This window comes from Desulfobotulus sapovorans DSM 2055, assembly GCF_059569355.1.
The window spans coordinates 1-57671 of the sequence record NZ_JCANVJ010000007.1 but is presented as its reverse complement, the minus strand read 5'-3'; the positions used below and the strand labels follow the sequence as shown (position 1 = coordinate 57671).

Annotated in this window: 47 protein-coding genes and 3 tRNA genes (1 of these 50 running past the window's edge); 35 read left to right on the top strand and 15 right to left on the bottom strand. The window is 52.9% G+C overall.

Annotated elements, in window-relative coordinates:
* The 10 genes from BR04_RS07370 to BR04_RS07325 all read left to right on the top strand — a co-directional run.
* On the top strand, window positions 1–941 hold the 3' portion of the coding sequence (locus BR04_RS07370) for a lytic transglycosylase domain-containing protein (protein WP_496355359.1). The gene continues 721 nt to the left of window position 1, outside the view; 941 of the gene's 1662 nt are visible here — the last part of the coding sequence; the start codon falls outside the window, past its left edge; its stop codon occupies window positions 939–941.
* Window positions 942–1092: 151 nt separating this feature from the next.
* Window positions 1093–1167, top strand: a tRNA-Arg gene (locus BR04_RS07365).
* 127 nt (window positions 1168–1294) lie between these two features.
* Window positions 1295–2569, top strand: a complete 1275-nt coding sequence (locus tag BR04_RS07360; protein ID WP_496355358.1) for a peptidase U32 family protein — start codon at window positions 1295–1297, stop codon at window positions 2567–2569.
* 227 nt (window positions 2570–2796) lie between these two features.
* Complete coding sequence (locus tag BR04_RS07355; protein ID WP_496355357.1) at window positions 2797–6072, top strand: hybrid sensor histidine kinase/response regulator; 3276 nt, start codon at window positions 2797–2799, stop codon at window positions 6070–6072.
* Window positions 6073–6146: 74 nt separating this feature from the next.
* A complete protein-coding gene (locus tag BR04_RS07350; RefSeq protein WP_496355356.1) occupies window positions 6147–6602 on the top strand; it encodes a chemotaxis protein CheW in 456 nt (151 codons plus the stop codon).
* An 82-nt stretch (window positions 6603–6684) separates the two neighbouring features.
* Window positions 6685–7815 carry a protein-glutamate methylesterase/protein-glutamine glutaminase gene (locus tag BR04_RS07345; RefSeq protein WP_496355355.1) on the top strand — a complete coding sequence of 377 codons (1131 nt, stop codon included), beginning with the start codon at window positions 6685–6687 and terminating at the stop codon, window positions 7813–7815.
* Window positions 7816–7828: 13 nt separating this feature from the next.
* The gene (locus BR04_RS07340) at window positions 7829–8680 is read left to right on the top strand and encodes a CheR family methyltransferase (RefSeq protein ID WP_496355354.1); all 852 of its coding nucleotides are present in this window, start codon (window positions 7829–7831) and stop codon (window positions 8678–8680) included.
* Between the two features lie 47 nt (window positions 8681–8727).
* Complete coding sequence (locus tag BR04_RS07335) at window positions 8728–10389, top strand: HEAT repeat domain-containing protein (protein ID WP_496355353.1); 1662 nt, start codon at window positions 8728–8730, stop codon at window positions 10387–10389.
* 84 nt (window positions 10390–10473) lie between these two features.
* Window positions 10474–12360: a penicillin-binding protein 1A gene (locus tag BR04_RS07330; RefSeq protein WP_496355352.1), complete on the top strand. Its 1887-nt coding sequence runs from the start codon at window positions 10474–10476 to the stop codon at window positions 12358–12360.
* A 118-nt stretch (window positions 12361–12478) separates the two neighbouring features.
* Complete coding sequence (locus tag BR04_RS07325) at window positions 12479–12943, top strand: N-acetyltransferase (RefSeq protein WP_496355351.1); 465 nt, start codon at window positions 12479–12481, stop codon at window positions 12941–12943.
* On the opposite strand, the gene BR04_RS07320 is transcribed toward BR04_RS07325, so the two are convergent.
* The 7 genes from BR04_RS07320 to BR04_RS07290 all read right to left on the bottom strand — a co-directional run bounded on the left by BR04_RS07320 (window position 12934) and on the right by BR04_RS07290 (window position 21655).
* Entirely contained in the window at window positions 12934–13995 is a 1062-nt protein-coding gene (locus BR04_RS07320; protein WP_496355350.1) for a hypothetical protein, read from the bottom strand. The genes BR04_RS07325 and BR04_RS07320 overlap by 10 nt on opposite strands.
* A gap of 45 nt (window positions 13996–14040) precedes the next feature.
* Window positions 14041–15234 (bottom strand): phosphoglycerate kinase, encoded by a 1194-nt coding sequence (locus BR04_RS07315; protein WP_496355349.1) that lies wholly within the window; start codon window positions 15232–15234, stop codon window positions 14041–14043.
* Between the two features lie 65 nt (window positions 15235–15299).
* Window positions 15300–15566: a hypothetical protein gene (locus BR04_RS07310; protein ID WP_496355348.1), complete on the bottom strand. Its 267-nt coding sequence runs from the start codon at window positions 15564–15566 to the stop codon at window positions 15300–15302.
* Complete coding sequence (radC, locus tag BR04_RS07305; protein WP_496355347.1) at window positions 15566–16306, bottom strand: RadC family protein; 741 nt, start codon at window positions 16304–16306, stop codon at window positions 15566–15568. The genes BR04_RS07310 and radC overlap by 1 nt, the downstream gene beginning before the upstream one ends.
* Window positions 16307–16332: 26 nt before the next feature.
* Window positions 16333–17367: an NAD(P)H-dependent glycerol-3-phosphate dehydrogenase gene (locus BR04_RS07300; RefSeq protein ID WP_496355346.1), complete on the bottom strand. Its 1035-nt coding sequence runs from the start codon at window positions 17365–17367 to the stop codon at window positions 16333–16335.
* Window positions 17368–17448: 81 nt separating this feature from the next.
* On the bottom strand, window positions 17449–19953 hold the full coding sequence (gene gyrA, locus BR04_RS07295; protein ID WP_496355345.1) for a DNA gyrase subunit A: 2505 nt from the start codon (window positions 19951–19953) through the stop codon (window positions 17449–17451).
* A gap of 409 nt (window positions 19954–20362) precedes the next feature.
* The gene (locus tag BR04_RS07290) at window positions 20363–21655 is read right to left on the bottom strand and encodes a thiolase family protein (RefSeq protein WP_496355344.1); all 1293 of its coding nucleotides are present in this window, start codon (window positions 21653–21655) and stop codon (window positions 20363–20365) included.
* A 201-nt stretch (window positions 21656–21856) separates the two neighbouring features.
* Here BR04_RS07290 and BR04_RS07285 point away from each other — a divergent pair, with 201 nt between their 5' ends.
* Window positions 21857–22624: an NRDE family protein gene (locus tag BR04_RS07285; RefSeq protein WP_496355343.1), complete on the top strand. Its 768-nt coding sequence runs from the start codon at window positions 21857–21859 to the stop codon at window positions 22622–22624.
* Here BR04_RS07285 and BR04_RS07280 read toward each other — a convergent pair.
* From BR04_RS07280 to trkA, 6 genes are all read right to left on the bottom strand, one after another.
* A complete protein-coding gene (locus BR04_RS07280) occupies window positions 22615–23961 on the bottom strand; it encodes a replication-associated recombination protein A (protein WP_496355342.1) in 1347 nt (448 codons plus the stop codon). The two genes, BR04_RS07285 and BR04_RS07280, sit on opposite strands and share 10 nt — an antisense overlap.
* Before the next feature lie 8 nt (window positions 23962–23969).
* Window positions 23970–25385, bottom strand: a complete 1416-nt coding sequence (gene der / locus BR04_RS07275; RefSeq protein ID WP_496355341.1) for a ribosome biogenesis GTPase Der — start codon at window positions 25383–25385, stop codon at window positions 23970–23972.
* A 104-nt stretch (window positions 25386–25489) separates the two neighbouring features.
* A tRNA-Glu gene (locus BR04_RS07270) sits at window positions 25490–25567 on the bottom strand.
* An 8-nt stretch (window positions 25568–25575) separates the two neighbouring features.
* Window positions 25576–25651, bottom strand: a tRNA-Lys gene (locus BR04_RS07265).
* 306 nt (window positions 25652–25957) lie between these two features.
* Window positions 25958–27406 carry a TrkH family potassium uptake protein gene (locus BR04_RS07260; RefSeq protein WP_496355340.1) on the bottom strand — a complete coding sequence of 483 codons (1449 nt, stop codon included), beginning with the start codon at window positions 27404–27406 and terminating at the stop codon, window positions 25958–25960.
* Window positions 27407–28819: a Trk system potassium transporter TrkA gene (trkA, locus tag BR04_RS07255; protein WP_496355339.1), complete on the bottom strand. Its 1413-nt coding sequence runs from the start codon at window positions 28817–28819 to the stop codon at window positions 27407–27409.
* 252 nt (window positions 28820–29071) lie between these two features.
* Here trkA and pseC point away from each other — a divergent pair, with 252 nt between their 5' ends.
* From pseC to BR04_RS07160, 19 genes are all read left to right on the top strand, one after another.
* Entirely contained in the window at window positions 29072–30250 is a 1179-nt protein-coding gene (pseC, locus tag BR04_RS07250) for a UDP-4-amino-4,6-dideoxy-N-acetyl-beta-L-altrosamine transaminase (RefSeq protein WP_496355338.1), read from the top strand.
* A 145-nt stretch (window positions 30251–30395) separates the two neighbouring features.
* Entirely contained in the window at window positions 30396–30713 is a 318-nt protein-coding gene (locus tag BR04_RS07245; RefSeq protein WP_496355337.1) for a PD-(D/E)XK nuclease domain-containing protein, read from the top strand.
* A complete protein-coding gene (locus BR04_RS07240) occupies window positions 30670–30972 on the top strand; it encodes a nucleotidyltransferase domain-containing protein (protein ID WP_496355336.1) in 303 nt (100 codons plus the stop codon). Before BR04_RS07245 ends, BR04_RS07240 begins: the two co-directional genes overlap by 44 nt.
* Entirely contained in the window at window positions 30936–31349 is a 414-nt protein-coding gene (locus tag BR04_RS07235) for an HI0074 family nucleotidyltransferase substrate-binding subunit (protein ID WP_496355335.1), read from the top strand. Before BR04_RS07240 ends, BR04_RS07235 begins: the two co-directional genes overlap by 37 nt.
* A 122-nt stretch (window positions 31350–31471) precedes the next feature.
* The gene (gene pseB / locus BR04_RS07230) at window positions 31472–32479 is read left to right on the top strand and encodes a UDP-N-acetylglucosamine 4,6-dehydratase (inverting) (protein WP_496355334.1); all 1008 of its coding nucleotides are present in this window, start codon (window positions 31472–31474) and stop codon (window positions 32477–32479) included.
* Window positions 32480–32502: 23 nt separating this feature from the next.
* Window positions 32503–33474, top strand: coding sequence for a Gfo/Idh/MocA family protein (locus BR04_RS07225; protein WP_496355333.1), 972 nt, complete (start codon window positions 32503–32505; stop codon window positions 33472–33474).
* Entirely contained in the window at window positions 33471–34553 is a 1083-nt protein-coding gene (locus tag BR04_RS07220; RefSeq protein WP_496355332.1) for a hypothetical protein, read from the top strand. Before BR04_RS07225 ends, BR04_RS07220 begins: the two co-directional genes overlap by 4 nt.
* A complete protein-coding gene (pseF, locus tag BR04_RS07215; protein WP_496355331.1) occupies window positions 34550–35263 on the top strand; it encodes a pseudaminic acid cytidylyltransferase in 714 nt (237 codons plus the stop codon). The genes BR04_RS07220 and pseF overlap by 4 nt, the downstream gene beginning before the upstream one ends.
* A complete protein-coding gene (locus tag BR04_RS07210) occupies window positions 35260–36573 on the top strand; it encodes a DegT/DnrJ/EryC1/StrS family aminotransferase (protein WP_496355330.1) in 1314 nt (437 codons plus the stop codon). The genes pseF and BR04_RS07210 overlap by 4 nt, the downstream gene beginning before the upstream one ends.
* Window positions 36570–37100, top strand: a complete 531-nt coding sequence (locus tag BR04_RS07205; protein ID WP_496355329.1) for a GNAT family N-acetyltransferase — start codon at window positions 36570–36572, stop codon at window positions 37098–37100. The genes BR04_RS07210 and BR04_RS07205 overlap by 4 nt, the downstream gene beginning before the upstream one ends.
* 36 nt (window positions 37101–37136) lie before the next feature.
* Window positions 37137–37766, top strand: coding sequence for a pseudaminic acid biosynthesis-associated methylase (locus BR04_RS07200; RefSeq protein ID WP_496355328.1), 630 nt, complete (start codon window positions 37137–37139; stop codon window positions 37764–37766).
* Window positions 37767–37793: 27 nt separating this feature from the next.
* Entirely contained in the window at window positions 37794–38789 is a 996-nt protein-coding gene (locus BR04_RS07195; protein ID WP_496355327.1) for an adenine nucleotide alpha hydrolase family protein, read from the top strand.
* A 59-nt stretch (window positions 38790–38848) separates the two neighbouring features.
* On the top strand, window positions 38849–39025 hold the full coding sequence (locus tag BR04_RS07190) for a hypothetical protein (protein WP_496355326.1): 177 nt from the start codon (window positions 38849–38851) through the stop codon (window positions 39023–39025).
* Complete coding sequence (pseG, locus tag BR04_RS07185; RefSeq protein WP_496355325.1) at window positions 39022–40146, top strand: UDP-2,4-diacetamido-2,4,6-trideoxy-beta-L-altropyranose hydrolase; 1125 nt, start codon at window positions 39022–39024, stop codon at window positions 40144–40146. Before BR04_RS07190 ends, pseG begins: the two co-directional genes overlap by 4 nt.
* Complete coding sequence (pseH, locus tag BR04_RS07180; protein ID WP_496355324.1) at window positions 40106–40678, top strand: UDP-4-amino-4,6-dideoxy-N-acetyl-beta-L-altrosamine N-acetyltransferase; 573 nt, start codon at window positions 40106–40108, stop codon at window positions 40676–40678. Before pseG ends, pseH begins: the two co-directional genes overlap by 41 nt.
* Window positions 40675–40842 (top strand): hypothetical protein, encoded by a 168-nt coding sequence (locus BR04_RS07175; protein ID WP_496355323.1) that lies wholly within the window; start codon window positions 40675–40677, stop codon window positions 40840–40842. The genes pseH and BR04_RS07175 overlap by 4 nt, the downstream gene beginning before the upstream one ends.
* Window positions 40843–41208: 366 nt before the next feature.
* On the top strand, window positions 41209–42132 hold the full coding sequence (locus tag BR04_RS07170; RefSeq protein ID WP_496355322.1) for an RpnC/YadD family protein: 924 nt from the start codon (window positions 41209–41211) through the stop codon (window positions 42130–42132).
* A gap of 114 nt (window positions 42133–42246) precedes the next feature.
* Window positions 42247–43302 (top strand): pseudaminic acid synthase, encoded by a 1056-nt coding sequence (gene pseI / locus BR04_RS07165; protein ID WP_496355321.1) that lies wholly within the window; start codon window positions 42247–42249, stop codon window positions 43300–43302.
* A 20-nt stretch (window positions 43303–43322) separates the two neighbouring features.
* Window positions 43323–46676, top strand: coding sequence for a 6-hydroxymethylpterin diphosphokinase MptE-like protein (locus tag BR04_RS07160; protein ID WP_496355320.1), 3354 nt, complete (start codon window positions 43323–43325; stop codon window positions 46674–46676).
* A gap of 64 nt (window positions 46677–46740) precedes the next feature.
* Here the strand turns inward: BR04_RS07160 and BR04_RS07155 are convergent, their stop codons facing one another.
* Window positions 46741–46977, bottom strand: a complete 237-nt coding sequence (locus BR04_RS07155) for a hypothetical protein (protein WP_496355319.1) — start codon at window positions 46975–46977, stop codon at window positions 46741–46743.
* Window positions 46978–47145: 168 nt separating this feature from the next.
* On the opposite strand from BR04_RS07155, the gene BR04_RS07150 reads away from it, so the two are divergent.
* Window positions 47146–50940, top strand: a complete 3795-nt coding sequence (locus tag BR04_RS07150; RefSeq protein WP_496355318.1) for a flagellin N-terminal helical domain-containing protein — start codon at window positions 47146–47148, stop codon at window positions 50938–50940.
* Window positions 50941–51061: 121 nt separating this feature from the next.
* Window positions 51062–51430 (top strand): HigA family addiction module antitoxin, encoded by a 369-nt coding sequence (locus tag BR04_RS07145; RefSeq protein WP_496355317.1) that lies wholly within the window; start codon window positions 51062–51064, stop codon window positions 51428–51430.
* A 249-nt stretch (window positions 51431–51679) separates the two neighbouring features.
* Here BR04_RS07145 and BR04_RS07140 read toward each other — a convergent pair whose 3' ends face one another.
* Window positions 51680–52021, bottom strand: a complete 342-nt coding sequence (locus BR04_RS07140) for a hypothetical protein (protein ID WP_496355316.1) — start codon at window positions 52019–52021, stop codon at window positions 51680–51682.
* 114 nt (window positions 52022–52135) lie between these two features.
* On the opposite strand from BR04_RS07140, the gene BR04_RS07135 reads away from it, so the two are divergent.
* The 3 genes from BR04_RS07135 to BR04_RS07125 all read left to right on the top strand — a co-directional run.
* Entirely contained in the window at window positions 52136–52438 is a 303-nt protein-coding gene (locus BR04_RS07135; RefSeq protein WP_496355315.1) for a hypothetical protein, read from the top strand.
* A gap of 356 nt (window positions 52439–52794) precedes the next feature.
* Window positions 52795–56550 carry a flagellin N-terminal helical domain-containing protein gene (locus tag BR04_RS07130; protein WP_496355314.1) on the top strand — a complete coding sequence of 1252 codons (3756 nt, stop codon included), beginning with the start codon at window positions 52795–52797 and terminating at the stop codon, window positions 56548–56550.
* Between the two features lie 183 nt (window positions 56551–56733).
* The coding region (locus tag BR04_RS07125; RefSeq protein ID WP_496355313.1) for an ATP-binding protein at window positions 56734–57671 on the top strand (938 nt) is incomplete at its 3' end.

Below are 57671 nucleotides of genomic sequence, written 5' to 3'. Positions count from 1 at the left end.
CGGTACTGGCAGCCTACAATTGTGGGGAAGGCAGGGTACTACGAACCATCCGCAGCCAGAATGTGAACTATCTGGATAATTTCTGGGATCTTTACACCAAACTCCCTCGGGAAACCGCCCAGTACGTCCCCCGCTTTCTGGCCACGATACACATTCTCCAGAATATGGAAAAATATGGCTTTGACCCGGCAGACCTGGCCCCTCCTCCAGAATACGAAAAAGTATCCGTGGAAAGACAGGTTTCTCTGCAAAGCATTGCGGAGGCAACAAAAATCCCCCTGGAAGATCTTCTGCGTCTGAATCCTGAACTCCGTTATGCCCTGCTCCCCCCTGAAGCTTATACCCTAAAAATTCCTCAGGGATATACCGATCACTTTCTCGCATCCATTGAGTCCATTGCCGAATCCAGCCCTCCCCAGAAAGCATACCTCCACCATCGCATCAAGCCCGGTGAATCTCTTTCTAATATTGCCGAACGCTACAAAGTCCCCGTGCGGCAGATCATGCAGGAAAACAATATCAAAAGTGCCCACAGGATCCGCGCAGGCCATGTCATTAAAATACCCGGACGCAACTCTCAGGGCATTGCGGTATTGCGCCCCAATTCCACAGACCCGAAGGAATGCCTGACCTATACAGTACGACAGGGAGATACGCTCTGGGCCATTGCAAACCGTTTTAAAACATCCACACATATTCTTATCAGCGCCAACCAGCTTTCCGGATCCACCCTCAGAATTGGACAAAAACTGCGTATCCCCGGAGGTGCGCAGCAGGTAAAAACCCTGAGCACCCAGCGTCAGAGCTACAAGGTACAAACGGGTGATACGCCTTTTACCATTGCCCTCAGACATAACATATCTTTAAATCGGCTCCTCGAAATGAACAAACTGAAAACCGAAAGCACCATTTATCCAGGACAAAAACTTTTTCTTGAATAAATTTAAGTCTCCACGGACTGCCATGAGGGCTTCCCCGTCCCACAGCAAGGCAGCTGAAAACTCGGGAGCGAATCCATTTGGGACTTGCCTAAATCCTGAGGAACCGTTATAGATCCTGAGATTTTATATCAGGCAGATTTTAAACTGGTCAGCCCCCGTAGCTCAGTGGATAGAGCAAAGGATTCCTAATCCTTGAGCGCAGGTTCGATTCCTGCCGGGGGCACCACAATTGTGATGGCTTCAGACACTGTACTCTCCTTCAAAAGGCCTGCCTCTTTTCGGCACAGGCCTTTTTTGTTACCATTCCCTGATCAGATAAGCCCTTCTTCTAATATTTTAAGGATACCGAAAACATGCAAGGTTTCCAGAACCGTTCCCGAACCCCCATAGAACTGCTGGCACCTGCAGGTAACATGGAAAAACTGGAAATCGCCCTTCAGTATGGCGCGGATGCCGTTTATCTGGGAGGCCAGGATTTTTCCCTCAGAAATTTTTCAGAAAATTTCTCCCTTGCTGATATCCGAAAAGCCATTTTGCTTGCCCACAGCATGGAAGCACGGGTCTATGTCACCTGCAATATTTATCCACGGGTTCATGAAATCCCTAGACTAAAAACCTATCTCAAAGAACTGGCAGACTGTCGACCAGATGCCCTCATTGTCAGTGACCCAGGAGTCATTGCCCTTGCTCGGGAACTGGCACCGAATATTCCCCTTCATCTTAGCACCCAGGCCAATACCACCCATCCAGCCTCAGCCCAATTCTGGGCCAGTCAGGGGATTGTCCGGGTAAATGCCGCCCGAGAACTTTCCCTGGATGAAATTACGCTTCTCTGCCAAGAAGGCGGAGTAGAAGTTGAGTGCTTTGTTCATGGTGCCATGTGTATCGCCTATTCAGGCCGCTGTCTGCTGAGTACCTATATGGCCAATCGGGACAGCAACCGAGGACTGTGTGCCCACCCATGCAGATGGCGTTACACCGTTCTGGAAGCCCAGAGACCAGGACACTTTATGCCCCTTGCAGAGGATGAAAGAGGAAGCTATATATTTAATTCCAGAGACTTATGCATGATCCGCCACCTTCCGGAAATGATTGCAACTGGCCTTTCCTCCCTTAAAATCGAAGGCCGCATGAAAAGCATCCACTACCTTGCACTGACAGTAGGCACCTACAGAGAAGCCCTGAATCGATATTTTGAAGATCCCGCAGCCTATCAGGAAAACCCCGTTTGGTACAACCTCCTGGACAGCCTGCACCACCGGGGCTATGGTACAGGTTTTTATTTAAAAGACGCTCAGGGTATGCAGGCGGATACGAAAAACCTTGCGGGTAAGGGGCCTAAAGCCCTTTTTGTGGGAAATATCCTTGCCGGGGGAGAAAATGGCAGACATACGGTGCTCTGCCGTAACCGTTTCATCACCGGAGATCGGGTAGAAATTCTATCTCCCGGTCAGATCCCCTGCACGGATACCATCCTTTCCATACAGGAAAAAGATACCCCCACTTCCGTTGCACGGCCCAACACCACGCTTCAGGTGAAACTTGAAAAGAATTATTCCGCCTACAGCCTGATCCGAATTGCTCCAGCCACTTGCCAAAGCCAGCATCTTGCTGATATAGTTTCCTGAAAATAAGGAACCGTATTGCGTGATCCATCCGGAAAACACCCTATTTTTCTGACCCAAATACATTGTGCAAAAAAATCCAATGTTTTCCTCCCATAAGGAAGACACGGGGTTTTGCAGCTATGTCATACCCGACTGACAACCGATTCCAGCCCCGCTTACCCCCTGCACCCAAATCCGTACCCAGGCAGGGGCTCCAAACCTCATGATCCGTCACACCCGGAGGCGCCATGATTTTCGAAGATGATGAAACCTTGCGCATGTACGTGGAAGAATCTCTGGAGCATCTTTCTGATATCGAAAACGATCTCCTCACCATTGAATCCCAGGGAGCCAATCTGGATGACGATCTGGTGAACAATGTTTTTCGGGCAGCCCACTCCATCAAGGGCGGCGCTGGTTTCATGGGACTGACGGCAATTAAGGATCTCTCCCACAACCTGGAAAATATCCTGGGACTGATTCGTGCAGGGGAAATGGTTCCCACTGCGGAAATCATCTCCACCCTGCTCCAGGCCTTTGACCGCCTCAAAGAACTGATCCACAATGTGGAAACCAGCAATGATGCCAATATCGATACCCTGGTACAGGCTCTTGTCGCCATTACCGCAGGGTCTCTGCCGGAAGCGGAAAAAAAGAGCGTGAGCGAAAAAGTGCTTATTCACCATCCCCGAAGCACTGCACGTATGGAAGCATCCCGCTTTGACCTGGATCAGGCCTTCAAGCACGGAAAATTCCTTTACCTTCTGGAATTTGATATGCTCCAGGACATCCAGAAAAAGAGCAAAACCCCCCTTGATGTCATCACCTCCCTGCTCAACAGTGGCATCATTCTCGATTCCAAAATTGATTTTGATGCCGTCGGAACCCTGGACGATGATTTTCCAAGGCGTATTCCCTTCCTTGTGCTCTTTGCTTCCATTATTGAACCCGATATGGCCTCCATTCTCGTGGATCTGGAACCTGAATATGTGCATCACATACCTCCGGAAGCCACCACAGGAGACCCCACCCTTTCCTCTCCGTCCCCGAACATTCCCAGGGAACCTTTACCACAAGAGAAAGCTTCGGAAAGGATCGCCACGCCCGCACCGGTATCCGACCCCTCTCCCAGAATCCTTCCTCCCCAGCCTCCCCCCGTATCCGCCCCTCCCCAGGCGGTAAAAACTGTGACAAAACCGGAACCTGCTCCCATCCGCCCCCCCCTCCCGGCTTCTGATCCCTCAGAGGATCACGAAGATGAAGGAATGGATGCTACGGGTAAAAATGACGGGAAACAAAAAGGGCAGACCTCCCTTCGTGTCAATGTAAACCTGCTGGATACGCTCATGACCCTTGCCGGTGAACTGGTACTCAGCCGCAACCAGCTTATTCAAGGCATTTCCGCCAACAGTACCCGGGCTGTCGAGGCCGCAGGCCAGCGTATCGACATGATCACCTCCGAACTGCAGGAGGCCATCATGCGTACCCGCATGCAGCCCATTGCCAACGTTTTCAACAAATTCACACGGGTTGTCCGGGATCTTTCCCAGGCCCTTGGCAAACAGGTCAATCTGAAAGTTGAAGGCAAGGAAGTTGAACTGGATAAAACCATCATTGAATCCATCAATGATCCCCTGACCCATCTGGTACGCAATTCGGTGGATCACGGTATTGAATCTCCCGAAGTCCGCCAGCGCCTGCTGAAACCCAAAGTGGGAACCATCAAACTCAAGGCTTTCCATGAGGCGGGACAGGTCAACATTGAGATTGAAGATGATGGAAAGGGGCTGGATCCCGAAGTCATTGCTCGTTCCGCCCTGTCCAAGGGGCTGATTTCCGAACAGGATCTCCAGAACATGGGGGCCAAGGAAAAGGTCAACCTGATTTTCCTGCCCGGATTTTCAACCGCCCAGCAGATAACGGATGTCTCCGGCAGGGGGGTTGGCATGGATGTGGTCAAAACCAACCTGGATCGACTGGGTGGCATTGTCGATATTGAATCCAAAGTGGGCATAGGCACCATTATCCGCATCAAGCTGCCCTTGACCCTGGCCATCATTCCCAGCCAGATCATCTCCGTGGGAAAGGAACGCTATGCCATCCCCCAGGTCAACCTGAACGAACTCCTGCGTATCCCGGCAGCCCAAGTGAAAGACCGCATCGAAAAGGTCGGGAAAGCGGCCGTTGTCCGCTTAAGGGGAACCCTGCTTCCCCTGCTGGATCTGGCAGAAGTTCTGGGAATCCCCAAAGTATATATTGACCCGGAAACGGGTGAAGAAAAAACAGATCGCAGGGTCAATATTGCCGACCGCAGATCCCTGCAACTGGACGAAGAAGAAAAGACCAACGTCCGAATGCCCAAAAAAGGCAGCAGAAAACAGGAAGACCGGCGCTTCAGGGCGGACAGCGCCATCAATATTGCGGTGGTCTCCACGGGAAGTTTCCGGTATGGGCTTGTGGTGGATCAACTCCGGGATTCCGAAGAAATCGTGGTGAAACCTCTCGGCCGTCATCTCAAGGATTGTAAAGGATACGCTGGAGCCACCATCATGGGAGACGGTCGCGTAGCCCTCATTCTGGATGTTACGTCCCTTGCCGAAATGGCCCTGCTCTCCTCCAGCGGTGCATCCAAGACCCTGGCCCATGCAGAAAAAGAACTTATTGAAAAAACCCAGAAAAAAGAAGACAAGGCTTCCCTGCTTCTTTTCCGGAACGCGCCAACAGAACAATTCAGCGTTCCCCTGAATCTTGTCGAACGCATTGAACGAATCCGGGCAACAGACATTGAATACGTCGGTGGCAAACGGGTTGTACAGTACAGAGGCGGCTCCCTGCCCCTTTACGAGCTGGGAGAAGTCGCCAATATCCAGCCGCTCCCGGAACGTGATCAGATTGAGGTTATTGTTTTCAAACTGACGGGAAAGGAAATCGGCCTCATGGTCAGTCCTCCGGTGGATGCCGTGGAAGCCACCCTCAACGTGGATGCCACAACTCTGAAGCAGCCGGGTATTATGGGATCCATGATTATCGGAGACCGTACCACCCTCATGGTGGATATTTTCAGTGTGGTGAAAACCCTGAATCCGGAATGGTTTACAGGACTTTCCGCTGCGGTGCCGGTACAGGAAAAGGACTCGGGCGTGATGGGATCGGGATCCAAAATTCTCTTTGCCGAAGACTCAGCGTTTTTCCGCAACCAGGTTAAGGGATTCCTGAATGAAGACGGCTATGATGTTCTTGTGGCTGAAGATGGGGTAGAGGCTTTTGCCCTCCTCGAAAAACATGCAAGTGATATTGCCCTGATTCTGACAGACCTTGAAATGCCCAACATGGATGGCTTTGAGCTGACCCAGAAAATCAAATCCGACCCCCGTTTTTCCCATCTCACCGTGATCGCCCTCACTTCCCTTGCGGGTGAAGAAGACATGATCCGTGGGCGTGCGGCAGGCATTGACGATTACCAGATCAAGCTGGACAGGGAAAAGCTGCTCATTTCCATACGGGATACCATTGCCAGCCTATGATCCAAACCTGCTCCGGGTAAGACATCAGCATTCACCCGGAATCCCTTACCGGATGCCATTGTGAGGAAACCATCATGCAGAAAAAATCCGAAAAGAACCTTCCTGAAACGGGCATTGTGGAGCTGGCGACTTTCTACATCGGAGATGCCCTCTGCGGTATTGATATTCTGAATATTCAGGAAATCAACAAACAGACGGAAGTCACCACAGTGCCCCAGGCCGCCGAGTATGTCCAGGGTGTGCTGAACCTCAGGGGACGCATCGTCACCATCATTGACCTTGGTATCAAGCTGGGACTCTCCTCCATTGAACCCGGCAAGGATAACCGTACCATCATCGTAGACTTTAAAGACGAACAGGTCGGACTTCTTGTGGACAGCATCAGTGATGTCCTTCTCGCGGAGGCATCCCGGATTGAACCTCCCCCATCAAATATCGGCGGTATGCAGGGCCGCTTTTTCCATGGCGTCTTCAAAACGGAAAAAAAACTGATCGGGCTTCTGGATATCCAGGCTGTGCTGGAAGACTGAAGGGGAACAGCCCTCCACCGCACAGAAACCCGAACTTTCTGACACATGATTTTGCACCCCGATCTTTCAGTAAGGAGATTTTGTGGTCACAGGCAATCTTCGCGTTCTTGTTGTTGATGATACCATTGTGTATCGAAAAATCATCAGCGACATCCTTGTATCCATTCCCGGTGTGCAGGTGGTGGGCAGTGCCAACAACGGCAAGGTGGCCCTTGCCCGCATCGAAGCCTTAAAGCCGGATCTCATCACTCTGGATGTGGAAATGCCGGAGATGAACGGCCTTGAGGTACTGGAACGCCTGGACAAAATCGCTCCAAACGCTGGGGTGGTCATGCTGAGCACCCTTACCACAAGGGGAAGCGATATCACCATCAAGGCACTGGAGCTGGGGGCCTTTGATTTTGTTCCCAAGCCTCAGAACGGCAGTATGGCGGAAAACCTGGAACATGTCCGCAGAATCCTGACACCCATTATCCAGGCCTTTCAGCGCAAAAAAGACATACGCCACCGGCTGCGGGGGATTTCCCCCCCGCCCCCCACTCCCATCGTCCGGCCTGTACTTCAGGCTGCACCACGACCGGGCGCATCAGAAGACATTGCCCTGCGTATGCAGAAACTTTCCATGCGCAGATCCAAATCAGAAATTGTAGCCATTGGTATATCCACAGGCGGTCCCAATGCCTTGGCACGAATGATGCCCATGCTGCCAGGAGATCTGGGAGTACCGCTGCTTATTGTTCAGCACATGCCACCGGTTTTTACCGCATCCCTGGCCAAAAGCCTGAACGCAAAATGTGCCCTGGAAGTCAAAGAAGCAGAGCAGGGAGAAACCATCAGAATCAACACAGCCTATATTGCACCCGGCGGCAAGCAGATGAAAGTCGTCGCTGCCGGTGATGGTAGAAACCGTACCATCAAAATCACCGACGATCCTCCAGAAAACAGCTGCAGGCCTTCTGCGGACTATCTTTTCCGATCCGTCGCCACCCACTATGTGGGCCGGGCTACGGCGGTTATCATGACAGGGATGGGTTCGGACGGTGCAAATGGCCTTAAAGAAATGAAAAGCTCCGGCGCCCATATCATTGCCCAGGATGAGGCAAGCTGCACAGTCTTCGGTATGCCCAAGGAGCCCATTGAATCCGGTACAGCGGACATTGTGGCTCCCTTGAACGATATCGCTGCGGCCATCCTCAAAACCATCCGCCCCTAATATCCGGTGGCCCATGATTAAAATCACTCCCACAGAATTTGCCCTCTTTTCAAAATACATCCTTGATATCTCGGGCATCGCCCTGGACAAGGGAAAAGAGTATCTGGTGGAAACCCGCCTGCATCCCCTGATGGATGAAATGGGGTGTTCGTCTTTTACGGATTTTTATCAAAAAATTCAGAAAGACTTCCGGAAGGATCTTGAAAAACGCGTCATCGACGCCATTTCCACCAACGAGACCTATTTTTTCCGGGATAAGCACCCCTTTGAACTGCTCCAGCATAAAATTGTTCCGGATCTTGTCGACAAAAGGATGCGGAACGGGAAAAAAATGGGAACCAAAATTCCCGTGCGCATCTGGAGCGCGGCGAGTTCCACGGGCCAGGAAATTTATTCCATTGCCATGGTGCTGAAGGAACTGGGGATGGACATGCAAAGCTATGATATCAGACTTCTCGGTACGGATATTTCCGATGCCGCCATCGCCCAGGCCAGCTATGGTCGCTACAACAAGTTTGAAGCCGCACGGGGGCTTTCCCCCCAGCGCCTGCAACGGTATTTCAACCGGGATGGGGATAACTGGCGTATCAAAGATGAAATCCGGGCCATGGCCAGTTTCCGGAAAATCAACCTGATGAAGCCCCTCACGGCCATGGGAAAATTTGATATTATTTTCTGCCGGAATGTGGCCATATATTTCACCCCCGAAGACCGCAAACAACTTTACCAGAAAATTGCAAGCGTCCTGGAACCCGACGGCTATCTCTTCATCGGATCAACGGAATCCCTCAGCAATGAAACGGCACTCTTTGAGCCCAAACGCTATCTGAATTCCGTATTTTACCAGTTCCGTGGAAAATCCTGAAAAAATAAAAGACTGCAATCCTGCTATCTGCAACGGGAGACTCTCATATGAGCAAAATCAGCATCTCAGAGTTCATTGATGAACTGAAATTCTGCATGGCAGGCCAAGACATGGTGAAAGCCAAAGCCCTGCTCCAGTTCCTTCCCAGAATTGATCCCAAAAGCCAGGTTCGGACCCTCTATGAAATCAGCAAAGGGGAAGACCGGGTAGTTCATCCCGTCCTCTGCTATATGCTGGAGCTTCCCATTGCAGATGCCATGGTAAAAAATCGGCTCCATGATCTTCTGCTCGACAAATCCTGTGCCAACCAGGATCTTCTCATGGCCCAGCTCCAGGCAGAAACCCTTGATCAACGGCTCCCCCTCATCCGTATTGCAGGCGAATTACAGGTACAGGAGGCCATCCCCCTGCTTTCCGGTTTTCTCTCCCAAAAATCTGACCCCGACCTTCTCCGGGAAACCATCAAAGCCTTAAGCCTCATGGCTTCCCAGACCTGTATCCGCGCCATTGCAGACTTCATTTATTATGGGGATGAAGAACTCAAGCAGGAAGCCATCTTTGCCCTTGCGGAAATTGGAGGACCGACCTCCATTCATCTTCTCGCCGAAGCCATCCGGGGGAACAACCGTACCGATCAGCTCATCATCGAAGCCCTGGGAGAAATTCAGGATCAGGCGGCTCTGGAACGCCTCACCCATCTCCTCAACTCCCATTATGTGGATGTCCGCAACTGGACCATAGACAAACTCATCGCCATTGGTCCCAAGGCGGTACCGGTGGTGGTGGAAAACCTGAAGGAAGCCGACGATGATGCCATGGTGCATACCCTCAATGTACTCGGCAATATCGGAGACAAGAGCGCCATTCCCGCCATTCAGAAAGTTTTATTCAAGAGACCGGACAATGCCAACGTCCGCTTTGCAGCCTATGAAGCCATGGAAAGGCTGCCCGCAGCCAAAGCGGCCATCAGCCTCGCCACAGGGCTTGAAGATCCGGAAGAACAGGTGCGTCTGGCTGCGGCCCGTGCTGTGGATAAAAACCTTTCTCCCATTCTGGCTGCAGGTCTGAAAAACATGATTGCCTCACAGGATGCGGGGGCACGACAAGTGGTTTCCACCCTCATTGATGCCGGTGCGGACAAGGCCTTTGAATCACTGATTTCGGAAGCCTCATTCAGTACCATGGCCGTGGAACACCTTGCGGAAAAGGCCCATCCCGATGTCCGGAAACATTTTCTGACTCTGATGCGCAGCCAGGGCTTTGACGCCCTCGCCGATCAGGTCGTTGCGGCTATCCCCGCTGAAGAAACCATCAAGCGTCTTAAAATCTTTGTTGTGGATGACTCCAAGATGATGCTGCGTATCTACAAAGGCAAGCTCCACGCCATGGGCCATGAACCCATACTCTTCGAATTCCCATCCCGTGCCATTGAGGCGGCATTACAGGAAAAACCGGATCTTCTCATCACAGACCTCAATATGCCGGACATCAACGGAATTCAGCTTACACGGGAAATTCGACGTCAGTATAAACGTCGGGATCTGCCCATTATCATGATCACCACCCAGAGTGACTTTGTCGGCCAGCACTCCGGCCAGTCGGAAGCCCGTATCGACAAGGATACCTTGCAGGAAATCGGTGTTTCTGTGGTCATGCACAAACCCTTTGCCGATGCGGATCTTGCCGAGAATATCCGTAAATTGACCTGACCCGTTCCCCTTTTCCTTCTGCCATTCCCTGGATCTGCACGGTTTTCCCGCCATGCAGATCCTTTTCCTTTCAAAAAAGCCAGCATGATAAAAAAAAAAATCGCACTCTGTGCCATCCCCGGGCTTCTCATCGGCATCCTCCTCGGTTTTTCCATCGGACTCATGCGGGATCTGCCCCAGATCACATACCTTGAAGGCTACAGACCGGCAGCCATTACCCGTGTACTCTCCCAGGACGGAACTCTGATTGCAGAATTGTATGCCGAAAACCGAAAACCCATTACAGCCGCCCATATTCCCCCCCTTCTTAAAGAGGCCCTCATTGCCACGGAGGACAGGAATTTTTATTCCCACTATGGCATGGATCCCAAGGGAATTTTACGGGCCATCATCAAAAATATCCGTTCCGGATCCTATTCGGAAGGGGCCAGCACCCTTACCCAGCAGCTGGCAAAGACTCTTTTTCTGACACCGGAAAAAAATCTTACCCGCAAAATCAGGGAAGCCATTCTTGCCATTCAAATTGAGCGCCGTTATACCAAAGAAGAAATTCTCACCCTTTATCTGAATCAAATTTATCTGGGCAGCGGGGTCTATGGCGTCGAAGCCGCATCACTCCGATATTTCGGAAAATCCGTAAAAGATTTATCCCTTGCACAAATGGCACTCATAGCCGGCCTGCCCAAGGCCCCTTCCTATTATTCTCCCAGATCCAGCCTGGAAAGGGCCAAAAAACGGAGGGACATTGTACTGAGACAGATGTACGGCACGGGAATTCTGTCCAGGGAAGATCTGGAAGACTCCCTTGCCGAACCCATCGTCCTTCAGGATGCCTCCCAGAATTTTTCCCGCAAGGCCCCATGGTTTGTGGAACAGATCCGCATGGAACTGGAAGAGGCCCTGGGACCAGACCTCCTTTACCATGCCGGCCTTACAGTACACAGCACCCTGGACAGCCGGATACAGACCGCTGCGGAAAACGCAATGGCCAATCACATGGCCCGTTTCGATGCCCGAAGCAAACAGGAGGACGCTCCGGTTCAGTGCGCTGTGCTGGCCCTTGACGTTCATACGGGCGCGGTTCTCGCCCATGTAGGCGGCAGGAACTTTTCCCAGAGTCCCTTCGACCGTGCCCTGAACGCAAAACGTCAGCCCGGATCCGCCTTCAAGCCCCTGATCTTCGCCCTTACCATTGATAAAGGAGGAGAACAGAATCAGCTTATCAGTGATACCCCCCTTATTTTTCAGCAAAGCGCCGGACAAACATGGACACCGAGAAATTTTTCCAGAAATTTTCTCGGAGAAATTTCCCTGCGCAAGGCCCTGGCCCTTTCCCGTAACATCCCTCCCGTACGGATTCTTTCCAGAGAAGGGCCGGAAGCCGTATGTGCCTTTGCCCGCACTTTGGGCATCGAAAGTCCCCTTCAGGCCAACCTTTCCCTGGCCCTGGGGACATCGGAAGTGACACTGGAAGAAATCACGGCAGCCTATGCAGTCTTTCCAGCGGGTGGGCTCTGGAACCGCCCATGGCGGATTTCCCGGGTTGAAACCCTGGAGGGTAAACCTCTCTACACTTCTCCAAAAGAACGACGTTCTGCCATGAGCGCTGAAGCTGCGGCCATCATGACAGACATGCTGCAAGCCGTTATTCTGGAAGGTACAGGCCGCATGGCCCATACCCCGGATCGGGCACTGGCAGGCAAGACCGGCACCACGGACAACTACCGGGATGGCCTTTTCATTGGGTTTTCACCGTCCATCGCCCTGGGGGTATGGACGGGCTACGATGACAATACCACCCTGGGATCCAGGGAAACCGGCGCACGCACGGCCCTGCCCATCTGGAAAGACATCATGCAACAGACGGAAGCCTCCAGCATACCGGAATATTTTCCCATTCCCCCAGGGATGGAACGAAGACCCATGGACAATGGCATTATGGGACTTTTCAGGAAAAAGCCGAATCCCTGAATTCAGGGCAAAGCAGCCGTATTCCGTAAAAAACCCACCGCAAAGAACTTGCTCCCCCATGAAAAAAGGCGTAGAGGAAGCATTTTATCTGTTACCCCTCGGAGAAAAGGAAGGTTCCATGGTTCGTCACGCCACCATCAAAGATATCCAGTCCATTTATAAATTGTTGCAGTTCTTTGGAAACAGGGGAGATATGATTGCCAGGCCCTTGAGTGCCCTTTATGACCATGTGCGGGATTTTGTGGTGTATATCTCACCCAGAACGGGGAAGGTAGCGGGATGCTGCGCCCTGCAGTTCTGCTGGGAAGATCTTGCGGAAATCCGCTCCCTGGCCGTGGAGGAAAGCCTGCACAACCAGGGGATCGGCAGAATGATGGTGGAAACCCTGGTTGCAGAAGCGAGAAGCTATGGCATCACCCAGCTTTTCACCCTGACCTACCAGCCTGGTTTTTTTGAAAAAATGTCTTTTAATAAAATTGACCGTGCCGACCTGCCCCTGAAAATCTGGTCTGACTGTGTGCACTGTGTCAAGTTTCCCGACTGTGATGAAACTGCCATGAAACGGGAACTGATCTACGCGTAGATAAGATTTACGGGCAAGGGAGGATACAGCCAGGCCTCCACCATGGGCAGAATCCGCTGGGAGCCCACGGTCACCCAGTAAGGATCCGGGTTGATTTCCCGGAGCTTACCATCTTCCGGGGGCTTGGCATGCTGGGTACGGGTGTAGAGCACCTGAAAGACAAAAACCGCATTTTTTCCTTCCCGGGCCACGGCATAATGCTTTCGGAAGGTAGAAACGGACATGTGATTTTCATCGGCCAGTGTCCGGGTTTCCTCATCGGTGAAGCGCACCAGGGTCGTTTTGCTCACCCCCCTTTCCGAAAGACGGATCAGGGAACGGGATTCGCTGCTGCCGGCATAGATGGTGGAAATACAGGGAAGTCTTCTCAGATACTGAGCCGCCACAATGGCGGCTGTGCGTCGGCCTCCGGCCATCACGGGCTGGGCATAGTATTCAAAGAATTTTTTCTGCACATCCTCTGCATACTTATCCCCCTTTTCATACAGATCCTTGGAAATATAACGAAGCCTCCTGGCCATGTCCTCTGCGGCATCGGCAATGGGCCAGTCGATACGGACATGAAAATGGGACAGATTGTACCTGTCCCGCCCCCGGCTCATGGGATCCCTCTGAATAAGGAGCGCATAGTCCACGGGCAGCAGTTCTCTCAGGACATCCACAAACTGGCAGGACTCAAGATACTTCTGGCTCCGGTCAAAGTCATTGGCCAGAGAAAGGGTCTTGGTTCTGAGCAGATTGACCTTGGTTGTTTTGTTGTCATCAAAAAAACGGATGTATTTTTTGTGAACAGCAGGAATGGTATCTTCCACAAAGATGACAAGAAAGGCATTCTGTGCGTCATATTCAAGGCTTGGAATCCGGGCTTTGGGCTTGAGTTCTCGACGTTCCACAAAGGGATAGGGAACCTTCCTTGCCTTGAAGTTGGCATAGGAGTCCACCAGAGCATACTGAATCATCTGGTAATCCAGCTGATCCCGCAACAATTCATAATACGATCTCCGAAGCCGGTTGGCCGGACTCAGATGTTCCCGGTATGTCCAGAAGCTCAAGCCATTATCCTCCCCAAAACCCGATCTATCCCATGGTGGTTCACATCAGTCCGTTGACGATGCATCCTCCAGGGCCTCCACCGCAGGCAGGGACTGGCCCTCCAGCAGCTTGAGAAAGGCCCCTCCCCCTGTGGAAATATACCCCATGGCCGATGCCACACCAGCCTTGTGAATGGCCGTGTCCGTATCCCCGCCCCCTACAATGGTCAGGCCGTGACAGGCCGCCACATGGCGGGCCAGGCCCATGGTGCCACTACTGAAGGGCTCCATCTCAAAAACACCCATAGGGCCATTCCAGACCACGGTTTTGGCATTGGCGAGGGCTGCGGCATACAGTCTTACCGTTGCAGGCCCGCAATCCGCCACCATCCAGCCTTCAGGGATCTCCTGAACGGGGGTCACCACGCCCACACCATCGGCCACAATTTCTTTGGTCACCACAGCATCCACGGGCAGATAAAAACGCACGCCCCTTTCCCGGGCCGCGTCCATCACCTTCCGGGCTGTATCCAGCATTTCATCTTCCACGAGGGAAGCCCCAACAAACAGCCCCGAAGCCTTGAGAAAGGTATTGGCCATGGCACCGCCAATGAGCACCTTGTCCACCCTATGCAGCAGGTTCTCCAGAGCTTTGAGTTTACTCGATATTTTAGCCCCTCCGACAATGGCCACCAGAGGACGGGCAGGTGCACCCATGGCGGACTCAAAATACCGCAGCTCATCCATAAGGAGATGGCCTGCGGCCTTTTCCCTGACAAAGCGGCAGATGGCATGCACAGACGCATGTTTTCTGTGACATACGGCAAAGGCATTGTTGATATAGACATCACAGAGAGCTGCAAGCTGGCGGGCAAAGGCCTCGTCATTGGCCTGCTCTTCCGCATGAAAGCGCAGGTTTTCCAGCATAAGAATTTCACCCGGCCCCAGTTTTTCAACAGCAGCCTGCACAGAAGATCCCACACAGTCTTCCGCCATGGTCACAGGCCGGTTCAGGAGTACGGCAAGATGCTCCGCAGCAGACTTGAGACTCAGGGCAGGCAGCACCTGTCCCTTGGGTCGCCCCAGATGGGAAGCCACAATGACCCGTGCACCGGAATCCGCAGCAAAACGGATGCTCTCCATCCCTCTGCGAATACGGGTGTCATCCGTGATCTTTCCCGTCTTGTCCATGGGTACATTAAAGTCCACACGCATGAGAACCCGTTTTCCCGCCAGCGGCAGATCCACGATCCCTTTCACAATTCCTCCCCTGATTCAGATTCCGTAGCTGCTGGCCCCAGGATCAGCCTCCCTCCAGCAGGCAGTTATGATTTGTCCTGCACCTTTTTCAAACTCAGCGCTTTACGTCTGGACCACCGTCCGAAAAACCCCAAATGGCCGGAGGCGTAGGCTCTGTCCACCTTTTCTTCCGCAGCTTTCCAGCCCTCAGATCCTTCCAGAGCGGCCCTCAGGCAGGCTGTCTTTTCATCACAGGCAAGGCAGGATACCGGACTTTCCCGCAGACCCTCTGCTCCCAGGGGAAAAACCCTGTCCAGCACCCCGAAACAGGGCTGTGTCTTCTTTTCCCCCATCACGGCCCCCACTCTTTAAGAAACCTGGATTCCGCCTCACGGATTTCCTGGTGCAGAGCTTGCATCACGCCCTGCTCGGCAAAACTGTAATACTGATTGTGACCAATAATAAGATGCTCATGTACCGTCACGCTCACAGGAGCCAGGGCATGTACCAGGCGGCGTGTAATGGCATAATCCTCCCGTGAAGGGGACGTGTCTCCGGAGGGGTGATTGTGTACCAGAATCACCGAAGCCGCCTGATGGGCTAAAACCGAACGCAGTACTTCCCGGGGATAAACCGGGCTTGCGGACAGACTGCCTTCAAACAGGGTCTCCACCTCAAGCAGACGGTTTTTCACATCGAGATACAGTACGAGAAAAGCCTCCCGACTGCACTCCCGAAGACGATGGTAGAGATAGTCCATCACGGCCTGGGGGGTTCCCACAATTTCACGCCCCACAATACGCTGCTTCAGAAAACGATCCGCAGCGGCTTTGACCAGTCGGATGGGGATGGCATTGGTTTCCCCCACCCCCTTGATTTCACAGAGTTCTCCAAAACCCGCCTCAAAGACACCCGGCAGGGTCTTAAAACGCTTCAGCAGCTCCCAGGCAAGAGCCTTGCAATCCTTCCGGGGTGTCCCCAGGGTCAGCAGCAACTCCAGAACTTCATGATCCTGAAACCCTTCCAGACCAGACTCCCGGAAACGCTGACGCAGTCGCCTGCGATGCCCCTCCTGCGTGGATTTTTCATCCATGCCCCTTTCCTCCCGGAAATCAAGACTCAGACAAGTTCATCGAATTCCTGTTTCAGGGTTCGGTTCATCAGCCGGTCCACCGCATCCTGAGGAGAACTGTTCTCATACAGTACACGGTAGACCTCATTGCAGATGGGAAGCTCCACGCCAAGTTTTGCCGAAAGATTGTACACGGAACGGGCGGATTTGACGCCTTCTGCCACCATGCGCATCTCCTTTAAAATAAGATCCAGGCTTTTCCCCTCACCGATGAGCTGGCCTACGGTATGGTTCCGGCTCAAGGAACCCGTGCAGGTCAGCATGAGATCCCCCACTCCGGAAAGACCGGAAAAGGTATGGGGATTGGCTCCCATGGCCACACCAAGACGCCGGATTTCCGCAAGGCCCCGGGTGATGAGGGCTGCACGGGTATTCAACCCCAGTCCCATGCCATCCACCACGCCTGCGGCAATGGCGATGACATTTTTCATGGCACCGCCCACCTCCACCCCCATGACATCCTCCGTACTGTAGACCCGGAAAATGGGGCTGGCAAACACCTCCTGCACCTGCCGGGCAATCTGCGGGCTTCGTGCCGCCACGGTAACCACTGTGGGACGCCGCTCCCCCACCTCCCGTGCAAAACTCGGCCCAGACAGAACGGTCATGCGCTCTTCCGGAATATGGAGAATTTCTTCCTGTAAAATCCCCGTCATGGTTTTATGGGTCACATTTTCAATGCCCTTGGAGGCCGTCACAAGAAGGGTCTTTTCCGAAAGACACGCTGCCACCCTCCGTGCCGTCTCCCGCATCACATGGGAGGGTACCACAAAGAGCACCATCTCCTTGTCCCGCACAGCCGCCTCAATATCCGTCGTCGCCATCAGGGTATCCGGCAGTGCAATCCCCTGAAGATAGGTTCTGTTTTCCCGATATTCCGTTATCTCCCGTGCCACTTCAGGCTCGTAGGCCCAGAGCGTTACAGGATATCCTTTATCCGCAAGCAGCATGGCCAGAGCTGTCCCCCAGCTTCCCGCTCCCAGAACACCAATCTGAAATGCCGCTATTTCCCGATGTGGCATACATCCACCCCTAAAACCCTGTTTTCTGCTTCCCGCCCGGCCAGAAAGGCCAAAGCGGAAAGACCGGTCTATTCCAGATCCTCAAATCCCTTCAAGATCCCCGGCCTCACATACACCCCGGGTATCTTCTCCGCCATCCTCGCCATTGCCATTTTCTTCCCTGGCATCTTCATCCAGACGGGCAGCATCAATGAGCCGCTCTCCCTCTTCCAGCTGGATCAGACGAACCCCCTGGGTGGCTCTGCCAATAACGGAAATGCCACATGCGGACATGCGAATGAGACGTCCCTTGTCGGAAACCAGCATGACATCATCACTGTCCTCCGTCAGCACCATGGCCACCACCTTGCCGTTACGCCCATCGGTGCGGATACCAATAACCCCCTTGCCGCCCCTGCGCTGCAAGGGAAAAGCCTCAATGTCCGTTCGCTTGCCATATCCGTTTTCCGTGGCCGTGAAGAGGGTGTTTCCCTGGCCCGTCACCTCCATCCCCACAATATAGTCGTCTTCATCCATACGCAGCCCCCGTACTCCACGGGATACCCGCCCCATGGGCCGTACATCGGATTCGGGGAAACGGATGGTCTGCCCCTGGGCCGAACTCAGAAAGACATCCTGGGAACCGTCGGTGATCCGTGCGGCAATGAGGGCATCGCCTTCCACCAGATCAATGGCGATAATCCCCCCTGCGCGGGGTCTGGAATAGGCCATGAGGTCGGTCTTTTTCACCAGGCCCTGACGGGTAGCCATGAGGATAAAACGGTTTTCTTCGAAATCCGGAACCGCCAGCACCGTGCTCAGACGCTCTTCAGGCTCCATGTTCAAGAAATTGACAATGGCCTTTCCCTTGCTGGTTCTGCCCCCCTGGGGAAGTTCCCAGACCTTGGACCAGTAGACCTTTCCCAGGTTGGTGAAAAAAAGAAAGGTATGGTGGGTGGATGCGACAAAAAGCCGTGTCACAAAATCCTCTTCCCGGGTGGTCATGGCAGTCTTTCCCCGTCCGCCCCTGCGCTGACTCTGGTAGAGGGTTATGGGATTGCGCTTGATATATCCCGTACGGGTGAGGGTAACCACCATGTCCTCTTCCACAATGAGATCTTCCATGCCGATCTCACGGGTGGCTTCCACAATTTCCGTCCGACGGCTGTCCCCGAATTCTTCCTTGAGGGAAACCAGCTCCTGCTTGATCAGATCCATGACAATGGACTCACTGCCGAGAATATCCTTGAACCAGGCAATATCCTTCATCACTGCGGCATACTCTTCCAGAATACGATCCCGCTCCAGACCCGTAAGCCGCTGCAACCGCATGTCCAGAATGGCCTGGGCCTGTAGAGCAGAAAATCCAAAACGGCTCATAAGGCCATCCTTGGCTTCCGCAGGAGAAGAGGACTTACGGATCAGGGCCACCACTTCGTCAATGTGGTCAAGGGCAGTTTTAAGACCTTCAAGGATATGGGCGCGGGCTTCCGCTTTTTTCAGATCATGACGGGTACGGCGAATAATCACTTCTTTTCGGTGACGAATGAAATGAACCAGCATTTCCTTCAGGGTCAGCAGTTCAGGCCGGTTGTTCACCACGGCAAGAAAGATGATCCCGAAACTGTTCTGAAGCTGGGTATGTTTGAAAAGCAGATTGGTCACCACCTCGTGCATGGCTTCTTTTTTGAGACCAATGGCGATACGCATACCGTCCCTGTCAGATTCATCCCGGACATAGCGCACACCTTCAAGCTGCTTGTCCCGCACCAGTTCCGCAATTTTTTCCACCAGCCTGGCCTTGTTCACCTGATAGGGCAGTTCCCGCACAACCAGAGTTTCCGCACCGGTCTTGGGATCGGTTTCCAGATCCATGAGGGCGCGGACGCGGATAATCCCGCGACCTGTCCGGTAGGCCTCCACAATCCCGGATTTGCCATAGATGATGCCGCCTGTGGGAAAGTCCGGGCCAGGAAGAATGGCCAGAAGATCCCCCGTATCAATATCCGGATCCTCAATCACCGCAATAAGGGCATCGGCCACTTCCCTTAAGTTGTGAGGCGGAATATTGGTGGCCATCCCTACCGCAATGCCTGAGGAACCGTTTACCAGGAGGGCCGGAAAACGGGAGGGCAGTACCAGGGGTTCTTCGAGAGAATCATCATAGTTGGGAATGAAATCAACGGTATCCTTGTCAAGATCCGCCAGCATTTCATGGGCCAGACGCTGCATCCGGATTTCCGTATAACGCATGGCCGCCGGTGCATCACCGTCAATGGAGCCGAAGTTTCCCTGACCGTCCACCAGGGTATAGCGCATGGAAAATCCCTGGGCCATGCGCACAATGGTATCATAAACCGCTGCATCCCCATGGGGATGGTACTTACCAATTACATCGCCCACAATACGGGCAGATTTTTTATAGGGACGATTCCAGTCATTCTTGAGTTCCCGCATGGCAAAGAGTACACGCCGGTGCACAGGCTTGAGACCGTCCCGCACATCCGGCAGGGCGCGGCCAATGATCACGCTCATGGCGTATTCAAGATAGGACTGCCGCATCTCGCGTTCAATGCTGATTTCCCCACGCAACTCTGTATCGATCATGGACACATCCTGTTTTCCGCCGGGAACCCTCCTACAAGAACCAGGTAAAAGGGACTCCCTCTTTATGGATTCTTTTCAATTTTCCTGACCCTCTGCATCGGCAGAGTTCCGTTTTTTCCAGTGTTTAAAAATCCGCCCCCCTGGGCTTCAGGTCTTTCCGAATTCAGCCCCCACAGAAAAGAAGCGGCGTTAAACGCGCCACTATACCATCCCTGAACAAAGCCCGCGACCTTTTTTCATCCCAGACCTCAAAAAGCCCTGCTCATAACAGAACCCCATAAAAAAAGGATCGCATCCACATCGAAATGCGGATACGACCCCCAAAAAAACAGCTTGCAGCGTGTTCAGCAGCTTACCATGGGCCGGACATGCCCTGCCCCTCCCTGCGAAACACAATCATGCAGGAAAATCAGCCTGCCTGCTCCACGATCATGGCCATGCCCATACCGCCACCAATACACATGGATACAATGCCCGTACCATATCCCTTACGCTGCATCTGATACATGCCCGTAACCATCTGCCGTGCACCTGTGGCCCCAATGGGATGCCCAATGGAAATGCCGGAACCCAGTTCATTGGGTTTTTCATAGGCAATCCCAAGCTCAATCATGCAGCCAATGGCCTGACCGGCAAAGGCTTCATTCAACTCGATCATGTCGATATCGCCTATCTGCATTCCCGTACGTCCCAGAAGCTTGCGAATGGCAGGAACGGGCCCAAGGCCCATATAGGCAGGATCCATGGCACCAGAAGCAAATCCCTTGATCTTAACAATGGGCTTCAGCCCCATAGCCTTGGCCTTTTCCGCGCTCATCATGAGAACGGCAGCCGCACCATCGTTGATACCGGAAGCGTTACCCGCCGTCACGGAACCATCCTTTTTGAAAGCAGGCTTCATCTTGGCCATTTTTTCCATGGAGGTTTCCATGGGCCGCTCATCCGTATCAATCACCGTATCGCCCTTGCGGCCCTTCAGCACCACAGGCGCAATTTCCGGTTTGAAAACACCGCTGCGGATTGCTTCCATGGCACGCGCATGACTGAGAACGGCAACCTTGTCCTGATCCTCACGGGAAATACCATATTTCCCCACAATATTTTCTGCCGTGATCCCCATATGATAGCCATAAAAGATCTCATAGAGACCATCATACACAACAAGATCATGTACAGGCCCCACGCCGGTCAGTTCCATGCGGTGTCCCCAGCGGGCCTTGAGAAGGGCCATGGGGGTGTTGCTCATGCTTTCCTGACCACCGGCCAGAATCACTTCCGCATCCCCCGCCATAATGGCCTGGGCACCCAGGGCAATGGCTTTCAGGCCGGAGCCACAGACTTTATTCACGGAAAAAGCAGGCGTCTCCTTGGAGATACCGGCACGGATCATGGCCTGACGGGCCGGATTCTGCCCCTGACCGGCCTGCAGCACGTTCCCCATGATCACTTCATCCAGGGTAATGGGCACAAGACTGTCATCATAGTCATAACCACCGGCTTCAAGGTCAATCCGTCCCTGGCCCTTAAGCTTGTCCGGATAGATGGCTTCCATTTCTGCATTGGGCTGGGGCCGCAGACCCGCCTTTTTCAAGACGTCCTTCATAACCGTAGCCCCGAGATCTACACCGGAAACATCCTTGAACACACCACCAAAAGCACCTACGGCTGTCCGGGATCCGCTGACAATAACAACTTCCTTCATGTCTTTATCCTCCTTGCGATGCCAAGTGCCCCCGCACTATAGTAGATGGGTTTTCCCCGAATTCTCCGACGCTAACCGGAGATGCCGGGAAAGTCAATACACAGATGAACGGGAAACCAGAAAACAAAACGGCGTTGCAGCTAAAACATGAAACAGCCAGCAGGGTAACAACCCCTGCCCGATGAAAGGAAAGTCACCCTTATGTGCCTTATTTTATTTGCAGTGCAGCATCACCGGGACTGGCCCCTCGTCATCGCTGCCAACAGAGATGAATTTCACCACAGACCCACACAGTCGGCAGCTTTCTGGCAAGACGCCCCCCACATTCTCGGGGGAAAGGATCTTCAGGAAGGCGGAACATGGATGGGCATCCATAAAAAAAACCACCGCATTGCCGCCCTTACCAATTACCGGAATCCCTCCCTGAAAAAAGACAGCCCCCCCTCCCGGGGACACCTTGTGGCCGATTACCTCAAAAGCTACACCCCTGATGCAGATTTTTTACAGACACTCCAGAAAAAAGGCGCTTTCTACAATGGCTTTAACCTGATCTGCGGCACCCCGGATACCCTCTACTATTACGGCAACCAGACAAAAGCCCCTTACCGTATCGAACCAGGAGTCCATGGACTTTCCAATCATCTGCTCAATACGCCCTGGCCCAAGGTGACCAGAGGACGGGCACTGCTGGAAAGGGCCATGGCCACAGACCCGGAAGACAACACCCTGCTCACCATCCTGCAAGACCGGGAACTGCCAGCAGACACAGCTCTTCCGGACACGGGTATGGGCCTTGAGTGGGAACGCATCCTGGCGCCCCTTTTCATTACAAGCCCCATTTACGGCACCCGGAGCAGCACAGTGTTAAAGGTACACCGAAACGGAAACGTTTGTTTTACAGAGGTGAGCTGGGACAAAGAAGGCAGGGAAACGGGAAGAGTCACCTTTTCATGGGAAGGTCATGACTGATTTTTTTTCCGCTCATCCTCACGAATTCGACGCCAGAGATCCATGCGCTGGGCCACCAGTTTCTCATAGCCCCGATCCGAAGGCTGATAATACCGGTCTTCCTTCAGGGCTTCCGGAAGATAGTCCTGGGGAACATAGGCATCCTTGTAATCATGGGCATAGCGGTATTCCCGGCCATATCCCAGAGTTTTCATAAGCTTTGTGGGGGCATTGCGGATATGCAGGGGAACGGGAGGCGCACCCGTTTCCCGGATCCGCGCCACAACGGTCTTGTGGGCCAGATACACCGCATTGCTCTTGGGTGCTGTGGCCAGATAGACCGCTGCCTGGGCAAGGGCGCCCTCCCCTTCCGGAGATCCAAGAAACCGGTAGGCTTCCATGGCGGAAAGGGCCATGGCCAGCGCACCGGGATCGGCCATGCCCACATCTTCCGAAGCAAACCGCACCATCCTTCGGGCAAGATAAAGGGGATTTTCCCCCGCCTCCAGCATACGGAAAAGCCAGTAAAGCGCCCCATCAGCGTCGCTGCCCCGCATGCTCTTGTGAAAGGCGGAAATCAGGTTGAAATGCGAATCCCCGGCCTTGTCGTGACGCAGCACCCGATCCCCGAACACAGCAGCGACATCCTCTTTCTGAAGATGCCGGACGTCCAGACGCTCTCCTGCACCAAGACAGTGAAAAACCGCCATCTCAAGACCGGACAGGGCCGTCCGAAGATCCCCATCGGCCATCTGGGCCAGCAGCCGCAACTCGGATTCAGAAGCGGTAACTCCCAGATGACCAAGCCCCCGATCCCTGTCCCGGAGAGCCCTTTCCAGTACCTGAATACAGGCGGATTCGGATACAGGATGCAGCACCAGCACACGGCAGCGTGAAAGCAGAGCGGGAATCACCTCAAAAGAAGGATTTTCCGTGGTGGCCCCGATGAGGGTAATCAGCCCCTCTTCCACATGCTGCAAAAAAGCATCCTGCTGTGCCTTGTTGAAACGATGAATCTCATCCACAAAAAGGAGGGTACCCCGACGCTGCACACGACGCCGATTCCGGGCCTCCTCAATAATTCTGCGCACTTCCTGCACACCGGAAAACACCGCCGAAATCTGCACAAAATGCTTGCGGGTTTCCCGGGCAAGGATTCTTGCCAGGGACGTTTTGCCACAGCCCGGCGGTCCCCAGAGGATCATGGAGAAAAGACGATCCTCCCGCACCGCCTGACAGAGAAGGGAACCTTCCCCAAGAAGGTGCTCCTGACCGGCCACCGCATCCAGGGATTCCGGACGCATCCGCTCCGCCAGGGGTTTTTCTGAAGACTCAGATGCGCCAAAAAGATCGTCCATGATCCGGCCTAGCGGTTTCTGCGCTTACGTTGACGGCTCTGGGCCTGAAGTTTTCGCAAAAGTTCAGGCGAAGGCCTGCTCTTTTTCTCGCTGTAATCCGTGCGTCCGCTGCGCGCCTTGAATTCCAGGCGAATGGGCGTGAGATCCAGGCCCAGGGCCTCCCGAATCTGGTTCACCAGGTAACGCCTGTAGGAAAAGTGGACGGCATCGGGATAATTGGTCACCAGGGAAAAACGCGGTGGTGCGGTTCGGATCTGGGAAGCAAAATAGAATTTAATCCGCTTGCCATTGTGCAGGGAAGGCTCCGTGCGGGCTGTAGCCTCTTCAATGATACGGTTCAGATGGCTGGTACCCGTCTGACTCACATACTGCTCATAAACCGCATCCACGGTGGGGAAAATTTTGTTCACCCGAAGTCCGGTCAGGGCGGAAATGGTCAGTACAGGGGCAAAGGCCAAAAACTTGGCCTCCATAGAAATGGCCTCCTTGACCCGCTTTACGTCCTTTTCTTCCTGGGGCAGCAGATCCCATTTGTTGCAGATAAAAATACAGCCACAGCCCCGATCCGAAGCATAACCCGCCACCCGAACATCCTGATCCGTAATGCCTTCGGAGGCATCAAAGAGAATCAGGGCCACATCGCAGCGTTCCAGGGCCTTCAAGGCCTGAATCACAGAAAATTTTTCAATGCGCTCCGTAACCTTGCCCTTGCGGCGGATTCCTGCGGTATCAATAAAGAGGTAGGACTTCCCTCCAAAGCTCACCAAAGAATCCACCGCATCCCGTGTGGTACCCGCCACCTCACTGACCACCATACGATCTTCGCCCAGAAGCCGGTTGATCAGGGAAGATTTCCCCGCATTGGGCCTGCCCACCACGGCCACCTTAATTGGGCCTTCGGGACGACCGTCAGAAGATTCCTGCTCCATGGGGAGCATTTCTTCGGTCAACGCATCCATAAAATCTGAAAACCCATAACCATGCTCTGCGGACAAGGGAAAGGGTTCATCAATACCCAGGGCGTAGAAATCATGAAGAGCCAGCTCATGACGCTCTCCGTCAATCTTGTTTACCACACAGAAAAATTTTTTACCCTTTTCCCGCAAAAGCCCCACAAGATCCCGGTCATAGTAAGAAATACCACTTTTGCCATCCAGTACCAGCACCACATGATCAGCCCCCTCCAGGGCCAGCAGTACCTGCTCACGGATGTGTGCGGCAAAGGCATCCGTATCATTGGAAATAAAGCCGCCCGTATCCACAAGGACAAAGGCCTTGTCATCCCAGCGGGCCTCACCGAAATGGCGATCCCGTGTAACCCCCGGCATATCATCCACAATGGCATCCCGGGTTCGGGTCATGCGGTTAAAGAGGGTGGATTTTCCAACGTTGGGCCGTCCCACAAGGGCAACCACTGCTTTCATGGCATTCTTTCCTTATTTTCTGATGACATGGATCTGAAAAGACAGTTTCCTTCAGGCAAACAAAAAAAGGGTCACCCGGATGGGTAACCCCTTTTTCTTTTTAATGGCGTCCCCAAGGGGATTCGAACCCCTGTCGCCGGCGTGAAAGGCCGGTGTCCTGGACCGGGCTAGACGATGGGGACTTATTGGGTGGTGGGTCGTGTTGGATTCGAACCAACGACTCTCTGCTTAAAAGGCAGATACTCTACCGGCTGAGTTAACGACCCATGTAACCGTCAAAAACGAGTGCTTATCTACCCGTGATGCCCCCTTGTGTCAACATAAAAAAATCAGATTCTTCATTTTTTTTATTCCCACGTCAGACCAAAGCACAGATAAAAACACAAACCCCTGTTATTCATCAAATTATCCAAAGAGTCCCTCCAGCATCCTGCTCCAGATTCCGTTTTTTATGCCGTCGGATCTGTGCCTTCCTTCCCAAAAACCGGGTCTGCAACCTCAAAAAAACGGGGTCATTCCCAACTTCCTGCCGGATTTTCCCCCAAAAAAAGGACAAAAAATCTCTCTTTCCCCTACTTCCGCCAGAATTCCGGCACCAGAAAAATAATCAGGGTATAAATTTCCAATCGACCGGCCAGCATCAGCCAGGAAAGCACCCACTTTCCCACAGAGGAGATTCCCGCATAATTTTCCGTAGGCCCAACGGTTCCGAATCCTGGCCCCACATTGCCCAGAGCCGATGCCACCGCACTCACGGAAGTCACGGCATCCATCCCCAGCATGGCAAGAAGCAGGGAGCCTGCCGTAAAAATACCCAGATAAAGCGCCATAAACCCCAGAATGCCATGAATCACCCCTTCAGGAACCACACGCCCTCCGAGCTTCACCTCCCTCACCCCCCTCGGATGCACCAGGGTAAAAAGCTCATTGTGGCAATACCGGGCACAAACCATGAAACGCACCAGCTTGATCCCCCCGGATGTGGATCCCGCACAGGCCCCGATGAACATGCCCAGAAGAATCACAAGCTGGGCAGCCGGCACCCACAGTTCATAATCCGCCGTGGCAAAACCCGTTGTGGTGACAATGGAAATCACCTGAAAGGCTCCGTACCGCAGACTCTCTCCCAGGGTGGCATAAACCGGCCCCCACAACCCAAAAGAGACAAAGAGGATAAGCCCCACCAGCAACAGAATAAAAAAACGGCATTCGCTGTCCCGCCAGAAACACAGCCCATCCCCTTTCAACATGCGGAAATGAAGGGAAAAGTTGATCCCTGCCAGCACCATGAAAACCATAAGAACCCCCTCAATATAGAGGCTGTCATAGTGGGCAATGGAAAGATTTTTTGTGGAAAAGCCCCCCGTAGGCATGGTGGTGAAGGTGTGACAGAGGCTGTCAAACACATCCATCCCCCCGACCAGCAACAGCAGAAAAAGCAGCACGGAAAAAAGCAGGTAGACCTTCCAGAGAACTCTCGCCGTTTCCTGGATACGGGGCTTCAATTTGTCCGGTACAGGACTGGGCACCTCCGCTTTGTACATCTGCATCCCGCCCACCCCGATAAAGGGCAGAATGGCGATGGAGAACAGAACAATCCCCATACCGCCGATCCACTGAATCTGACTGCGCCAGAATAAAAGCCCCCGGGGCAGGGATTCAATGTCTTCCAGTATGGAGGCTCCTGTTGTGGTAAAGCCGGAAACCGACTCAAAAAAACAGTTGGTCACCCCCGGCACCATGCCCGAGAAAAAAAAAGGCAGGCTGCCGCAGAAAGAAACAGAAATCCAGCCTGCGGCCACAATACTCATCCCTTCCCTCTGGGAAAGAATCTCGCCCATGGAACCGCGTAAAAAAACGTACAGGAGACCTCCGGAAAGGCAGGAAAGCATCATGGAGAACAAAAAGGCCCTGCTGCTGCCATCTCCATACCAAAGAGAACAGGCCAAGGGAAAAACCATGGAGACTCCCGTTGCAAACATCAGAATCCCCACCACCTGCCCAATCATGCGTCCATTCATTTAAAAATACTCCAGCTTGACGGTAAGGGCTTTTTCCACCTTGGAAACGGCTTTTCTTTTGGCAAAAATAACCACCCTGTCTTCGGGTTCAATGACTGAATCCCCGGAAGGAATCACAATTGCACTGCCCCGGATAATACTGATAACCAAAGCTCCCTTGGGAAAAGCAAGGTTCCGCAGGGGTTTTCCAACAATGTCCGATGTAGGCAGGGCCACTACCTCCAGAACCTCAGCCTGATCCCCCTGAATGGACATGGCCGCCAGCACCTTACCCCTCCGGATATGCTGCAGAATAGAATCAATGGCCGACAGTCTGGGGCTGACAATCTGATGGATGCCGATGGTGGACATGAGGGGAAAATAGGAAAACCGCGTCAGCCGTGTGATTGCCGTATCCACACCCATTTTCCGGGCCAGGAGGGAAACAAGAATATTGGTCTGCTCATCACCGGTAAGCGTTACCAGCACATCCATACCCCGGATATCTTCTTCTGCCAGCAGAGCCTGATCCGAACCATCTCCGTGAAGAATAATGCTTTTATCGAGAACTGCCGCCAGCTCCCGGCAACGCTCCGCCCTCTGCTCCACAATCTTCACCTGATACTGCTGTTTTTCGAGAGAGGCTGCCAGACGGTACCCCAGACGCCCTCCGCCCACAATCAATACCCGGCGTACAGGCTTCCTTATTTTTCCAAAGGCGGCAAGGACATCCAGAAGGTGTTTTTTTTCACTGACCAGATAGATCAGATCCCCTGCCTGGAGACAGTCCCGGCCTGTTGGGATAATCAGTTTCTCATCCCGCAGCACCGCAGCCACCAGGGTTCGGGCACTCCCCAGATATTTCGGCAGATCCGGAAGCTGTACCCCGTCCATGGGGGATCCTGCATCCAGCCGGAGTCCCACAAACTGCACCAGCCCGCCCACAAGCTCTCCGGCTTCCACGGCCCCCGGCACCCGAATCAGGCGCTCAATGGTGCGAACCGCCTCAATTTCCGGATTGATCACACTTTCGATATGGGGCGCTCTTTCCCGCAAGAGGGGATGGCAGCCTTCAAAATCTCCGTTCCGGATACGCACCAGCTTGCGGGTACTGGGAGACAGCATATCCGCCACAAGACAGGCCACAAGATTCACCTCATCGGAGTCGGTCACGGCCAGCAGAATCTCCGCCTCCCGTATACCGGCCTCCTCCAGCACCAGAGGAGAGCTGCCCTGCCCCTTCACCACCTGCACATCCAGGGTATCCGACACCCGGCGCAAAGCCGCGGCATCCTTGTCCACCACCACCACATCTTTATATTCAAGGGCCAGGCGACGCGCCACATGGTAGCCCACCTCACCCGCACCGACGATGACAATTTTCACGTTTCTCCTTTCCCATGTACGGCTTCGGGTATCCCCGGCCCAGAACAACCACCTTGCCGGAAGGATCGTTTTATCTTTCGCTTTTTACGCGGTTTAAAGCCCAAAGGCCAGCCATGCCCCTGCAAAAAAAAGACAGCCCACCCTGAATGGGCAGAGGCTCCTGCCAAATCTTTCTCCCATACGCAAGCTTCCGCTCACGCTGCCCGCATAAAAAAAATCCTTGTCCCCCCCTGTTTTTTCATGCACCCTGAACAGCAATAAAAATCCAAACCTCCTTCACGCCCCCTTTTAGGAAAGATCATGACATCGCTGCCCCCCACTCCCATTCCCTATGGAAAACAGGATATCAACGAAAAAGACATACAGGCTGTGGTGGATGTTCTCACATCGGACTTTCTGACCCAGGGTCCAAAAATTCCTGAATTTGAAAAAAAAATGGCTGCCTTCTGCGGTGCAGACCATGCCATTGCCGCAAACAGTGCCACATCGGCTCTTCATCTGGCCTGCCTTGCGCTGGGACTTGGCCCCGGAGACCGGCTCTGGACCAGCCCCATCACCTTTGTGGCCTCGGCCAACTGCGCCCTGTATTGCGGTGCTGCCGTTGATTTTGTGGACATTGATCCCAAAACCTGGAACCTCTGCCCCAAGGCCCTGGAGATCAAGCTGAAACAGGCGGCAAAGGACAAAAACCTCCCAAAGATTGTGATCCCTGTCCACCTCTGCGGCCAGCCCTGCGACATGGAAGCCCTCCACAGCCTTTCCAGACAATACGGCTTTTTCATCATTGAAGACGCCTCCCACGCCATCGGGGCCTCCTACAAAAGGGAAACCGTAGGCAACTGCCGGTACAGCGACATTACGGTGTTCAGCTTCCATCCCGTGAAAATCATCACAACTGCGGAAGGTGGCATGGCCCTCACGAATCAGGAGACACTGGCGGAAAAAATGGCCCTCCTGCGCAGCCACGGCATTACACGGGATGAAAACCGCATGACCCATCCTCCGGACGGCCCCTGGTATTATCAGCAGATCGCCCTGGGCTTCAACTACCGTATGACAGAGCTTCAGGCAGCCTTAGGGATCCGCCAGATGGACAGACTCAAGGACTTTGTGGCAAGACGGCGCTTTCTCAGCAAACGTTACGACACGCTCCTCAAAAACCTTCCCCTCACCCTGCCCTTCCAGCATCCGGATGCCGAATCCGCATGGCATCTTTACAGTATCCGGCTGCATACCGATAACATATCCCACAACCACAAAACGGTTTTTGAGGCCTTGAGGAAAGAAGGCATCGGGGTGAATCTTCATTATATCCCCGTGCATACCCAGCCCTACTATCAAACGCTGGGCTTTTATCCGGGCCAGTTTCCTGAGGCAGAGCGTTATTATAAGGAAGCCATCACCCTGCCTCTCTTTCCGGGACTGCAAGAGAAAGAACAGGACTGGATTGTGGATCTGCTGACAAGGCTTATCACATAGTCTGCAGACAAAACCGCTTCATCAGGGCCACGTTCCCATACACCAGGAACAAAAAAACAGCAGTACCGCCACAGCATTGTGCTCTGTGGGGTGCGGGATGTAAAAGGCTGCCGCATCCGCACAGAAGATCAGGAAATCATCACGGGTGGCAGGCTATGAAGGTTACTATGCCAGCATTTTTTACGGCTACGTTGCCGCTTCAGACTTTGAGGTGAGGATCGAAGATGCCACAGATCCGGGCCGCATGGATATGAGCGTCTTTTACGGAAATACCGTATATATCTTTGAATTCAAGGGAATTGAAAACAGTGCCGAAGAAAGCCCCATGGAACAGCTCTTCAAAAAACAGTACCACCAGAAATACCCAAAGCCCGGAAATCCCCTTTTCCTCATCCGCTTCCCTGCATCAGGAAAGATATATGGGCCTTTTGAAAAACCTCATCCTTTCCAGGATCGACCGTGACAAGGTCATGGTTTTTCTCTTTGGCTCCAGGGTTTCCGGCAGACACGGCAGCCGGGCCGATGCGGATATCGGCTTTCTTTCCCAGGAAAAACTGCCCGTTTCTCTCCTCCATGACATCCGCAATGCCATTGAGGAATCCATTGTTCCCCTTGAAGTGGATCTTGTGGACTTTACCCGCACGGACACCGACTTCAAGACCCAGGCCATGAAAGAGATCCTGATATGGAATCTTCCGGAAAATATGAACAAAAACGCCTGAAACTGGAACAGGCCATGGCCTCCTTTGAAAAAGCACTGGCCATCTCCCTTGGGCCATTCAGCCCCATTGAGCAGGACACCCTCAAAAGCGGACAGATACAAAAATTTGAGGTCTGCACAGAGCTTTTCTGGAAAACGGGCAAAAAATTCCTGTACGATATCCATGGTATTGAAGCCCTGTCCCCCAAAATGACCATGAAACTGCTCTATCAGACAGGCTGCACCGATGAAATTCAGTACGAAAACCTCCTTGAAATGATCAACGACAGAAACCGCCTGAGTCATATCTATAACGAAGAGCAGTTCAGGGTGATTTATGAGAGGCTGCCTGCCTATCTGGATCTCATGAAAAAAGTGCTGATAAAAAGCAGGGTATAAAATCGGCCATGCTTACCCAAAGACTCCAAAACCCGTTTCCCGACGACTTTTTTTGCCCGAAAGGCCACCACGGCCCCTGTTTTGCATAAAAACCCGTCAACCACTCACCAGGGAGGGCAGCCATGTTCGATCAAAAATCCATTCTCATCACAGGCGGTACAGGATCCTTTGGAAAACAATACACCAAAACCCTTCTTTCCCGTTACCAGCCCAGCCGCATTGCCATCTATTCGAGAGACGAACTCAAACAATATGAGATGAATCAGGAGTTTGATGATCCCTGCATGCGCTACTTCATTGGTGACGTGCGGGACAAGGAGCGCCTCACCATCGCCATGCGCGGTGTGGATATTGTGATTCACGCCGCAGCCCTCAAGCAGGTGCCTGCTGCGGAATACAACCCCATGGAGTGCATCAAGACCAATATCAACGGTGCCCAGAATGTCATTGAAGCGGCCTTCGCCAACAATGTCGCCAAGGTGATCGCCCTGTCCACGGACAAGGCCGCCAACCCCATCAATCTCTACGGAGCCACCAAACTGGCCTCGGACAAGCTCTTTGTGGCCGCCAACAATATGGCGGGAGGTCATAAAACCACCTTTTCCGTGGTGCGCTACGGCAACGTGGTCGGCTCCAGAGGATCCGTGGTACCCTATTTTAGAAAACTCATTGCGGAAGGAAGCAATTACCTTCCCATCACCGATCCCCGCATGACCCGCTTCTGGATCACCCTGCAACAGGGTGTTGATTTTGTTTTGAAAAACTTTGAACGTATGCGGGGCGGGGAAATCTTTGTGCCCAAAATCCCCTCCGTGCGCATCACGGATCTCGCAGAAGCCATGGCCCCGGATCTGGAACAGCGGGTCACCGGCATCCGTCCCGGAGAAAAGCTCCATGAGACCATGTGCCCTGCGGACGATTCCCACCTTACCCTGGAATTCCACGACCACTATGTCATCAAGCCCACCATCATCTTCTGCAACCGGAACAACATGTTTGACGTGAATCTCCTGCGGGAGGAAGGCAAACCCGTGGAGGAAGGTTTTGCCTACAACTCCGCCACCAACCCGCACTTTCTTTCCATGGAGGAAATCCGGGAATTCAACCATCTGGCGGAACTGGATCATTAAGCATCGCAGCAAAGGAAGATTTCATGCAGCATTACCGTGCAGCCCTCTGCGGCCTTGGTAACATCGCCTGGCGTTTTGACCACGGCTCCCCAGGCCCTGTGCGTCTTTCCCATGCCGGGGCTTTTTTCGCCGACACCCGCGTCCGCCTTGTCAGCGGCTTTGATCCGGAAATCCGGGAGCGGGAGGCCTTTACCAAAGCACTGAAACTCCCCGCCTTTGATAGTCTGAAGGCCCTGCTTGCGGAAAAGCCGGATCTTGTCAGCATCTGTTCTCCGGCTCCCTGGCACTTTGAACAGGCCATGGCCTGCATGGAAAAGGCCGTGCCCATGATCTGGCTGGAAAAACCCCCGGCCCTGAGCCTTGGGGAAATGGATGCCCTCATTCAAACCTCGGAACAAAGGGGCTGCACCCTCCTTGTCAATTACCAGCGCCGCTACCTCCCTTCCTATCAGGAGCTGAAAAAGGCCCTGACGGAAGAAAACTTCGGCCCCTGCCGGCACATCCGGGCCGTCTATTCCAGAGGACTGGAAGCCAACGGCTCCCACATGCTGGACATGATCTTCTTTCTCACGGAAGACAGGATGGAGGCAGAACTGCTCTGGGTATCCGGCAAAGGAGAAAGCCCCTCCTTTGGTTTCCGCCTGAAGGATATAGATGTATCCGTGACGGGAATGGATCTTTCCTACCACAACATCGACATGGAGCTGACCTGTGAGCAGGGCCGTCTTTCCGTCCTGCACGGGGGCATGACAGCCCTTGTGGAAAAAAAGAAGGAACACGAACACTTTCAGGGCTTCTTCCGGCTCAGAACCGATCCCGAGGCTCCCCTAACCAGACTTTCCGGCATTGCCGGAGCCATGGAAAACGCCCTTTCAGATCTCATGGAAAGCCACGAAAAGAAGCGGCCTCCCCTCAGCACCCTCCGCTCTTCCCGAAACACCATGGCCCTCATGGAAAGGGTGCGTAACTTCCAGAAAACGGGGAGGGCCCTGTGATTCTCTTTGCCGGAGGCGATGTGGGAGGATGCCGGGCACTGCTGCCCGTCATCCATGCCTGTGAGAAAAGAAACCTTCCCTTTGCGGTGCTGGCCCACGGGCATATGCTTAAAGAAAATGCTCCGGACTGGCCCATGCCTGCCCCCCCATCGGATAAAGACGCTCTGGAAGACTGGCTTGGCAGCAGGGGCGTTACGCTGATACTTTTCGCCTCCAGCGTCCATGATACCCTGCCCCTTACCCTTGCAAGGGCAGGCCAAAGGGCAGGACTTCCCGTCATCCATGTGCTGGACAACTGGTCGAGTTATCGAAACCGCCTTGAAAACGATGGCCTCCCTCCCTTCATGCCGGATCACTATACCCTCATGGATGAAATGGCCCTCAAAGCCGCCATGGAAGAAGGGCTTCCGGAAGCCATGCTCGTCATCACCGGCCAGCCCGCACTGGCAGGTTTAGCGGACAGCGCTGCCCGCCATCCAACGCCAGCCCCCCAAAAACCCTTCTCCCTTCTTTTTGTTTCCGAACCTGCGGAAGCGGATCAGGGCAAAGATCCCGGGAACCCGGCCTTCAGGGGCTACACGGAAAAAGACGTTCTCCGTCTTCTCTGCGCCGCCCTTCAACCCTGGACGGACGATCTTTTCCTCCATCTCCTGCCCCATCCGCGGGAAGAGAGATCCTGCCTTGTGGAGGGCTGGGAAGAAAACCGGGGCGGACTAAAGGGCCGGGTTCTGGATCAGGCCACAGCCCATGGCCGGGACGAGGTGCTGAAGGCGGACGGCATCATGGGAATGACCTCCATCCTTCTCTATGAAGCCTGGCTTCTCGGAAAACCCGTACTGAGCTTTCAGCCCGGTCTGCGCCAGCAAAGTCTGGCCCAGCTCGCTTCCCGGCCCGGTGTCTTTTTCACGGATAAGAAGGAAGAACTTTCCCCCCTCCTTTCCCTGTGGCTGGGCCCCCCCTTTCACAAGCCTCCCGTTCCGAGGAAGGACCTCACCCGGCACAGCCAGGCAGCTTCCCGCATTCTGGATCTGGCCATGACCTGCCTGAAAAAGCCCCAAGCACCGACGAGGACACCATGATCATCGCCATCATTCCCGCAAGGGGGGGAAGTAAACGCATCCCCTTAAAAAATATCCGGTCTTTTGCCGGAAAACCCATGATTGCCCACAGCATTGAGGCAGCAAAACAGGCCGGGGTTTTTGACCGCATTCTCGTTTCTACGGATTCTCCTGACATCGCAGCCATTGCCCGTGAATACGGGGCGGAAGCCCCCTTTGTGCGGCCTCCGGAGCTTTCCGACGATCACACCCCCACAGCGCCCGTCCTCCTCCACTGCCTTGAATGGCTGAAAAAAAATGGAGAAACCCCGGCATCCGCCTGCTGCATCTACGCCACAGCCCCCCTGATCCAGGCCCGCTACATCCGGGAAGGGCATGAAACCCTTACGAAAAACGGAGTCTCTTCCGTTTTTTCCGTCACAAGCTTTCCCTTTCCCATTTTCAGGGCCCTGCGGATGACCGAGACCGGGCACCTTGCCATGTTCTGGCCGGAGCATGAGCTTACCCGTTCCAACGATCTGCCCGAAGCCTTCCATGACGCAGGACAGTTTTACTGGTTTGACTGCAGAAAATTCATGGAAACGCCGAAACTCTATACAGCCGACGCCCTGCCCGTGATACTGCCCCGGCATCTGGTTCAGGACATTGACACGGAAGAGGACTGGCGTCGGGCAGAATATCTATTTCAGGCCATCCACCTTTCCGGAGAAAAGAAAGAGACCTATCCATGACCCTTGCCATTCACGGCGGAAGCCCTGTGCGCACCCGCCCCTTTCCCCGCCACAGAACCATCGGAGCCGAAGAAAAGGAAGCCGTCTGCCGGGTGCTGGATTCCGGTGTACTGTCCAAATATCTCGGATGCTGGCACGAGGATTTCATGGGCGGCCATGAAGTCCGGGCGCTGGAGGAGGAATGGGCGGCGTATTTCGGTACCCGCCACGCCATTGCCGTCAATTCCTGCACCTCCGGGCTGTTCTGCGCCGTAGGCGCCATCGGAACGGAACCGGGGGATGAGATCATCGTCCCGCCCTACACCATGAGCGCCACCGCCGTAGCGCCCCTTATCTACAATGCCGTTCCCGTTTTTGCGGACATTGAGGCGGACTGTTTCTGCCTCGATCCTAAGGAAGTGGAAAAAAAAATCACAAAACGTACCCGCGCCATCATGGTGGTGGATCTCTTCGGTCAGCCCTATGATGCGGAAGGCATCCATGCCCTGGCCCGCAGGCATGGCCTCCATGTCATCGAGGACACAGCCCAGGCGCCGGGCGCCCTGTATCAGGGAAAATCCGCCGGAACCCTGGGCCACATCGGCGTTTTTTCCCTCAACTACCACAAGCACATCCACTGCGGCGAAGGCGGGGTTGTGGTCACAGATGACGACACCCTGGCAGAAAGAATCCGCCTCATCCGAAACCATGGGGAATCCGTGGTGGAAGGCATGGGCACGGCAAACCTTGTCAACATGGTGGGGTTCAATTTCCGCATGACGGAAATGGAAGCCGCCGTGGCCCGCTGTCAGCTCCACAAACTGGAAGGGCTGCTTGAAAAACGTCTGGAAAACTGCCGCTACATGGCCGAAGGCCTTTCCCGGATCCCCGCCATCACAGCACCGGTCATCCGTGAAAACTGCAGACACGCCTTTTATGTCCATGCCTGCAGGTTTGATGAAACCCTTGCAGGCGTTTCCCGCAACACCTTCATGGATGCAGTAAAGGCTGAGCTTCCCTGCACCGAAGGTCGGGAGTCCGAAGGGGTGAAGATCGGCTGCGGCTATGTGAAACCCCTCTACCTGCTGCCCCTTTTCCAGCAGAAAACCGCCCACGGCAGCAGCCATTTCCCCTTCATCTCCCCCTGGAATCCCTCTGTACCGGACTATGGCAGAGGAAGCTGCCCCGTATGCGAAGAGCTTCACGAAAAAACCCTTTTCACCCACGAACTCATGCTCCCTTCCATGGAAAAGGCCGATATGGACGACGTTCTCCGGGCCTTCACCAAGGTATGGGAAGCCAAAGATCAGCTAAAAGGGAATCTGACATGACCCCATACCCGGACATCTGCACCCAAAGGCTCAGGATCACGCCCTTTACGGAGACCCATATCTCAGAAGCCTACATCGGCTGGCTCAATGACAAAAGGCTCATGGCCCACAGCGAACAACGCCACAGGGAACACGATGCGGCCTCCTGCCTTGCCTATCTCCGTTCCTTTGAGAAAACCCCCCACTACTTCTGGGCCATCATGGAGGAAGAAAGGGGACTGGGACACATCGGCAACATCAATGCCTATGTCAATGTCCCCAATGGCCTTGCGGACATGGGCATTCTCATCGGAAATCCGGAAGCAGGGGGAAAGGGCTACGGACTGGAGGCCTGGAAGGCCGTTGCCGACTTTCTCCTGCACAGGGCAGGGCTGCGCAAGGTGACCGCCGGAGCCCTGGCCGGGAACAGGGCCATGCTGACGCTCATGGAGAAGGCGGGGATGGTGGAAGATGGTATCAGAAAACGGCATTATATTTGCAATGGAATGGAAACGGATGTGGTGCATATGGCGCTTTTTTGCCCATAGGCCCGAAACATCCCAGGGACAAAAAAAAGGAATGACATGAGCCAAGACCGATACGAGACCGAGCAGGAAGCCTTCTGGGCCGGCTCCTTTGGTGCGGAATATATCGAAAGAAACAGGGATCCCCAGCTTCGGGCCTCCAATATCCATCTGTTTTCCGAAATTCTTGCCCACACCAGGGGCGTGCGCAGTTTTTTTGAAATCGGCGCCAACATCGGCCTTAACATAGAGGCCTTAAACCAGCTCTGCCCCGGAAGGGAAACCTCTGCCCTGGAACTCAATCCCAAGGCCTTTGATATCTTAAAAAACAAATGCACGGGCAAGGCCTGGCAGGGATCCATTCTGGATCTGAAAACAAAAGAACTCCCGGAGTTTGATTTTGTCTTCACCAAGGGCGTTCTCATCCATATCCATCCGGAAAAACTGCCTTTGGTCTATGAAAAACTTCATTCCCTGTCCTCAAAATACATCTGCCTCATTGAATACTACAACCCCACCCCTGTGGCTCTGGAATACAGGGGCTTTCAGGACAGGCTCTTCAAAAGGGATTTTGCGGGCGACCTTCTCACCGCGTATCCAGACCTCAAACTGGTCAGCTACGGCTTCAAGTACCGCAGGGACAACAATTTCTCACAGGGAGATCTGAACTGGTTCCTGCTTGAAAAATGATCATTACAATTTCGTAAGGGGGCTTTCATGCAGATCTGTAAAAAATGCAGCATGCCGGACACAAGGCCGGGAAGTGTTTTTGAAGAAGGGGTATGTCTTGCCTGCCGCAATTACGAAAACAGGCAGCACATTGATTTCGAGGAAAGAAAAGCCCTGCTTGCAAAAATCTGCAAGGAAAGGATCGCCCAGGGGGATGAGTATGACTGCGTCTGCGCCGTATCCGGCGGCAAGGACAGCACCTATATCGTCGCCACCCTCACCGGCCTTGGCATGAAGCCCCTTCTGGTGACCGTAGCCGATGAATTCACCAAAACCCAGGCCGGAAAACACAACCTCAACAACCTTTCCGAACGCTTTCACCTGGATCACCTCCTTGTGCGCTTCTCTCCCAAGGATTTCAAGGAAAACACCCTGAGGGACTTTGAAAAGGAGCTGCATCCCTTAAAATGGATTGAAGGCAAAATCTACGAGACCCCCATCCGGATCGCCAAGAAATTCAAAATCCCCCTGGTTTTCTTCGGAGAAAACAGCGCCTATGAGTACGGCACCTCCAACGACCTCCAGCTCACCCATCCCCTCAGCGATGCAGAAACCACCATCTACTATTTCTTTGCCTTCCATGCCTACAACGAGCGGGAAATCATGAAAAAATCGAGGGAATACGGCTTCAGGGATCTCGATGACTTCAACGAATGGTTCCGTCAGGGCAACATCGAAAATTTCACCCAGATTGACAGCGTGGCCTATATCATTCAGTTATGGACCAAGTTTCCCAAATTCGGCTTCCAGAGGGTATCGGACATGGCAAGCCGCATGCTGCGCAAGGGCTTTCTCACCAAGGAACAGGCAGATCTTCTGATCCGGGAAAAGGACTATGTCTGTGACCCTGCGGCCAAACGGGATTTTTGCAACACAATTGGAATAACGGAAAGCTATTTTGACAAAATTGTCGATCTTCATGCCAACCGGGATATCCTCGTCAAGGATGCCAACGGCTGCTGGAGACGAAAGGATCTGATCTGACCCGACCGGATCTGAAAGTTTCCGGATCTGAATACCCACACGGCTGCAAAGGGCCTGACATGCTGACAACTTTTTTCCGCCCCTTTCCAAGGGTTATCCGTATCGAACCCGCCGGTGCATGCAACCTGCGCTGCTCCCACTGCCCTACGGGAACCGTTTCCATGCAACGGGGCATCATGTCCTGGGAAACCTTTGCCATCGCACTTGAAAATATTGAGAAGAAATCTGCACCGTGAAGCAAAAGGATGCAGGCAAGAAACCTGTCATCGTTTTCCGGACGGATGCCTCCATCCGGATCGGCACTGGCCATGTCATGCGCTGCCTGACCCTGGCCCAGGCGCTCAAAGCCAGAGGTGCAGACTGCCACTTTCTCTGTAAGGATGTCCCCGGTCATTCCATGGAAAAAATCAGAAGCCATGGATTTCCGGTAGTTCCCCTTGCTCCCGGAAAAGAAAACCCGGAGCCGGGGGATCCCGTCCATGCACCCTGGCTTGAAGGATCATGGAAAGAAGACGCGGCCCAGAGCCTTTCTTTCCTCAAAAAAATACAGCCGGACTGGGTGCTTGTGGATCATTACGGCCTCGACATCCGCTGGGAAAAAGAGATCCGGCCCTGTACGGGAAAAATTTTTGTACTGGATGATCTGGCAGACAGATGCCACGACTGCGATATGCTTCTCGATTCAGGCAGAGATCCGGAAAGCCTGGGGTATAAAGACCTCCTTCCTCCCCATTGCACCCAGCTCTTAGGAACAGACCATGTCCTTCTACGGGAAGAATTTATCCGGATGCGTTCAGAAAGCCTGAAAAAGCGTGAGCACCCCGCTCTCCGGCGCATCCTCATCACCATGGGCGGCATGGATACCGCCAACGTCACAGGACGCATCCTGAAGATGCTCCGCTCCTTCCCCTTCATCAAAGCACTGGAAGTGGATATTGTTCTGGGAGGCAAGGCCCCTCATCTGGAAACCGTCCGACAAGAGCTGGCGTCTTTCCCCTGCCCCGCACAGATGCACACAGACACCCCGTCCATGGCCGGACTCATGGCCAGAAGCGATCTTGCCATCGGTGCTCCGGGCAGCACCTCCTGGGAACGCTGCTGTATGGGACTCCCTTCCATCCTCTTCCTCCTTGCGGAAAACCAGAAGGCTGTCGTAAGTATAATGAACCGTCATGGAGCCGCATGGGTTCTTCCAGCCTCTGAGCAGGGATTTGGAGAGCTTGAAAAACTTCTGGAAGAGCTTCTTCAACATCCGGGCCTGCTGCAAGAACAAAGCCGAAGGGCCGCCCAGCTGATAAGGGGATCGGGAACCGACCATGTCTGCCAGCACATCATCCCTTCACGGAACTTATTCTGAAAACACCATGGGCCATCTTCGGCCCATGACCCAGAAGGATCTTCAGAGAGTCCGCCGGTGGCGTAACCATCCGAAGGTACGCCTTGCCTCCTTTCACCAGCACGAGATCCAGGAAATGGAGCATGGGGCGTGGTTTGAGGCAAAAAGCCAGAATCCCCTGTCCTGCCTTCTTGTCTATGAGGAAGAGGAGCCTGTGGGCTTTGTGGCCTTTTACACCGAAGATCCCCTCTGGCGGACTGCGGAGTGGAGCTTCTACACAAACCCCGAAGCCCTCAAGGGTACGGGAAGCCGCATGGCCAGACTGGCCCTCCGCCACGCCTTTTTGCATCTTGGAATCGAAACACTTCTGGCGAAGGTGCTGTACAGCAACCCGGACTCCCTCCGGTATCATCAAAAACTCGGCTTTGAAAAAACCGTGATGCCCCCCACTGCCCGCCATCCGCAGGAGGGCCTCCCCTTTCACAGCCTCAGACTCTCCCGCCATGGGTGGGAACAAGGTCAGAAATCCCTTCCCCAAGGAGAACCGCCATGAGCCTTCCCGTACTCCATATCCGGGGCAGACGCATCGCCTCCGATGCGCCTCCCTATATCGTTGCCGAACTTTCCGCCAACCACAACGGCAGTCTGGCACCAGGGGAAATCCCATCCGCTTTGCTGTTTTCCATTTTCACGCTACGATGCTCCAATGGACGATAATCTTACTGATTACCATCTTGCTTCAGCTATCGTTCCCATGCTCCAGCGTGGGAACGCACTGCCGGGCGCTCCTGCGCCCAGGGCCAGTATCCTCGGGAATCCCTTCTCTGGGAACTGGGTATTGCCGAAGCGCCGGGACGATCCAGACCAAAACATGGGGAGTGTCCGGTTTCTGGACATCCTACAGGCTTTTGGGCCATGGCAGTGTTCCGGGATTCAAGACGCTGGAGCGTCTTAAGATGCATTCCCACGCTGGAGCGTGGGAACGATGGGTTCAATGCTACAGGGGTAAAATCTGCGATTGCATGGCTGAGTCAGGGTAGCAATCAAAATAATCTTTAAATGTTTTTCAGAAAGAGGCAGGCATTGGAAAACAAAGACACCACCAATCCAAACGACTATGACAGCCCCTGGAAAGAGGCTGTGGAAAGGTACTTTAAGGAGTTTTCCGCCCTTCTCTTTCCCCATGTCCATGATGAAATTGACTGGACTCAAAAACCCGTATTCATAGACAAAGAGCTTCAGAAACTTGTCTGGGATTCAGAAACCGGAAGACGGTACGCGGATAAACTGGTCAAGGTTCGTACAAAGAGAAACAAGGAAATCCGGGTCATCATCCATATTGAGGTGCAGGGGGAGCCTGAAGATGTCTTTTCCGAACGCATGTTCATCTACTATATCAGCATTTTCAGACATCACAGAACCGATGTGGTCAGCCTTGGCGTGCTTACGGACAACAAAAAAAGCTTCCGGCCGAATTCCTATTCCAGGGCTTTGTGGGGATGCAAACTTGACTTCTGCTTTCCCATTGCAAAACTTCAAGACTGGGAAGATAAATGGGATGTGCTTGAAAACAGTGACAATGTTTTCGCTCTGGTAGTCATGGCCCAGATAAAGGCCAAAACCAGCCGCACTGCGGATGAACTGAAAGCCTGGAAATTTCATCTTGTGAGGCTCATGTATGAACGCAGCTACGACAGGGAAGGCATACAGGAACTGTTCCGCTACATCGACTGGATGATCCGTCTGCCCGTTGATCTGGAAAGACAGTTCCTTGAGGATGTTTACCGCATGGAGGAGGAAAAAAAGATGCCATACATCACAAGTGCAGAGCGGTTTGGTATGTATAATGAAAAAATTCAGACTATCATACGCTTTTCAAAACTGAATCTTAAACCTGAAGATATCGCAGCAGGTGTCGGACTCACCCCTGAAAAAGTAAGGGCTATCCTTAAGGCAAAGGAAAAAGGGCTGGATATTTTGATGAATGAGGATACAGCCAAACAGTAATCCTTTGTTTGCAGAATGCAAAAAGCCCCCTTTTTCCCATTTCATGGTCTTTGTTGCAGGGGCAGGCTCCCATGCCTGCCCCAATGGCATTTTGCACGAAAGGAGTCAGCAGGAATGAGCGTCCCCTCCATATCCATCCACAAGCGCCGGATTTCCTCACTTGATCCCCCCTATATCGTTGCCGAACTTTCCGCCAACCACAACGGCAGCCTTCAGACGGCCCTCACCCTTCTTGAAAGGGCCAGAGCCTGCGGCGCGGATGCGGTGAAACTCCAGACCTATACAGCAGACACCCTCACTCTCAACTGCGACAGCGAAGACTTTCAGATTAAAGGCGGACTCTGGGACGGAAAAACCCTGTATGAACTTTACCAGGGGGCCCACATGCCCTGGGACTGGCACTTTCCCCTCTTCAAGCGGGCAAGGGAGCTGGACATCACCATTTTCAGCACTCCCTTTGACAAAACCGCCGTGGATCTTCTGGAAGATTTAAACGCTCCGGCCTATAAAATCGCTTCCTTTGAGGCCGTGGATCTTGCCCTGATCCGCTATGCCGCTTCCACGAAAAAGCCCATGATTCTCTCCACGGGTATGGCGGACATGGAGGAAATCGCAGAGGCCGTTCAGGCCGCAGAAGACGGAGGCTGCACGGAACTTGCCCTTCTGCACTGTGTCAGCGGCTACCCGGCGCCTCCCGAAGATTACAACCTGAAAACCCTCACTGACATGATGACCCGCTTCGGCAAAGTGACCGGGCTTTCCGATCACACCCTGGACAACGCAACGGCCATTGCCAGCGTAGCCTTAGGCGCTGCCATCATCGAAAAGCATTTCACCCTCGACAGAAAGGGAGGAGGCCCGGACGACAGTTTTTCCCTGGAGCCTCCCCAGCTCGAAGCCCTCTGCCGGGACGCAAAAACCGTCTGGCAGGCCTTAGGCAAGGTGGATTACGGCCGAAAATCCAGTGAACGGGCCAACGTGCTCTTCCGCCGGTCCCTCTATTATATAAAGGACAGGCAAGCCGGAGACATCCTTGATGAAGAGAGTGTCAGGAGCATCCGTCCGGGCTACGGCCTTGCGCCAAAGCACCTCGATGCCCTTCTCGGCAAAAAACTGAAAAAATCGGTCCGCAGGGGAACTCCCGCAGCCTGGGAAGACATTGACATCTGACATCCAACGGGAGGTTTTCCGTGACATCCTTTTTTGCATCCAACATGGCCCTGGTGGAAAAACGCCACCCCCACCTGCTTCCCTTTTTAAAGGATTTAGATCCTGCCCCAACAGATCCTTCCCAACCAGACAATTTCCAGTTTCAGGGTATCTGGTTGCACGATACCCTGAAACCCGGCAATGAATGCGCCAACCATTTTATCATTCTTCCCGAAGATCAACCGGGGGTCGCCATCTTTCTGGGCCTGGGGCTGGGCCATGGCGCACTGAAGCTGATCCATGAACGACCAAAAGTTTCCCATTTTTTTATCTTTGAGCGCCACCCCCAGGTTTTTCTTCAGGCACTCTTTCAAAAAGATCTCACCCCCCTACTCTCCGATCCAAGGGTTTACATAAGCATTGGAGATCCTGATGATATCATGGAAATTCTCAAACCCGGCGTAAAAGCCCTCCGCCTCGAAAGCATCTATACCCTTCAGCACCCGCCATCTGTCCAGGCAGATCCTGAAGGCTATGAAACACTCCGGCAGTCCATATTCAAGGAAGTCAACCAGCTCAACATCAGCGGCAATACCCTGATGCAGCACGGAGATACTTTTTTTATCAATCGTATGGCACTTCTCCCCCTCTTGCAGCGCCATCACCTTCTGGAAGAACTAAAATTTGCCTTCAAAGGGATTCCTGCCATCCTTATTGCAGGGGGGCCATCCCTTAATCAAGATATTGAAACCTTAAAAAAATTTCCTGGTCATGCAATTCTCTTTGCCGTAGATACTGTACTCTCACTTCTTGCTACCAAAAACATCGTGCCTGACTTTGTTAGCTCCCTTGACTATGAAAAAGCAACCTACGAAAAATTTGCCAGCGCAGCCCCTTTAGTTGCGGACAAGGTCTCCCTCATTTCCATGCCTTTCATCTGCCAGAAAGTCCCCAAAGTTTTTCCCTTCAAAGAAATTTTCTGGGCTTTCACATCCGCAAACATGGAACGTTGGATAAACCAGCTCATCGGAGGCTCCCTTGAAAACGGCGGTGCAGGAACGGTTGCCCACATGAACTTCATTGCTGCTGTGGTGCTGGGTTGTTCCCCCATCGTATTGTTAGGCCAGGATCTCGCCTATACGCAGGATGAAAATACCCATGCCGAAGGCACCGTACTTTCTGAAAGCAAAGCCGTAAAGGAGCTTCGGTTCTCGGATAACAAGATGATTGTACCCACCAATAACGGAGGAACCGCCCTCACAAGTCGCGCCTACTATAATTTCAAACATGTATTTGAAGACATGATCAAGGCCAACCCCGGTCATTATATCAACGCAACACTTCCGGGTATTATTATCGAAGGCACAGAGGTCATGCCCCTTGGTGAAGTTTTTGAGACCTTCTGCCAGAACACCATCGAAACCCGGAACACAGTCAAAAACTACCTTGAAAAAAACATGGTTTTGAAAAAGACACCGGCCAGCACTGAAAAAGAACTTTATGGTATCCTAAAAACCATTCAAAAACTTCAACGTATCCTTAAAGAATGCAGGGAAGACGGAAAGCGTTGCCTTAAAGAAGTGAATACAATGATAAACGCAGGAAAAACTTATAAAAACATTGACGTACTACCTGAAAGAATCCGTAAAACCATTCATAAAGTTGATAAGGCCCACAATCAGGCAGACAAGGAAAAAATATGGTCTCTCATTGATGACCTCACCCTTTACGGGCTTAAAAAAACCGAACGTATGCAGCTCGAAATCGACCGTTTGGCCGAGACAGGCCCCTTTCTCAAGTGGCTCTCCCTCAGCCTGGAACGTCTCAACGAAGTCGCCCGCATACGTCTGCACTGGATCAATTTTTTGGGCGAAAAAATTCAGACGGTACTGGATACGATGAAAGGGGATCCCATCTATCACCCTTCTAAGGGGCATGCTATTCTTGATCAGATCCGTTACTATCACCAGACGGGCAATCTCCGCTTTGCAAGTCAACTTCTCCCTAAACTTGAGGAAAAAGAAAAGGAAAGCCATGAAATCCTCCTGATACAAGGCAAGATTGCTGCCATTCATACGGAATATGAAAAAGCAAAAGCCTGCTTCAAAGCCCTCAAAAACACCCGCTATGAAAAGGATATAAACTACTTTCTGGAGGAATGGGGAAATGAATATGCCGAATACACAGAATGGGCACTTTATGGTTCGGGCACCATGCCCGCCCTGCGCATGCTAAAAAAAGGGCTGGCTATGGCTCCGGAACATCATGCCCTAAAAAATCTTCTTGCCAGAATTTTCCGCATGGATCTCAAAACCATACAAAGAGGGGGTGAAGAAGGAAACACACTCCATGGCATGTGGGAAAACTGGCTTTCAGAAACACCAGAAGCCCCTGAAAGGCTTCCCAAAAAAGAATATGCCCTCTTTCTTGACCTCTGCGCTAAAAAAGAAATGAAACAGAATAAACACCATGAAGCCAAAAAACTTCTGGAACTGGCCTTAAGCAAAGAAGAAAATGCCACACGCCGTATCAAAGCCATGGACACCTGCTTTGTTCTTGAAGATTTTAATGAGGGCCTCGAACACCTTGAAAAAGCGGTTGAACAGGATCCAAAACTGGCTACTCACTGGGAAAACATCGGGGATCGTCTTCAGGGAAACGGCCTGGAAGAAAGTGCCATAGAAGCCTACCATAAAGGCCTGACCGCACTTCCAGAGCATTCTCCCTTTTACCTCAAGGCAGGCCAGATTCTTCTGAGCAGCGGGCACATCGAAGAGGCCCGGCAATATCTTCAGGCATATAAAGATCTGATGGAAAAAGATCCCGAAGAGAAAAAGATCTCCGAGCTTGATACAGCAGAAAACCTTCTTGCCAGAGGGGAAAAAGAAAAAGCACTGGCAACCCTTGTCCCCCTGCAGGATACCCATGAAAAAGATTCACGCTTCTGGAATCTATTCGGAACAGCCTGCCAGATGACAGGGCGCATCGGAGATGCGGAACGCTGCTTCCGTCAGGCCATTTTTTTACAGCCGGACTATGCCCAGGCCCACTATCATCTGGGCCTTCTTTTCCATGAAAATGGTTACACCAAAGAAGCAACAGAAGCCTACCAAGAGACCCTTCACCATGACCCTTCCTTTGTGCATGCCCATACCAACCTCGGCACCCTTGCATTCAGTCAGAAGGATTATCAGACCGCTTCCATGCATTTCGAAAAGGCAATGGATCTCAACCCTCTGGATGCAAATACCCATTTCAACTATGCCAAAGCAATGGATCTTCTGGGGGAACGCCAAAAAGCGCTGCGCGCTTTTAAATGCGCCATGGAGCTGAATCCGGGCCACATACAGGCCAGAGAGGCTCACGAGCATCTGCTTCAGCACAAAACAATTTGATATTATAGATTTTAATTACCGTCCTACCTCAGCTATCGTTCCCATGCTCCAGCGTGGGAACGTACTACCGGGCGCTCCTGCGCCCAAGGCCAGTATCCTCGGGAATTTCTTCTCTGGAACTGGTTATTGCCGAAAGGCTGGAACGATCCAGACCAAAATACGGAGCGCATCCGGTTTCTGAATGCCATACAAGCGTTTGGGGCATGACAGTGTTCCGGAATTCAAGACGCTGGAGCTTGGGAACGATGGGTTCAATGCTGCATGGCTGAGTCAGGGTGGTAATCAGATAAGATTTTAACAAACAACCTCCTCCAGAGACTGAAAAACTCCCATCTCTGGGGCCTTTCTCAACCCCCTTTTAAAAAAAACGCCCCATTTTCCTAAAGAAAATACTCAGGCCATCCGAAAAGGTAGACAGGAATCACGAAACGGACGCAAGGATGCGTCCCTTTACCACAAGGAGGGAACCATGGGACTTCGAATTAACACCAACGTCGCAGCACTGAACGCACACAAGAACCTCACAAAAACAGACGGCAACATTTCAAGTGCCCTGGAAAGACTTTCGTCGGGCCTTCGCATCAACAAGGCGGCGGATGACGGCTCGGGCATGACCATTGCCGACTCCCTGAAGTCCCAGGCCCTCGGCCTCGGTCAGGGGATCAGGAACGCCAACGACGGCATCAACATCGTACAGACGGCGGATGCGGCTCTGGAAGAGTCCATCAATATCGTTAACACCATCAAGCAGAAATCCATCCAGTCCGCTCAGGACGGTCAGACTGCGGATTCCCGCAAAGCCATCCAGGCGGATATCAGCAAGCTTCTCGAAAACCTGGATACCATCGCCAAAAACACCTCCTTCAACAACCAGAAACTGCTCTCCGGCGGTTTCACCAACAAACAGTTTCAGGTGGGTGCCTATTCCGGTGAGACGGTCAACATCTCCATTGGTGCCTCCCAGTCCACCAAAATCGGGCACACCTCCATCAGCCAGCTTACCTTAAAGGACAACAAGGCCGGCACCGTGGATCTGGCTGTGTACTCCAATACCCTGGATGAAACCTTCAACATGGAAGCCGTTGAAGTCAAATTCAACAACTCCCGGGAAAACGGCATGGGCGCTGTGGCAGACTCCATCAACCGCCTCAGTGACACCCTGGGGATTTCTGCAACCGCCTTTGTCAAGTCCACAACGGATCTCAATGTGGCGGCCGGTACCACGGACAAGGATTTTGCCATTAACGGCGTCACCATCGGCGAGGTCAATGTCCAGAACAACGATACGGATGGTGCTCTGGTGAAGGCCATCAACCAGAAAACCTCCCAGCATGGGGTGGTCGCCTCTGTGGATACTGCAGGCTACCTGACCATGACCTCCAGCGATGGCAGGGCCATTGAGGTCACAACCGGTGGGCAGGGAACGGAAGACGTTCTTCGGGGTACGGATATGACCACCACGGGCCGCATCCAGCTCACCCAGATGAGTTCTTCTGAAATCGTGATCAACAACGTGGGCGGCGGGGATGCCGTGTCCTTCACCAACGATCTGGAACTTGATGGAAACTCCGGTGTCACCACGACGGATTCCGTTCTGAAGGAAGGTTCTGTTCTCGCCAAGGACAGCAAGCTGGCCGCGGGTTTCACCACAGGTCAGGACATGGTGGGCAACGATATCAAGGGTACCAACATCACCACAAGTCAGGATTCTGTACTCAAAGAGGGTTCTATCATTGTTGCCGGATCTCGGCTTGCCGCAGGATCTACCATCGGTGCAGACACTCGTATCAATAAAGACACTGCAACAACCACCGAAGACAGCTTGGTCAAAGAAGGCTCCATCCTTAAAGGCAAAACGGAAATCGGTGCGAACACCGTACTTGGTGGCAATGTCGTTACCACGGGAGATTCAACCAAAACCGTAGGTAATTCTCTCCTCAAAGAGAACTCCATCCTGACAGCTGGTTCCATCATCGGGGCTGGCTCCACCTTGGGTGGGGATGTTACCATAACAGGAAACACATCCAAAACAACCACAGACAGTACCATCGCAGCAAACTCAACCCTTACAACAGGCTCAATCATTGCTGCAGGAACCGTACTTGGAGGAACTGTTCAAGTCACTGAGGATGGCACCAGCAATACAACGGCAGACAGTCTTATCAAAGCCGGTTCTGCGCTCGGAACAGGTTCCATCGTAGCAGCAGGCACGGTCATCGGTGGAGATATGACCACAACGGCAAGCACCACATCGACGGTAGGGGATTCCACCATCAAGGCAGACTCAACACTCTCTGCCCTGACAACCATTGCAGCAGGAACAGTTTTGGGCGGTAGCGGATATGTCAATGAAAGTGGAATGAATACAACGGTTCAGGACAGTACACTAAAAGCAGGCTCTCGTTTAGCTGCAAGCAGTGTAATTGGTGCAGGGTCTGTCATTGGTGCAGCAACCGTAACAACTACCGGTACAACCACAACGACAGATACCAGTATCATTACTGGCGGCACCCTTATATCTGGAACGATCTTAAAAGCAGGTACGGTACTTGCTGCAGGAGTAGAAATCGCTTCTGCCAATATTAATTCAGCTACAGCCGGTTATACCCAAGGTGATGGAGCACTTACTGGAACCCTCACCACGGATGTCTATATAAGTGGCGATATAGCACTCACAACCGGTGGAATTGACTCCCTGGCAGCTGGCTCATCTCTGGGATCCGGATCAATTCTCAATAATGGTTCCCAGATAGGTGCAAATGTTACTATCCGGGCTGCTGTAGACTTAACAGATGATATGGTGCTAAAAGCGGGTTCCAATCTGGCCACAGCCAGTATATTGAAAGGTGGATCCGAACTGTCTGTAAGCTTTAACCTTGATGCCAATGGTATGACACTCAGTGATGACATGACGCTAAAATCAGGTTCCAGGGTAGCCAGTGGCAGTACACTCACAAACGGATCCTCTGTAGCCGCTAACATTACCCTGACAGCCTCAGCAACAATAAGCGATGACATGGTTCTAAAAGCAGGATCCAATCTGCAAGGTTCCAGCAACAGCCTTACCATGGGATCATACCTCTTTGCGGATATAGAAACATCAGGAACAGCCACAATCACAGACACCATGATTCTCAAGGCAGACTCACTGGTAGGATCCGGATCTGCTCTCAAAACAGGCAGCAATATTGCTGCTGACATCATCGTGAGTGGCACAGCTAGCATGACACGGGATATGACACTCACAGCAGGTTCGCAGATTATAAGTGGTTCTACCCTCAAAACAGGCAGTGAAATTGGTGCGGATGTGATTCTCAGAGGAACGTCTGATATGGTTCTCACCCAAGATATGACCATGAAGGCGGGATCTAAATTCATTAAAGACTCCACCATTGCGGCTGGTTCTAAGCTCGGTACAGAAATCACGACCGCCAACGAAACCACCATGACTGAAGATGCTACAATCAAAGCAGACTCCAGACTGGTCATCACCAACGCCTTCAAGGCCACGGCAGGCTCCACCGTCGGCGGCCCTGTGGATCTCGCAAAAGCGCTGAACATCACCGCAGACTTCACCATGGCCAAAGGCTCCACCATGGCCGACAACTCCGTACTTTCCAATGGCTCCACCATCGGTGGCACCATCACCCTGGCCAACGATGAAAGGGTTACCCAGGATACCGACCTTCTCGTGAAAGCAGGCAGTACCCTGAAAGCAGGCAGTACCATCGCCGAAAACACCCTGCTCAGCACGGATATGACGGGATCGGACGGCACGGTTTACACTGCAGGTTCCATCCTGAAAAACAACATCACCCTGGGTGCAGATGTGACCCTGAAGCAGGAAATGACCCTTCAGAATGACTCTGTACTGAAGGCAGGCTCCACCCTCACGGCCAACGATGCCAGCTCCGATGCAGCCACAGCGGAACTGAGCGAAACGGAAATGGAACGCCTCTCTGACGTGAATGTTCTCACCCAGGAAGGTGCCCAGAAATCCATCGCCGTAGCCGACGCAGCCCTGAAGGATCTGGACAAAATCCGTGCGGATCTCGGTTCCGTACAGAACCAGCTGACCTCCAACATTTCCAACACGTCCACCACCCGGGTGAACGTACTGTCCGCAGAATCCACCATCCGTAACGTGGACTTTGCGGAAGAATCCTCCAACTTCACCAAGATGCAGGTTCTGATGCAGGCAGGTACCTTCGCCATGAGCCAGGCCAACGCCAGCTCCCAGAACGTCATGAGTCTGCTCCAGTAATCTGATTCCTACCCCTCACTTCAAAGCCCCTCTCCTGCGGGAGAGGGGCTGGGGTGAGGGTCTTTTTTTTGTCTTATTCTCCCTGATTTACAATTTACAAAAGCATGATAGCCCTGCTATCATGCTTTTCATGATTAAGTCCTTCACAGATAAAGGAACTATGGTAAGGATTCCAACCCATAGAAAACCTACCCATCCTGGCAAAATACTCATGGAAGAATTTTTAAAACCAATGGGAATTACCCAAAAAAAATTAGCGGAATCCATTCATGTTCCCTACCAGAGAATCAATAATATCGTGAATCAAAAAAGGGGAATTACGCCCAGCAATGCTCTGAGGTTGTCCAGGTTTTTCAATATATCCGAAGATTTCTGGATGAATCTTCAGCTTAGATGGGATCTGTACAATGCTAAAAAAACAGAAGAAAAAGAACTTAAAAAAATCAAACCTTTTTCTGATTACCACTCTGACTCAGCCATGCAGCATTGAACCCATCGTTCCCACGCTCCAGCGTGGGAATGCATCTAAAGACGCTCCAGCGTCTTAAACCCACGAAAGCTGTCATGGCCCCAAAAAAAGAGATGGTCTCCAGAAATAGGTACGTACCGTGTTCTGATCTGGATCGTCCCGGCGCTTCGATGATACCCCTTTCCCAAAATACTGGCCCTGGGCGCAGGAGCGCCCGGTATTGCGTTCCCACGCTGGAGCATGGGAACGATAGCTGAGGTAAGGTGGTAATCAAAAACCTTTTTGCCTTGTTTCCAATAATGCAGGGTGATCTTCACTGCCCAAAGAACTCTTTTCCATGGATATGCTCCATAAAGAGGTGCTTCTGAAAAAACTCTTCACGCATCGTCCCTCCCCGAACACCCTCAAAAAAACGCCTGCCCGTACTGCCGCCAAAGACCGGATGCTGCCTCCCCCTGAAAAAAACTGGGATTGCTTTTCATGTCCGATCAACAAGTCACAGAGGATTTCATGATGGAAAGAACTCCACAGATTCAGCCAGAAAGAAGCAGTTTTGATACCTGATGTCCCACAGCTCTCCGTCCAAAGCCGATAAAAAATTCCGTTTTTCATCCCAAAGCCCCAAAAAGTTCATGGCACTGTTTTTGCTTTATTCTTTCCCAGCAAATCGCATCCGGGAATCCCTTCCCCCCAGCACTTCATCCCCCAAGCCAAGGGAGGCAAGCCATGAGCATCCAGATAAACACCCACACCCTGCAAGCCCAGAGATCCTTTGCCAATACCCAAAGTGAAACGGCCAAAGGCCCGCAAAAACCGGAAGAGGCCCCCCCTTCCATGTCCCTCAAAATGCCCCAGGACCGGGCAATCTTTTCCGCAGAAGCCCTCTCTTCGGCAAGCTCTGCCCCTTCCCTTTCCCCGGCGGGTGAGGAAGGCATCATGACCCAGCTCAACGCCCTGCCCAGAGCGGAAAACCTTGCCGCTGCCCACAGCCCCATCAGCTATGAAAGGGTCATGCAGCTCCTTGAGTAACGAATGATCCCTGAAAACCCTCAGGAAAACTGCAAATCCACAGAACGCCCCTTTTCCACATCAGCCCCGCCAGCCCGCAAGGCTTCAGGGGCTTTTTTCATGCCCATCCCCCCCTTCACATCGGAAAATTTTGCCTAGCCCTCTCCCTCCCCATTTTCCCTGGCAGGTGATTTTTTCCTGAAAAATGCCGGACTTTAAAACAATAAACACTTAATATAAAAAGATAAAAACACATATAAAAACAATGGCACCCCTATTGCATATTCACCTTCCCAGAAAAACTGCAGGCCAAAGGGGCAAAGAGACATGCCATTTGGCAGATTGATCTTACCCGCATCCGCCAAAGGGGGAATACCATGGGTCTTCGAATCAATACCAATATCGCATCGCTGACGGCGCATAAAAACCTGAGCAAGACCGATGGGCATCTGTCCTCCTCTCTGGAACGGCTTTCCTCGGGCCTGCGCATCAACAAGGCCGCAGATGACGGCTCCGGCATGACCATCGCTGACTCCCTGAAATCCCAGGGTCTGGGTCTCGGTCAGGCCATCCGGAATGCCAGTGACGGTATCAACATCGTCCAGACGGCGGATGCGGCCCTGGAAGAATCCATCAATATCGTGAATACCATCAAACAAAAGGCCATTCAGGCCGCCCAGGACGGCCAGACCACAGACTCCCGGTCAGCCATCCAGTCCGATATTGACAAGCTCCTTCAGAACCTGGACACCATTGCCAAAAGTACGTCCTTCAACAACCAGAAACTCCTTTCCGGAGCCTTTACCAACAAAAAATTCCAGGTGGGGGCCTACTCCGGGGAAACGGTAAATATTTCCATTGCCGCTTCCCAGGCAGACAAGATCGGCCACACATCCGTCAGCAAAATGACTCTGAAAGACAACGAGCCGGGCCTTGTCAATCTTGCCATTTACTCCAATATTCTTGACAAGACCTTTGACCTGGAATCCGTTGAGGTGAAATACAACAACAACCGGGAAAACAGCATGGGTGCCGTGGCCGATGCCATGAACCGCCTCAGTGATGTCCTGGGCATTTCCGCATCCGCCTTTGTTACGGCCACCACAGATCTCAATATTGCGGAAGGCAGCACCAGCAAAGATTTTGCCATCAATGGGGTCACCATCGGTGCCATCAATGTCCAGACCAATGACAATGACGGTTCTCTTGCCAAGGCCATCAATCAGAAAAATTCTCAGCATGGCATTGTGGCCTCCGTTGATGCCAGCGGCTACCTGACCCTTACCTCCACAGATGGAAGGGCCATTGAGGTCACCACCGGTGGGCCGGAAACCGAAGCCGTGCTGCGCAATACGGATATGACCACCACAGGCTATATTCAATTGACCCAGATGAGTTCTTCGGAAATCATCATCCACAACGTTGGGGGCGGGAATGCCGTGGCTCTGAGCACTCCCCTTGAAATTGAAGGCAACTCCAGCCGTACCACCCAGGAATCCCTTCTCAAGGAAGGATCCGTACTGACACGGGGATCTTCTCTCGGAGCCGGATTTACCACAGGGCAGGATCTGGTGGGGGATGACTTCAGCAGCTCCAACACCACCACAACAAAAGAATCCCTTTTAAAAACAGGCTCCGTGCTGCTGGCCAATACCGTACTGGCAAAAAGTTCCGATATCGGTGCAGACACCACCATCCTTGCGACTTCCAACACCACGGAAGACAGCCTGGTCAAGGCAGGATCCATTCTGAGGGGCGGAACCGTCATTTATGCCAACACCCAGCTTGGAGGGGATGTCCGGACAACGGGTGTCACCACCCAGACCATCGGAAACTCCATCCTGAAAGAAAATTCCATTCTCCAGGATGGCTCCACCATTGGCACAGGTACCGAGCTGGGAGGCAAAATCACAACGGATGGGGATACCAGCAAGACAACGGGAGACAGCTACATTACGGCGAATTCAGGGCTTACCTCTGGAAGCCTCATTGCCGCAGGTACCGTTGTCGGGGGCAAAGTTACCGTCAACACTGCTGGCACCAGCAAAACCACGGCGGACAGCATGATCCGGGCAGGGTCTCAACTGGCTTCTGGCTCCACCATCGCCGCAGGCACCGTCGTCGGGGGAGACATGGTTACCTCCAGCACGACCACACTGACCGAGGGAGATTCCATCCTCAAAGCAGGCTCCGTAATCAATACGGGCTCCACCATTGCGGCCAATACCACCTTTGGGGCCAACATCACCATTTCTGCCACAAGCACAACAATTCAGGACAGTACGCTCACCGCAGGTTCTCAGCTTGTTTCCGGCTCCATCATTGGTGCAGGTACAATCATCAGGGGCGCAAGTGTTACCTCTGTTGGAGATATCATCACCAACGATACCAGCATGATCACCGGAGGAACGTTGATTTCCGGCACAGTCATGAAAGCAGGAACCATTCTCGCAGCAGGTCAATCCATTGACACCACATCCGGGACAATTACGGGGGGCACCCTGGCAAAGGACTATACCCTTAGTGGCAATGCAACTCTCAATAACGGTGGCATTCTCTCGCTCGCTGCAGGTTCTACACTCCTTTCCGGCTCATCCTACGAAAATGGTTCCAAAATTGCCCAAGACATGACCATATCCGCATCTGTCACATTAACCGATGATATGGTTCTGAAAGCTGGTTCCCAGCTCGCTACAGGCAGTACCATTAACAATGGTTCCAAACTGGATGTTTCTGTCGAGGCCAATGTTGGCGCAACCCTGGCGGACGACATGGTTCTGAAATCCGGCTCCCGTCTGACAGCAGGCAGTACCGTGAAAAATGGTTCCTCCATTGGGGCTGATTTTAATCTTTCTGCAGCAGCAAGCATCACAGATGACATGGTTCTGAAGGCGGGATCGGCTCTCAGGGGTACCGATGATCGCAGCTTTCTCACCCAGGGGTCTTACCTGTTCGCAGATATCACCACAACCGGTACGGCAACCATCACCGATGCCATGACCCTGAAAAGCGGCTCCATTGTGGCAAGTGCTTCCGTACTCAATACGGGAAGCCGGATTGATGCCAAAATAATCACCGAAGGCAGCACCAACCTGAGCCGGGACATGACCCTTACGGCAGGTTCACTGCTGACCTCAGGAACCATCATCAAACTGGGCAGTGAGGTGGGAGCCACCCTGACCCTGGCCAGCGATGCCAACATGACCACCAGTCAGGATATGGTAATGAAGGCGGGCACACGGTTTGCCGCCAACTCCGTTCTTGCTACCGGCTCCCGCGCTGGTGTCGATATCACCATTTCCAGTCAGGTGACGCTGGAAGCCGATGCCAACATCAAAACAGGCTCTTTCCTTACCATCAACAATGCCTTCAAGATTGCGGCAGGTTCTACCCTCGGCGGCCCGGTTACCTTGGACAGAGATCTGAACATCACAGCGGATTTCACCCTGGCCGAAGATTCCGTCATGTCCAGTGGCACCACCCTGGCCAACGGCTCCACCTTCGGAGGCACCATCACCCTGAAAAATGACGAAACCGTTTCTCAGGAAGCCGACCTTCTCATCAAAGGCGGCAGCACCCTCAAGGCAGGCAGCTTTGTGGCGGAAAACACGGTCATTACCATGGACATGATGGACTCGGAAGGGACACTGCATACCGCAGGAACCGTACTGAAAAGGGGCATCACCCTGGCCGAAGACGTGAAAATCCCCAACGACATGACCCTTCAGAATGGCTCCATTCTGAAGGCCGGATCCATCCTCACGGCCAATGATGCCAAATCCGGGGATGCCGAGGCCCAACTCGGAGATACGGAAATGCTGCGCCTTTCTCAGGTCAATGTCCTCAGTCAGGACAATGCCCAGAAAGCCATCGCCATCGCGGACGCCGCCTTGAAGGATCTGGACAAGATCCGGGCAGATCTCGGATCCGTACAGAACCAGCTGACGTCCACCATCTCCAACATTTCCACCACCAAAGTGAATGTGAACGCTGCGGAATCCACCATACGGGATGTGGACTTTGCCGACGAATCCGCCACCTTTACCAAGATGCAGGTTCTGATGCAGGCGGGAACCTTCGCCATGGCCCAGGCCAACTCCAGCTCCCAGAACGTCATGAGTCTGCTCCAGTAAACCTTACGCAGCCAGCGGACAGGGCAAGGTACCACTCATGCCCTGTCCCGGCCTGCCCCACAGCATACAAAATCCCCCGAAAGCGGCATGGGCCCTTCGGGGGATTTTCGTTTGAGAAAAGGAATAAAGGCTGGTACCTTCACCCAGGAACAACAACCTGTTTTTCTTTGAAAGAGTTCAGCCATGAAAAAGCTGCCCATCGGCATTCAGAGTTTTGAAAAAATCCGTGAAAACCCTGATGAATTCTACTATGTGGATAAAACGCCCTTTGTGGAAAAACTGCTTCATGAAGGCGGCGGCTTCTTTTTCCTCTCAAGACCCCGCCGCTTTGGAAAAAGCCTCTTCCTCGATACCCTGCACCAGGCCTTTGCCGCCAGAAAGGATCTTTTCAAAGGCCTTTACCTGGAAAAAAACTGGGACTGGTACACCGCCTACCCTGTCATTCATATCAGCTTTGGCTCCGGTGTCATCCGCAGCCTTAATGAGCTGCAGCAGACAGAAGAAGAAATCCTTGCCCGCAACTGCAGACGATACAATATCCCCCGCCTTGAAGCCCCCACACTAAAAGGGAGGTTTGCAGAACTCATCGAAACACTACGCAAAAAATATGAGCGAACCGTAGTGGTTCTTATTGATGAATACGACAAGCCCATTCTGGATCGCATTGATGATACAGAACTTGCTGTCCTTATCCGGGAAGAACTCAAAAACCTCTACTCCGTTCTCAAGGATGCGGATGCCCACCTCAAATTTGTCTTTATCACAGGCGTGAGCAAGTTCTCCAAGGTTTCCCTCTTCAGCGGGCTCAACCACCTGCAGGACATCACCCTGAACGGAGACTACGCCACCCTCTGCGGCTACACGGAAAAAGAACTGAACGAGGTCTTTAAGGACAGACTGAAGGGCCTTGACAGCGACACCATCCGGAACTGGTACAACGGCTATACCTGGCTGGGGGAAAAGGTGTATAACCCCTTTGCCATCCTCAATGTTCTCCAGAGCCGTCAGATACGGAACTACTGGTTTGAGACGGGCACGCCTACCTTTCTGATCCAGATCCTCAGGAAAAACAATTTCCGCTCCTTTGAAATGGAGAAAGTTCAGGCCACAGGCACCATTAT

Excerpts from the sequence above, each read along its gene's own strand:
- pseC (WP_496355338.1), top strand. The coding sequence starts at position 29,072 with ATGACATCGCTGCCCCCCACTCCCATTCCCTATGGAAAACAGGATATC.
- radC (WP_496355347.1), bottom strand. The coding sequence starts at position 16,306 with ATGGATGAAAAATCCACGCAGGAGGGGCATCGCAGGCGACTGCGTCAG.
- BR04_RS07175 (WP_496355323.1), top strand. The coding sequence starts at position 40,675 with ATGAGCCTTCCCGTACTCCATATCCGGGGCAGACGCATCGCCTCCGAT.
- BR04_RS07140 (WP_496355316.1), bottom strand. The coding sequence starts at position 52,021 with ATGAAAAACGGAATTTTTTATCGGCTTTGGACGGAGAGCTGTGGGACA.
- BR04_RS07145 (WP_496355317.1), top strand. The coding sequence starts at position 51,062 with ATGCTTTTCATGATTAAGTCCTTCACAGATAAAGGAACTATGGTAAGG.
- BR04_RS07190 (WP_496355326.1), top strand. The coding sequence starts at position 38,849 with ATGCTGACAACTTTTTTCCGCCCCTTTCCAAGGGTTATCCGTATCGAA.
- der (WP_496355341.1), bottom strand. The coding sequence starts at position 25,385 with ATGAAAGCAGTGGTTGCCCTTGTGGGACGGCCCAACGTTGGAAAATCC.
- BR04_RS07350 (WP_496355356.1), top strand. The coding sequence starts at position 6,147 with ATGCAGAAAAAATCCGAAAAGAACCTTCCTGAAACGGGCATTGTGGAG.
- BR04_RS07235 (WP_496355335.1), top strand. The coding sequence starts at position 30,936 with ATGGAATCTTCCGGAAAATATGAACAAAAACGCCTGAAACTGGAACAG.
- BR04_RS07360 (WP_496355358.1), top strand. The coding sequence starts at position 1,295 with ATGCAAGGTTTCCAGAACCGTTCCCGAACCCCCATAGAACTGCTGGCA.
- BR04_RS07205 (WP_496355329.1), top strand. The coding sequence starts at position 36,570 with ATGACCCCATACCCGGACATCTGCACCCAAAGGCTCAGGATCACGCCC.
- BR04_RS07285 (WP_496355343.1), top strand. The coding sequence starts at position 21,857 with ATGTGCCTTATTTTATTTGCAGTGCAGCATCACCGGGACTGGCCCCTC.
- BR04_RS07340 (WP_496355354.1), top strand. The coding sequence starts at position 7,829 with ATGATTAAAATCACTCCCACAGAATTTGCCCTCTTTTCAAAATACATC.
- BR04_RS07130 (WP_496355314.1), top strand. The coding sequence starts at position 52,795 with ATGGGTCTTCGAATCAATACCAATATCGCATCGCTGACGGCGCATAAA.
- BR04_RS07290 (WP_496355344.1), bottom strand. The coding sequence starts at position 21,655 with ATGAAGGAAGTTGTTATTGTCAGCGGATCCCGGACAGCCGTAGGTGCT.
- pseF (WP_496355331.1), top strand. The coding sequence starts at position 34,550 with ATGATCATCGCCATCATTCCCGCAAGGGGGGGAAGTAAACGCATCCCC.
- BR04_RS07150 (WP_496355318.1), top strand. The coding sequence starts at position 47,146 with ATGGGACTTCGAATTAACACCAACGTCGCAGCACTGAACGCACACAAG.
- pseB (WP_496355334.1), top strand. The coding sequence starts at position 31,472 with ATGTTCGATCAAAAATCCATTCTCATCACAGGCGGTACAGGATCCTTT.
- gyrA (WP_496355345.1), bottom strand. The coding sequence starts at position 19,953 with ATGATCGATACAGAGTTGCGTGGGGAAATCAGCATTGAACGCGAGATG.
- BR04_RS07225 (WP_496355333.1), top strand. The coding sequence starts at position 32,503 with ATGCAGCATTACCGTGCAGCCCTCTGCGGCCTTGGTAACATCGCCTGG.
- BR04_RS07240 (WP_496355336.1), top strand. The coding sequence starts at position 30,670 with ATGGGCCTTTTGAAAAACCTCATCCTTTCCAGGATCGACCGTGACAAG.
- BR04_RS07260 (WP_496355340.1), bottom strand. The coding sequence starts at position 27,406 with ATGAATGGACGCATGATTGGGCAGGTGGTGGGGATTCTGATGTTTGCA.
- BR04_RS07210 (WP_496355330.1), top strand. The coding sequence starts at position 35,260 with ATGACCCTTGCCATTCACGGCGGAAGCCCTGTGCGCACCCGCCCCTTT.
- pseH (WP_496355324.1), top strand. The coding sequence starts at position 40,106 with ATGTCTGCCAGCACATCATCCCTTCACGGAACTTATTCTGAAAACACC.
- BR04_RS07355 (WP_496355357.1), top strand. The coding sequence starts at position 2,797 with ATGATTTTCGAAGATGATGAAACCTTGCGCATGTACGTGGAAGAATCT.
- BR04_RS07200 (WP_496355328.1), top strand. The coding sequence starts at position 37,137 with ATGAGCCAAGACCGATACGAGACCGAGCAGGAAGCCTTCTGGGCCGGC.
- BR04_RS07195 (WP_496355327.1), top strand. The coding sequence starts at position 37,794 with ATGCAGATCTGTAAAAAATGCAGCATGCCGGACACAAGGCCGGGAAGT.
- BR04_RS07330 (WP_496355352.1), top strand. The coding sequence starts at position 10,474 with ATGATAAAAAAAAAAATCGCACTCTGTGCCATCCCCGGGCTTCTCATC.
- pseI (WP_496355321.1), top strand. The coding sequence starts at position 42,247 with ATGAGCGTCCCCTCCATATCCATCCACAAGCGCCGGATTTCCTCACTT.
- BR04_RS07335 (WP_496355353.1), top strand. The coding sequence starts at position 8,728 with ATGAGCAAAATCAGCATCTCAGAGTTCATTGATGAACTGAAATTCTGC.
- BR04_RS07325 (WP_496355351.1), top strand. The coding sequence starts at position 12,479 with ATGGTTCGTCACGCCACCATCAAAGATATCCAGTCCATTTATAAATTG.
- BR04_RS07300 (WP_496355346.1), bottom strand. The coding sequence starts at position 17,367 with ATGCCACATCGGGAAATAGCGGCATTTCAGATTGGTGTTCTGGGAGCG.
- BR04_RS07280 (WP_496355342.1), bottom strand. The coding sequence starts at position 23,961 with ATGGACGATCTTTTTGGCGCATCTGAGTCTTCAGAAAAACCCCTGGCG.
- BR04_RS07310 (WP_496355348.1), bottom strand. The coding sequence starts at position 15,566 with ATGGGGGAAAAGAAGACACAGCCCTGTTTCGGGGTGCTGGACAGGGTT.
- BR04_RS07135 (WP_496355315.1), top strand. The coding sequence starts at position 52,136 with ATGAGCATCCAGATAAACACCCACACCCTGCAAGCCCAGAGATCCTTT.